59 protein-coding genes (1 of these 59 running past the window's edge) are annotated in these 57671 nt (G+C 39.5%); 44 read left to right on the top strand and 15 right to left on the bottom strand.

The features are described 5' to 3' along the window. Together TW85_RS21115 and gorA are read right to left on the bottom strand one after the other, a co-directional pair. Positions 1 to 1151: the 5' portion of an MFS transporter gene (locus tag TW85_RS21115; protein WP_046019199.1), read on the bottom strand. It extends 94 nt beyond the left edge of the window; only the first 1151 of its 1245 coding nucleotides appear in the window; its start codon is at positions 1149 to 1151; its stop codon lies off the left edge, out of view. A 238-nt stretch (positions 1152 to 1389) separates the two neighbouring features. Further along, positions 1390 to 2760: a glutathione-disulfide reductase gene (gorA, locus tag TW85_RS21110; protein WP_046019133.1), complete on the bottom strand. Its 1371-nt coding sequence runs from the start codon at positions 2758 to 2760 to the stop codon at positions 1390 to 1392. A gap of 316 nt (positions 2761 to 3076) precedes the next feature. Between gorA and xthA the strand changes: the two genes are divergently transcribed. Both xthA and TW85_RS21100 read left to right on the top strand, forming a co-directional pair. Next, positions 3077 to 3901, top strand: coding sequence for an exodeoxyribonuclease III (gene xthA, locus TW85_RS21105; RefSeq protein ID WP_046019132.1), 825 nt, complete (start codon positions 3077 to 3079; stop codon positions 3899 to 3901). A gap of 163 nt (positions 3902 to 4064) precedes the next feature. Continuing rightward, positions 4065 to 4403 (top strand): metalloregulator ArsR/SmtB family transcription factor, encoded by a 339-nt coding sequence (locus TW85_RS21100; protein WP_046019131.1) that lies wholly within the window; start codon positions 4065 to 4067, stop codon positions 4401 to 4403. Positions 4404 to 4487: 84 nt separating this feature from the next. Here the strand turns inward: TW85_RS21100 and TW85_RS21095 are convergent, their stop codons facing one another. The 3 genes from TW85_RS21095 to TW85_RS21085 all read right to left on the bottom strand — a co-directional run bounded on the left by TW85_RS21095 (position 4488) and on the right by TW85_RS21085 (position 6387). After that, positions 4488 to 5321, bottom strand: coding sequence for an MOSC N-terminal beta barrel domain-containing protein (locus TW85_RS21095; RefSeq protein WP_046019130.1), 834 nt, complete (start codon positions 5319 to 5321; stop codon positions 4488 to 4490). A 114-nt stretch (positions 5322 to 5435) separates the two neighbouring features. Then, positions 5436 to 5948, bottom strand: a complete 513-nt coding sequence (locus TW85_RS21090; RefSeq protein ID WP_046019129.1) for a DUF6691 family protein — start codon at positions 5946 to 5948, stop codon at positions 5436 to 5438. A 1-nt stretch (position 5949) separates the two neighbouring features. Beyond that, complete coding sequence (locus TW85_RS21085; protein WP_046019128.1) at positions 5950 to 6387, bottom strand: YeeE/YedE family protein; 438 nt, start codon at positions 6385 to 6387, stop codon at positions 5950 to 5952. Between the two features lie 179 nt (positions 6388 to 6566). Here TW85_RS21085 and TW85_RS21080 point away from each other — a divergent pair, with 179 nt between their 5' ends. Further along, positions 6567 to 7040: a hypothetical protein gene (locus TW85_RS21080; RefSeq protein WP_046019127.1), complete on the top strand. Its 474-nt coding sequence runs from the start codon at positions 6567 to 6569 to the stop codon at positions 7038 to 7040. 11 nt (positions 7041 to 7051) lie between these two features. Further along, entirely contained in the window at positions 7052 to 7501 is a 450-nt protein-coding gene (locus TW85_RS21075; RefSeq protein WP_046019126.1) for a TerB family tellurite resistance protein, read from the top strand. Between the two features lie 134 nt (positions 7502 to 7635). On the opposite strand, the gene TW85_RS21070 is transcribed toward TW85_RS21075, so the two are convergent. Next, complete coding sequence (locus TW85_RS21070; protein WP_046019125.1) at positions 7636 to 8220, bottom strand: Fe-Mn family superoxide dismutase; 585 nt, start codon at positions 8218 to 8220, stop codon at positions 7636 to 7638. A 152-nt stretch (positions 8221 to 8372) separates the two neighbouring features. Here TW85_RS21070 and TW85_RS21065 point away from each other — a divergent pair, with 152 nt between their 5' ends. The 8 genes from TW85_RS21065 to TW85_RS21030 all read left to right on the top strand — a co-directional run bounded on the left by TW85_RS21065 (position 8373) and on the right by TW85_RS21030 (position 16453). Continuing rightward, positions 8373 to 9410, top strand: a complete 1038-nt coding sequence (locus tag TW85_RS21065) for a hypothetical protein (protein WP_046019124.1) — start codon at positions 8373 to 8375, stop codon at positions 9408 to 9410. Positions 9411 to 9581: 171 nt separating this feature from the next. Then, positions 9582 to 10979: a tRNA 5-hydroxyuridine modification protein YegQ gene (gene yegQ, locus TW85_RS21060; RefSeq protein ID WP_046019123.1), complete on the top strand. Its 1398-nt coding sequence runs from the start codon at positions 9582 to 9584 to the stop codon at positions 10977 to 10979. A gap of 252 nt (positions 10980 to 11231) precedes the next feature. Then, positions 11232 to 12140: a sulfate adenylyltransferase subunit CysD gene (cysD, locus tag TW85_RS21055; protein WP_046019122.1), complete on the top strand. Its 909-nt coding sequence runs from the start codon at positions 11232 to 11234 to the stop codon at positions 12138 to 12140. Between the two features lie 10 nt (positions 12141 to 12150). Further along, complete coding sequence (cysN, locus tag TW85_RS21050; protein WP_046019121.1) at positions 12151 to 13764, top strand: sulfate adenylyltransferase subunit CysN; 1614 nt, start codon at positions 12151 to 12153, stop codon at positions 13762 to 13764. 137 nt (positions 13765 to 13901) lie between these two features. Beyond that, positions 13902 to 14390: a WbuC family cupin fold metalloprotein gene (locus TW85_RS21045; protein WP_046019120.1), complete on the top strand. Its 489-nt coding sequence runs from the start codon at positions 13902 to 13904 to the stop codon at positions 14388 to 14390. Between the two features lie 75 nt (positions 14391 to 14465). After that, positions 14466 to 14858 carry a nuclear transport factor 2 family protein gene (locus tag TW85_RS21040; protein WP_046019119.1) on the top strand — a complete coding sequence of 131 codons (393 nt, stop codon included), beginning with the start codon at positions 14466 to 14468 and terminating at the stop codon, positions 14856 to 14858. A 113-nt stretch (positions 14859 to 14971) separates the two neighbouring features. Further along, positions 14972 to 15481, top strand: coding sequence for a GNAT family N-acetyltransferase (locus TW85_RS21035; RefSeq protein ID WP_084616461.1), 510 nt, complete (start codon positions 14972 to 14974; stop codon positions 15479 to 15481). Positions 15482 to 15652: 171 nt separating this feature from the next. Next, positions 15653 to 16453: a transporter substrate-binding domain-containing protein gene (locus TW85_RS21030; RefSeq protein WP_238326274.1), complete on the top strand. Its 801-nt coding sequence runs from the start codon at positions 15653 to 15655 to the stop codon at positions 16451 to 16453. A gap of 115 nt (positions 16454 to 16568) precedes the next feature. On the opposite strand, the gene TW85_RS21025 is transcribed toward TW85_RS21030, so the two are convergent. Then, positions 16569 to 17759, bottom strand: coding sequence for a hypothetical protein (locus TW85_RS21025; protein WP_046019118.1), 1191 nt, complete (start codon positions 17757 to 17759; stop codon positions 16569 to 16571). A gap of 202 nt (positions 17760 to 17961) precedes the next feature. Here TW85_RS21025 and TW85_RS21020 point away from each other — a divergent pair, with 202 nt between their 5' ends. The 11 genes from TW85_RS21020 (at position 17962) to TW85_RS20975 (ending at position 24049) form a co-directional block, all read left to right on the top strand. Then, entirely contained in the window at positions 17962 to 18426 is a 465-nt protein-coding gene (locus TW85_RS21020) for a MarR family transcriptional regulator (RefSeq protein ID WP_052702343.1), read from the top strand. A 99-nt stretch (positions 18427 to 18525) separates the two neighbouring features. Further along, positions 18526 to 19389: an alpha/beta hydrolase gene (locus tag TW85_RS21015; protein WP_052702342.1), complete on the top strand. Its 864-nt coding sequence runs from the start codon at positions 18526 to 18528 to the stop codon at positions 19387 to 19389. Continuing rightward, entirely contained in the window at positions 19383 to 19916 is a 534-nt protein-coding gene (locus tag TW85_RS21010; RefSeq protein WP_084616458.1) for a DUF1579 domain-containing protein, read from the top strand. Before TW85_RS21015 ends, TW85_RS21010 begins: the two co-directional genes overlap by 7 nt. A gap of 44 nt (positions 19917 to 19960) precedes the next feature. Further along, on the top strand, positions 19961 to 20371 hold the full coding sequence (locus TW85_RS21005; RefSeq protein WP_046019116.1) for a GFA family protein: 411 nt from the start codon (positions 19961 to 19963) through the stop codon (positions 20369 to 20371). A 31-nt stretch (positions 20372 to 20402) separates the two neighbouring features. Continuing rightward, positions 20403 to 20714 carry a YciI family protein gene (locus TW85_RS21000; RefSeq protein WP_046019115.1) on the top strand — a complete coding sequence of 104 codons (312 nt, stop codon included), beginning with the start codon at positions 20403 to 20405 and terminating at the stop codon, positions 20712 to 20714. Between the two features lie 30 nt (positions 20715 to 20744). Then, a complete protein-coding gene (locus TW85_RS20995) occupies positions 20745 to 21347 on the top strand; it encodes a DNA-3-methyladenine glycosylase I (RefSeq protein ID WP_046019114.1) in 603 nt (200 codons plus the stop codon). A gap of 95 nt (positions 21348 to 21442) precedes the next feature. Beyond that, the gene (locus tag TW85_RS20990; protein ID WP_046019113.1) at positions 21443 to 21793 is read left to right on the top strand and encodes a DUF1493 family protein; all 351 of its coding nucleotides are present in this window, start codon (positions 21443 to 21445) and stop codon (positions 21791 to 21793) included. A 30-nt stretch (positions 21794 to 21823) separates the two neighbouring features. After that, positions 21824 to 22015, top strand: a complete 192-nt coding sequence (locus TW85_RS26045; protein ID WP_084616456.1) for a CPXCG motif-containing cysteine-rich protein — start codon at positions 21824 to 21826, stop codon at positions 22013 to 22015. Positions 22016 to 22024: 9 nt separating this feature from the next. Beyond that, positions 22025 to 22357: a YnfA family protein gene (locus TW85_RS20985; protein WP_046019112.1), complete on the top strand. Its 333-nt coding sequence runs from the start codon at positions 22025 to 22027 to the stop codon at positions 22355 to 22357. Positions 22358 to 22471: 114 nt separating this feature from the next. Beyond that, positions 22472 to 23440, top strand: coding sequence for a GyrI-like domain-containing protein (locus TW85_RS20980; protein WP_046019111.1), 969 nt, complete (start codon positions 22472 to 22474; stop codon positions 23438 to 23440). A 168-nt stretch (positions 23441 to 23608) separates the two neighbouring features. Next, a complete protein-coding gene (locus TW85_RS20975; protein WP_046019110.1) occupies positions 23609 to 24049 on the top strand; it encodes an Lrp/AsnC family transcriptional regulator in 441 nt (146 codons plus the stop codon). Between the two features lie 61 nt (positions 24050 to 24110). Here TW85_RS20975 and speB read toward each other — a convergent pair whose 3' ends face one another. Together speB and TW85_RS20965 are read right to left on the bottom strand one after the other, a co-directional pair. Continuing rightward, on the bottom strand, positions 24111 to 24923 hold the full coding sequence (speB, locus tag TW85_RS20970) for an agmatinase (protein WP_046019109.1): 813 nt from the start codon (positions 24921 to 24923) through the stop codon (positions 24111 to 24113). A gap of 65 nt (positions 24924 to 24988) precedes the next feature. Then, a complete protein-coding gene (locus tag TW85_RS20965) occupies positions 24989 to 25768 on the bottom strand; it encodes a transporter substrate-binding domain-containing protein (RefSeq protein WP_046019108.1) in 780 nt (259 codons plus the stop codon). Positions 25769 to 26007: 239 nt separating this feature from the next. Here TW85_RS20965 and TW85_RS20960 point away from each other — a divergent pair, with 239 nt between their 5' ends. The 14 genes from TW85_RS20960 to TW85_RS20895 all read left to right on the top strand — a co-directional run bounded on the left by TW85_RS20960 (position 26008) and on the right by TW85_RS20895 (position 45086). Next, positions 26008 to 27093, top strand: a complete 1086-nt coding sequence (locus tag TW85_RS20960; protein ID WP_046019107.1) for a low specificity L-threonine aldolase — start codon at positions 26008 to 26010, stop codon at positions 27091 to 27093. A 110-nt stretch (positions 27094 to 27203) separates the two neighbouring features. Continuing rightward, positions 27204 to 28034, top strand: coding sequence for an AraC family transcriptional regulator (locus TW85_RS20955; protein ID WP_046019106.1), 831 nt, complete (start codon positions 27204 to 27206; stop codon positions 28032 to 28034). An 86-nt stretch (positions 28035 to 28120) separates the two neighbouring features. Next, the gene (locus TW85_RS20950) at positions 28121 to 28531 is read left to right on the top strand and encodes a GFA family protein (RefSeq protein WP_046019105.1); all 411 of its coding nucleotides are present in this window, start codon (positions 28121 to 28123) and stop codon (positions 28529 to 28531) included. Between the two features lie 53 nt (positions 28532 to 28584). After that, the gene (locus tag TW85_RS20945; RefSeq protein WP_238326273.1) at positions 28585 to 29052 is read left to right on the top strand and encodes a hypothetical protein; all 468 of its coding nucleotides are present in this window, start codon (positions 28585 to 28587) and stop codon (positions 29050 to 29052) included. A gap of 176 nt (positions 29053 to 29228) precedes the next feature. Beyond that, on the top strand, positions 29229 to 29579 hold the full coding sequence (locus tag TW85_RS20940) for a DUF805 domain-containing protein (RefSeq protein WP_046019104.1): 351 nt from the start codon (positions 29229 to 29231) through the stop codon (positions 29577 to 29579). A 203-nt stretch (positions 29580 to 29782) separates the two neighbouring features. After that, entirely contained in the window at positions 29783 to 30133 is a 351-nt protein-coding gene (locus TW85_RS20935; protein ID WP_046019103.1) for a DUF805 domain-containing protein, read from the top strand. A gap of 344 nt (positions 30134 to 30477) precedes the next feature. Further along, positions 30478 to 31227: a transporter substrate-binding domain-containing protein gene (locus TW85_RS20930; protein WP_046019102.1), complete on the top strand. Its 750-nt coding sequence runs from the start codon at positions 30478 to 30480 to the stop codon at positions 31225 to 31227. A 252-nt stretch (positions 31228 to 31479) separates the two neighbouring features. After that, complete coding sequence (locus TW85_RS20925; RefSeq protein ID WP_046019101.1) at positions 31480 to 33372, top strand: methyl-accepting chemotaxis protein; 1893 nt, start codon at positions 31480 to 31482, stop codon at positions 33370 to 33372. A gap of 1252 nt (positions 33373 to 34624) precedes the next feature. Further along, entirely contained in the window at positions 34625 to 36202 is a 1578-nt protein-coding gene (locus tag TW85_RS20920) for an alanine/glycine:cation symporter family protein (protein WP_046019100.1), read from the top strand. A 146-nt stretch (positions 36203 to 36348) separates the two neighbouring features. Beyond that, the gene (locus TW85_RS20915) at positions 36349 to 36915 is read left to right on the top strand and encodes a hypothetical protein (protein WP_046019099.1); all 567 of its coding nucleotides are present in this window, start codon (positions 36349 to 36351) and stop codon (positions 36913 to 36915) included. 43 nt (positions 36916 to 36958) lie between these two features. Next, complete coding sequence (locus TW85_RS20910) at positions 36959 to 37342, top strand: nuclear transport factor 2 family protein (protein WP_046019098.1); 384 nt, start codon at positions 36959 to 36961, stop codon at positions 37340 to 37342. A 237-nt stretch (positions 37343 to 37579) separates the two neighbouring features. Then, positions 37580 to 39553, top strand: coding sequence for a methyl-accepting chemotaxis protein (locus TW85_RS20905; protein WP_046019097.1), 1974 nt, complete (start codon positions 37580 to 37582; stop codon positions 39551 to 39553). Between the two features lie 649 nt (positions 39554 to 40202). Next, positions 40203 to 41873 (top strand): GIY-YIG nuclease family protein, encoded by a 1671-nt coding sequence (locus TW85_RS20900; protein WP_046019096.1) that lies wholly within the window; start codon positions 40203 to 40205, stop codon positions 41871 to 41873. 282 nt (positions 41874 to 42155) lie between these two features. Then, positions 42156 to 45086 carry an RNA-binding domain-containing protein gene (locus TW85_RS20895; RefSeq protein WP_046019095.1) on the top strand — a complete coding sequence of 977 codons (2931 nt, stop codon included), beginning with the start codon at positions 42156 to 42158 and terminating at the stop codon, positions 45084 to 45086. Between the two features lie 252 nt (positions 45087 to 45338). Here the strand turns inward: TW85_RS20895 and TW85_RS20890 are convergent, their stop codons facing one another. Then, on the bottom strand, positions 45339 to 46217 hold the full coding sequence (locus TW85_RS20890) for a LysR family transcriptional regulator (RefSeq protein WP_046019094.1): 879 nt from the start codon (positions 46215 to 46217) through the stop codon (positions 45339 to 45341). A 133-nt stretch (positions 46218 to 46350) separates the two neighbouring features. Between TW85_RS20890 and TW85_RS20885 the strand changes: the two genes are divergently transcribed. After that, positions 46351 to 47433 carry an FAD-dependent oxidoreductase gene (locus tag TW85_RS20885; RefSeq protein ID WP_046019093.1) on the top strand — a complete coding sequence of 361 codons (1083 nt, stop codon included), beginning with the start codon at positions 46351 to 46353 and terminating at the stop codon, positions 47431 to 47433. A 157-nt stretch (positions 47434 to 47590) separates the two neighbouring features. On the opposite strand, the gene TW85_RS20880 is transcribed toward TW85_RS20885, so the two are convergent. Beyond that, positions 47591 to 48472 carry a LysR family transcriptional regulator gene (locus TW85_RS20880; RefSeq protein ID WP_046019092.1) on the bottom strand — a complete coding sequence of 294 codons (882 nt, stop codon included), beginning with the start codon at positions 48470 to 48472 and terminating at the stop codon, positions 47591 to 47593. A 98-nt stretch (positions 48473 to 48570) separates the two neighbouring features. Between TW85_RS20880 and TW85_RS20875 the strand changes: the two genes are divergently transcribed. Together TW85_RS20875 and TW85_RS20870 are read left to right on the top strand one after the other, a co-directional pair. Beyond that, on the top strand, positions 48571 to 48987 hold the full coding sequence (locus TW85_RS20875) for a VOC family protein (RefSeq protein ID WP_052702352.1): 417 nt from the start codon (positions 48571 to 48573) through the stop codon (positions 48985 to 48987). After that, on the top strand, positions 48984 to 50000 hold the full coding sequence (locus TW85_RS20870) for a glyoxylate/hydroxypyruvate reductase A (RefSeq protein ID WP_046019091.1): 1017 nt from the start codon (positions 48984 to 48986) through the stop codon (positions 49998 to 50000). The genes TW85_RS20875 and TW85_RS20870 overlap by 4 nt, the downstream gene beginning before the upstream one ends. A gap of 60 nt (positions 50001 to 50060) precedes the next feature. Here TW85_RS20870 and TW85_RS20865 read toward each other — a convergent pair whose 3' ends face one another. Further along, positions 50061 to 50951: a LysR family transcriptional regulator gene (locus TW85_RS20865; RefSeq protein WP_046019090.1), complete on the bottom strand. Its 891-nt coding sequence runs from the start codon at positions 50949 to 50951 to the stop codon at positions 50061 to 50063. Positions 50952 to 51105: 154 nt separating this feature from the next. On the opposite strand from TW85_RS20865, the gene TW85_RS20860 reads away from it, so the two are divergent. Then, positions 51106 to 51735 carry a LysE family translocator gene (locus tag TW85_RS20860; protein WP_046019089.1) on the top strand — a complete coding sequence of 210 codons (630 nt, stop codon included), beginning with the start codon at positions 51106 to 51108 and terminating at the stop codon, positions 51733 to 51735. 48 nt (positions 51736 to 51783) lie between these two features. On the opposite strand, the gene TW85_RS20855 is transcribed toward TW85_RS20860, so the two are convergent. The 3 genes from TW85_RS20855 to TW85_RS20845 form a co-directional block, all read right to left on the bottom strand. Further along, entirely contained in the window at positions 51784 to 52518 is a 735-nt protein-coding gene (locus tag TW85_RS20855) for a MipA/OmpV family protein (protein ID WP_046019088.1), read from the bottom strand. Between the two features lie 288 nt (positions 52519 to 52806). Next, on the bottom strand, positions 52807 to 53406 hold the full coding sequence (locus TW85_RS20850; RefSeq protein ID WP_046019087.1) for a DUF938 domain-containing protein: 600 nt from the start codon (positions 53404 to 53406) through the stop codon (positions 52807 to 52809). A 311-nt stretch (positions 53407 to 53717) separates the two neighbouring features. Continuing rightward, positions 53718 to 54770, bottom strand: coding sequence for an alkene reductase (locus tag TW85_RS20845; protein WP_084616455.1), 1053 nt, complete (start codon positions 54768 to 54770; stop codon positions 53718 to 53720). A gap of 176 nt (positions 54771 to 54946) precedes the next feature. Here TW85_RS20845 and TW85_RS20840 point away from each other — a divergent pair, with 176 nt between their 5' ends. The 3 genes from TW85_RS20840 (at position 54947) to TW85_RS20830 (ending at position 57616) form a co-directional block, all read left to right on the top strand. After that, positions 54947 to 55846, top strand: coding sequence for a LysR family transcriptional regulator (locus TW85_RS20840; protein WP_046019086.1), 900 nt, complete (start codon positions 54947 to 54949; stop codon positions 55844 to 55846). A gap of 82 nt (positions 55847 to 55928) precedes the next feature. Next, the gene (locus TW85_RS20835; protein WP_238326272.1) at positions 55929 to 56483 is read left to right on the top strand and encodes a shikimate kinase; all 555 of its coding nucleotides are present in this window, start codon (positions 55929 to 55931) and stop codon (positions 56481 to 56483) included. A gap of 263 nt (positions 56484 to 56746) precedes the next feature. Further along, on the top strand, positions 56747 to 57616 hold the full coding sequence (locus TW85_RS20830) for an MYG1 family protein (protein ID WP_046019085.1): 870 nt from the start codon (positions 56747 to 56749) through the stop codon (positions 57614 to 57616). Positions 57617 to 57671 lie beyond the last annotated feature (55 nt).

The following is a 57671-nucleotide window of genomic DNA, read 5'->3' as shown; positions in this document are numbered from 1 at the left end:
TTAGCCTGTAGGCTTAATAACCATCCACCCACTAAAGGGCCAGTTGCAAAACCAATGGAATACAATGAGGCGGCACCGAAATAGCTACCTTTCAGGTGCGCAGGAGCGAGACGGTCAATTTGTACACTCAAAGTCGGAAATGCAATTACTTCCCCAATACTCAAAAATAGCGTACCAAGCACCCAACCATAGGCATAATCTTCAGGGGTAAAAATAAAGATTATTTGCGCTACTCCCATTAAACCTACACCTAAACGGGTTCTGAAAAAGACATTTTTCTTTTCCAATAAGGCCAAGAGGGGAAACTGAAGCAAGATCACGGTGCAGGTGTTAACGACCACAAGAATGCCAATCCATTTAACGGCATCTTCTAAGCCGCTTCTGGCTAATACTTGAGGAATCGACGACTCAATATGAGAATAGACAAACATCAGTAGTATGTTTGCAATCAAAAGGCCCATGAAAAGCTTGTCATTAGCAATTACCATAAACACTTTACGAAAGCGTATGACGGATTCATGGCTTGGGGGCAGGGTAACCCTACTAAAGTGAAAGCTAAGCCCTAGCATAAGTGCGTAAACAAAGTAGGTCACACCCGTAACATAAAACAAAGCTTGAGGCTGTGATAAGGCTAAACTGATGCCGAGAAGTGGGCCAATTGCACCGCCAGCATTGAGAATGAAATAGCGCATATTTAAGGCTAATTCCCTGTCTTTCTCTGATTCCAGGTTATCACTGATGACGGCTTTACCTGGCGCTTCAATCGTAGGTCTCATGAGACCTGCAAAAATCATTAAGGCAGCCAGTTGCCAGAGTTCATTTGCACCGCCTATGCCATAATAAATCAAACCCGCAAAAATACAGCCAATTAGCATGATGAGCTTACGGCCTAATTTGTCAGATAAGTAGCCAACATAAAGCCCAAATACCGAGGCAACGGCAGCAGACACAGCAAAGATCAAACCTATTTGAGCTTCGCTTGCATGATAATCATCGAACAAAACAACAATAAGAAAAGGCCAAGCCATAAAATAGCTAGTACGGGCTAAAAAAGTACCGAATAGAATGAGCCAAACAATGGTAGGAAAGCGTTTTATGCGTTCGAGTTTAAACAGTGAATCTGATGTTTTGGTTTGTGAGCTTATGGTCATACTTGTATAAAAATACAAACATCAAAGCATAGGGAAAGCGTTTATATTCATCCTTAATGTTGATACGAGAAAGTCTCGATTGCCGATAATTGGCAGGGTCTAGTCCGTTTAGCTTAAAGAGTGTCGAAGGGGTCTTAAGCTGAATAATGAGGGACAAGATTAGCTTAGATAAAAGCTTGAATCCAGAGGAAATAATCAGAGCAAGAATAAAGTCTCCTGCTCTGATTAAAAAGTTTGACTAGCGTTTTTTGAGAGAAGCTTCAGAAAAGGTAACAAACTCTTCAGCAGTAGAAGGGTGTACGCCAACTGTTGCATCAAAGTCTGCTTTGGTTGCGCCTGCTTTAATCGCAATACCCAAACCTTGAATAATCTCACCTGCATAGTCACCAACCATGTGGCAACCAATGACTTTATCATTGCTGTTGTCTACCAAAAGCTTAGTTAAGCAGCGAGCATCAGAGCCACTTAAAGTATGCTTCATCGCTCTGAAGTCACCTTGGTAAACTCTAAAATCAATACCACGAGCTTCTGCTTCCTGTTCGCTTAAACCAACGGTACCAATAGGCGGCTGGCTGAACACGGCAGTAGGGATATTGTCATAGTCGTACTCTTCACTTGTTCCTTCAAACCAGTACTGGATAAGTGCCATGGCTTCACCAATAGCAACAGGGGTTAGCTGCACACGGTTTATCACATCACCTAGAGCGAATACATTTGAGGTAGACGTTTCAAAGTTTTTATTAACCTTAATTGCGCCTTTATCTAGCTCAATACCAGCCGCTTCTAAATTCAAACCATCTGTATAAGGTACACGACCTGTGGCGTATAGAATCAAATCAAAGCTCTCTTCACAGCCATCTTTAAAGGTAACGATACGAGCACCTTCAACTTGGTTAGCATCAGCTAAACGCATACTTTGAATATCTGTGTTTAATCTTAGATCGACACCGGATTTGACATATTCATTGCTAGCAAAATCACGAACATCTTGATCAAAGCCTCTTAGGACTTGATCACCACGATAAGCTAAGCTGGTATCCACTCCAAAGCCATTTAGAATGCCTGCAAATTCTACGGCGATATAACCACCGCCAACAACAAGGGCTTTCTTAGGGAGTTTGTCTAGGTAGAACATCTCGTTAGAACTAACGGCAAGTTCAGCACCTTCAATCGCGGGGATATAAGGCTTAGCGCCAACAGCTATCAGGATCTTTTCTGCTGTGTAAGTTTGGCCATCGACTTCTACTGTGTGTGCATCAACAAACTTAGCGTAACCATTGATGATTTCAACACCTGCTTTGGTTAGCATGTTTTGGTAAATGCCATTCAGTCTTTCTATTTCTTTAGTTTTATTATCTCTTAATGTTGGCCAATCAAATGTCGCTTCTTGCTTAGACCAACCAAAGCCTTCTGCTTCACTAAAGCCGTGGCCATATTCAGCGCCATATACAAATAGCTTTTTTGGGACACAACCTATATTAACGCAAGTACCGCCTAAGGCACTGGCTTCAGCAACGGCGACTTTATACCCTTTACCTGCTGCTATACGGCTGGCTCTGACACCACCTGACCCTGCACCTATGACAAACAAGTCATACTGATAAGACATAATGTTAACTCCATGAAATTGCAGAAATTTAATTTTAAAATGATTCTAACAGTGGACTCTAATCTATGCCAAAAGAATCGAACTATTAAAGTGATAGGGATTGCCTTAAGTACCTTCAATGGTTTTTTTAATATTAAGCACAAAATGCGGCCTAGTTTGATACTTTTCCCTCCAGCCCGAATAGTCAGACTGAGGAAAGGTGATTTAATTCCAAGCATCTTAATAAAGCGGATAATTTTATTTTAAGCTATGGTCTTTGCTGTTACTCGCCTGCTAAGCTGGGTATCATGAACACAACCCAATACTAGGATTTGTTATGAAAATTGTTTCTTTTAACATCAACGGCTTAAGAGCGCGCCCCCATCAAATTGAAGAACTGGTAAAGAGCCAATCTCCCGATATTATTGGCCTTCAAGAAATCAAAGTTCACGATGAAGTTTTCCCACATGAAATTCCGCAAAGCATTGGTTATCACGCCTATTATTATGGTCAAAAGTCTCACTATGGTGTAGCTATCTTCTCAAAAGAAGAGGCTGTGAAAGTTGAATATGGTTTTCCAAACGATGAAGAAGATGCGCAAAGGCGCATGATCATCGCCACTTACAAGACAGATAAAGGCTTGCTGAAAGTTATAAATGGCTATTTTCCACAGGGTGAAAACATAGAGCACGAAACTAAGTTTCCTGCTAAGCAAAAGTTTTATGCAGACCTTATGGATTACTTAGAGAATCATATTGGTGATGAAGAAGTCATCGTGATGGGCGACATTAATATTTCTCCAACTGATTTAGACATAGGTATCGGGCCGCAAAATGCAAAACGTTGGCTTAAAACGGGTAAATGCAGTTTCCAGCCGATTGAGCGTGAGTGGTATGCAAAACTTGAAGATTGGGGATTAACCGATACATACCGTCATTTGAACCCAGGCAAAACTGACAGATATTCTTGGTTTGATTACCGCTCAAAAGGGTTTGATGATGAACCAAAACGAGGTTTGAGAATTGATGTCATTATGGCGACAAAAACGCTTATGACAAGCTTAAAAGATGCGGATGTTAACTATGATTTAAGGGCAATGGAGAAGCCTTCTGACCACGCACCAATATGGACCGACTTTAATATCGAGGTTTTAGCTAAATAAAAACTTTACACTAAAATTAAACCCATCTGGTTGATCTTGTTGAATAAAATTTTCTTTGTGGGTTTATAATCTTGAGTGTAAGGACAGTGTAAAAGTACCTAGCCAAGCACTTTAGCCGCGTGTAACATGGTGGTTACAAAAAGTAACGGGTTAGAGAGTGGTTATGCTAGCGAGTAATATATTTTTTCCTGAACTTTTAGCGCATACAGGTCAGGCTGCAAGCCTACTTAAAGCTATCAGTAACGAACATAGGCTGATGATCTTATGCACATTACAGTCAGGTGAATTGTCAGTTGGCGCTTTGAATAAAAGTGTTAGCTTAAGCCAATCTGCTTTGTCTCAGCATTTAGCCGTACTTCGTAAAGATAATTTGGTTGCAACAAGAAGGGACTCTCAAACAATCTATTATACAATTGCGGATGAGAGAGTCTTGGTATTGATGCAGACACTGCAGACTATGTTTAGTCAGCCTGAAGAAAAAAGAGAAATGGAACTATCTTAGATTGTTAATTTAAGTTTTTGTTTTAATTGTAATTAACTTAAGTGTTACTTAAAAATATAAGTAACACTTAAACTATTATCTTACTTAAAGCGTGTTATAAACTTCTGCTTCTCGGTACTCTAAAACCTCTAAAGTATCGCCTGCTTTAATATTTCCTTCATTCATTGCGACGATATTCATACCAAAAGTAGGGCCTTTATCTTTGCCTTCCTTCTTTAGAAAACGAAAGTTTTTAAGGCTCTTAAAGGGCTCGCCTTGGCTATTAAACTCACCTGTTTCTGGGTCTACGGTTGTGAGCGTACAACGGACACAAGGTTTCACCGTTTCAAAAATAACCTCACCAATTTTAAACCTTGCCCAAGTGTCTTCTGCAAAAGCATCACAATCATCAATAATCAGATTGGCTCTAAACTGAGCGATGTTCACTTTTTCTGGGCAAACTGCTTGTAATGCTTCTAAAGAGGCTTTTGAGGTAATTAAGAAAGGATAGCCATCAGCAAAAGCAACAGGTTTGTCAGGTCTATTGCCAGTAACTCTCTCAGATTGCTCACCGAAATACACTAGTTCAACCTCTTTACCAATAATTTGACTGAACCAGTTGTTATAGTCTTGGCCGCAGATTTGAGCAGATACTTGTGTTCCCCAAATCTTGACTGACTTATAGTCAGCGGCAAAATTACTTTGATCTAGCCTAATGCTTTTATCTTGATAACTAAGAGACAGAAGCCCTTGTGAATCATAGAGGGCGTGGATTTGAGTTAATATAGGGTACTTTCTAGCGGTCACAAAGTTGCCATTGGCTAGGACTAACATATAACGTCGATCATCGAATAAACCGCTTTGTTTCACTTGGCTAGTCTCTAGCGAGATGCCGGCTATAGATTTAACTGGGTAGATATGAATCGAGTCGAGTTTCATTTGCTAAGTTCCATCAATTAAAAAATGCGAAAGTCCCAATGATTCAAATTCACTTATCAGTAATTTGAATCAAATTAGTAGAATAGGGATGGTAAGAAAAATAAGGGATTGCTGCTAGGTTTTTCTCATTGTTGATATTGCTTGGAAGGCAAAACTTCCCACTAACATGGAAGAAAGAAAATACACACCTTCCATTGGGTTGTTTACTAGAGCGGTTAAAGCAGGACCTGGACAGTAACCCGCAAGGCCCCAGCCAATTCCAAATAAAATAGCACCGAATATTAAAGGTTTATCTAAGGCGAGCTTGCTTGGTAGTCGCCAAATTGATGTGAATTTAGGCTTTGTCATCTTATTCTTAATCGCGTAGGCCAAAACGCCAATCGAAATTGCCGACACCATGACAAAAATAAGGTCTGGATTCCAACTCGCACTTTTACTAAAAGAGCTGTCTTGAGTAAAAATAGCGCTAACATCGAGAAAGCTTAATACCGCATTTGGGTTTGCCATCTCGGATATTGCAAGGCCTGCTCCAAACAAAATACCTATTAACAAGTGCATAATAATGTGAAAAATAGGAGATGACTTGTCTTGATTAGAAACCATATTGCTTTTCATACTATTGCTCATATTAGGCTCCTATTTGAAAAAGTCGGCTAGACACATAAACGGTTATTATGGCGCTAACCATAAATGTCACTGTGGCTATGATAGAGCGTAAAGATCCTCTTGAAATACCACACACACCATGACCACTGGTACAGCCATTCCCCATTCGGGTGCCAAAACCGACAATCAGGCCAGCAATGATGAGAAGAAGAGGGGAACGATCGTTTGGCATCACAAATTGGGGTTCAAAAAATACCCCATAGCTACTGCCACCTATTAAGGTGCCAATTAGAATCATGGCGAGATAAAATTTATTAGTGCCTTGTTCTTTGCTTTTATTAAAAGCAGTCTGATTAATTAAGCCACTAACACCTAATACACGGCCATATAAAAGTAGGTAGAGCAGAGCTGCAAAACCGATTAAAACACCACCGATAACACCTGAATTAATAAATTGCATATTCCAATCCAATATAAGCTTATAGTTTATCGTTATATTGTTTTATGAAACGACTTCACTGTCAAGTTTCACCTTAGGTATCAATCAAGGAACTTTTGTGTAAATCAAAATGCTATTATAGGCATGTCTTAAATCATGGCTTTTTTGAAGTATGATGTTTAAAGGAGAGAAGAAAAAACGTGTTTAGTTTGGGGTGTGCTTATGGGCTTGCAAAAACAGTGTTTATTTTACCAACGCCACCTAAAGGTGATTATCTAGTTGGCTCTAATGGCCATTTAAACCGGCCGTCTGTGGCAGATATTATTGCTCAGGATGGTAATCATTGGCGTAAGATTCTCACTATTATGGCGAAGCTGACGGCGGCTAAAATAGATTGGCGTGAATACAGAGACACTAGACTGATACAAGAAAGCGAGTGTATTTTATTTCAAATGCCAGAAAATTTTGATCAGGATAAAATTTATTATGTTTGCGGTGGTCAAATGCAGTCGATACTAAAAGAGAGTAGAGACTTTATTCAAGTCGATGAAAAAGGTCTTTTGAAAGTCGATCAAAACCTAATTTTCTGCCCCTATCCTGATTATCGACAATTTCCAAATAAATTGATTGATTTGAATTTAGCCTATTTGAATCAAGCCTTAGAAAATAAATAAATGGAGAAAGCATGTTAGCTGCATTTAAAAAAATCATTGAGCAATTTCAAGATCCAGAAGAAGCGGTAGAAGCTGTGTCTTACCAGCAAGCGGTTGCGGCACTGCTTATTGAAGTCATGTTGGCCGATGAGAAAATTGAAGAAACTGAAAAGCAGCAAGTTTTAAAGTTAATAGAGAAAGAAACCGGACTAGAGCAAGTTGAGCAACTCTACCTTGACATAAAACAATCCGTTGAATCAGCTAATGATATGTTCCAATTTACTAATGCTATTAATGAGCATGCAGGTAAGGACGAAAAAGAAGCACTAGTAGGTGCTCTCTGGCGTGTTGCTTATGCTGATGGCGTGTTAGATGAATATGAAGACTATCGCATCAGACGTATCTGTGAACTTTTATATGTGCCTCATTCCGTTTTTATTCAAACTAAATTAGCTGCTAAAGCCGCGAAAGACGCTGAATAAAGCCTAAGGTAAGACTTTTAGACATAAAAAAACGCGATTCAGACTGGGTTTGAATCGCGTTTTTATTTGCTTTAAATTGACTTAAGTGTTTCCACAAACCCTTAAGCCAAGACTTAAAACAAAACTAACTGATTTTATGCAGCAAAGTTAGCAGCAGCAAAATCCCAGTTAGCTAGCGCCCAGAAACCTTTTAGGTAATCAGGACGAACGTTACGGTAGTCGATGTAGTAAGCGTGTTCCCAAAGGTCAACAGTCAATAGTGCTGTGTAACCGTCAGTAGAAGGAGTACCAGCATTGCTAGTGTTAACAATGTCTAATTCGCCTTCAGCTGTTTTTACCAACCAAGTCCAGCTAGAACCGAAGTTGTTAACTGCTTTGTCGTTGAATGCTGCTTGGAACTCTTCGAAAGAACCCCATTTAGCGTTGATTGCGTCAGCTAGTGCGCCTGCTGGTTGACCGCCACCTTGTGGGCTTAGGCTGTTCCAGAAGAAAGTGTGGTTCCAGATTTGTGCTGCATTGTTGAATACAGGACCAGCTGGAGCTGATGCAATGATGTCTTCTAGGCTTTTGCCTTCAAACTCAGAACCAGGAACAAGACCATTTAATTTAACAACATAAGTGTTATGGTGTTTGCCGTGGTGGAAGTCCAATGTTTCCGCTGACATGTGAGGCTCTAGAGCATCTTTTGCGTATGGTAGAGCTGGTAATTCAAACGCCATTTCTTTTCTCCTGCGATTTCATATTGAAAAATGCTTGTTATCAAGCAGTTAATGGTGCATATATAATAGCACCGAAGAATTGAAGATAATATTCCTTCAATTTGTGTGGTTATCCTTTTTTTCATTCAAAACAAGGGCTCAGTAAGAATTCAATGCCAAGACAAGATGATGATGTAGAAATTCCAAGCCTTACCTTGGACCAAGATGAAGTCAGTGACCGTCGTACTAATCAGTCCACAACGAAGAGACGATTGGCTCCTGCTTCGACTAAAGTTAAACCCTTAAATGAGGCAAAAGCACAACCCCAAGTGCAATATAAAAAGCCTAGTTTAATTGGGGTGTACCTGCTGTTATTTTTATTTGTTGGTGCTGCCTGCGCTGCTGGTTTTTGGGTCTGGCAAGACAACCAAAGACTAAAATCTGAGCTCGCTGCTACCAATACTCAACTAACTAACTTAGATCATCAACTGTTAGCGGCAGATGTGTCTGCCAATGAACAAGACTTGACGGTTGCAGAGACGTTAAAGAATCACAATAGTGAAATTCGTAAATTATGGGGTGTGTCTTATGACACTAACCGTAAGGCAATAAAAGCCAATACCACGAATGTGGCTAGTATAGATAAAAAGCAATCTAATTTACGTGAATCCCTTGCAACACAAGGCAAACTTGTTGCAGTTCAAGGTGAAGCCGTCAATGACATAGAAGCAAATTACCATAAATTGTTAGGTAATTTGAATCAAGTCGAGCAGGATAGCCAAACCCGTGCATTTGAAATTGACGCTATGCGTGAAGAGCAAGATGTTACTGGGCAAACCTTATCTAAAATGGGTGATGAAACCGCAAGTTTGATTGTGAAAGTGGAGCAGCAAAATGGTCAAATTGATGATTTGCTTAACACAATAAAAACAATGCAAACCAATAACCAAAGTGTGTCTAATCAGGTTAAATCTTTAGCAGATACATTAGCGAAGATCGAAGCAAGCATTAGCCAAATTGATGAGAAAGTAGAAGGTTTACGCAGTGCTAAACCAGATATGCCAGCTAACCTGAAAGCTCAGTTGGATGACCATCAAGAGGCCATCAATGCTATTGATGCCTTTAGAATTCAAGTGAATGGTAAACTTAACCGAATTGATACCCAAGTTAATCAAATCATGTTGGAGCAACAACTGAGTGCTGAACCATAAGATTGAGCTATTTATAAGCGCAATTTATCTCACAATATGGAATTGATAATTTTAAAAAATTGATTCAAATCAAAAAAAGGTCGACTAAGTCGGCCTTTTTTTTGATTTTGCTTTTCCCCTTAAGTCACTCGATTAAAATGCGCCCATTTTAAAAATCGACGTGAATGACTTATGACAGAACTACTTTCTCCAGCGGGTACCCTAAAAAATATGCGTTATGCTTTTGCCTACGGGGCAGATGCAGTATATGCAGGCCAACCTAGATACAGCCTAAGGGTGAGAAATAATGACTTTGATATGGCTAATCTCGCAACGGGTATAGAAGAAGCCCATGCACAAGGTAAAAAACTGTATGTCGCTAGTAACATTGCCCCTCATAACTCAAAAATTAAAACTTATCTAAGAGACATTGAGCCTGTTATCGAAATGGGCCCTGATGCCCTTATCATGTCTGACCCTGGCATGATGATGCTGATTAAAGAAAAGTGGCCCGATCAAGAGTTGCACCTTTCTGTTCAAGCCAATGCAGTAAACTGGGCAACGGTTAAGTTCTGGCATGACTATGGACTTAAACGCGTCATTTTATCCCGTGAATTATCTCTCGATGAAATAGCAGAGATACGTGCAAAAGTACCTGATATGGAGATTGAAACCTTTGTTCATGGTTCTTTGTGTATTGCTTACTCTGGTCGCTGCCTATTATCTGGTTATTTTAACCGACGAGACCCGAACCAAGGCTCATGCACCAACTCCTGTCGTTGGCAATATGATGTTAAAGATGCCAAAGAAGAGCTGTCAGGTGACATAGTGCCGGCTGATGGTAGTCATTTGTACGAACAGGCTAAAAAAGAAGCGCAAATGTTTGATCCTTCAGGCTTTGATCAGCTGGCGCTAGGGGAAAATGACGACTTTAAAACCACATTAGGTGAGGGCAAGCCTTATGATGATGTGGTTCTATTGCGTGAGCAAGGCCGAGAAGGTGAGTACATGCCAGCGTTTGAAGATGAGCATGGCACCTACATTATGAACTCTCGTGATCTTAGAGCGATTCAGCATGTGGAAAAATTGATTGAAATGGGCGTGCATTCATTAAAAATTGAAGGTCGTACCAAGTCTCATTTTTATGCCGCACGTACTGCTCAGCTTTATCGCCAAGCGATTGATGATGCAACTCATGGTCGCGCATTTGATATGAGCCTCATGGATAGGCTAGAAGGCTTAGCTAACAGAGGTTATACAGAAGGATTTTACCGTCGTCATGTGCATGATAAATATCAGAACTATCAACATGGTAACTCCCAATCGACAAAGCAGCAGTTCGTCGCAGAGATGAAAGGTTGGCACAATGGCATGTTAACCTTGGATGTGAAAAACCGCTTTAAAGTCGGTGATAGCGTAGAACTCATTACGCCAAAAGGCTCAAGGACTATCTTTATCAATACCATGTTGAATAGAAGAGGTGAGAGCGTAACTGTTGCACCTGGCTCTGGCCATGTTGTGAGCATACCTTGTGAAAGTGAACCTGCTGATATTGAGTACGGTTTAGTCATGCGTAATCTACCGAATTAAAGATTCTCTTTTTAATAAAATTCTTATTGGAAAATCAAACCTTTAAAATGAACTTCATAGGCTCAGCTTATGTAGTTCATTTTAAATATGTATATGTATAAATGTTCTATAAAAACACCTGCTTATAACTTTTTTTGAAAATAGCTTGCCTGTATAGTATCTCTCAAATGCCGAATCCATTCACTTTTAACGACTTTGAATTGTTAAAGATTTGAAGGGTTTAAAAGTCGGACACAACTGAGATAGGAAATTATGAACGAGGCGAGACTCACTCATTTAAAGCAGCTTGAGGCTGAAAGTATCCATATCATTCGTGAAGTGGCTGCTGAATTTGATAACCCTGTAATGTTGTATTCAGTAGGTAAAGACTCTGCTGTAATGCTGCATTTGGCTATGAAAGCCTTCTACCCAGGTAAACCACCATTCCCACTAATGCATGTGGACACAGATTGGAAGTTTAAAGAAATGATTAGCTTCCGTGATGAAATGGTAGCGAAATTAGGTCTTGAACTCCTAGTCCATAAAAATCCAGAAGGGATAGCACAGGGGATTGGTCCTTTCACTCACGGTAGTGCTAAGCACACCGATGTGATGAAAACCCAAGGTTTGAAACAAGCATTAGACAAGTACGGCTTTGATGCTGCATTTGGTGGTGCGCGTCGTGACGAAGAGAAGTCACGAGCAAAAGAACGTGTTTATTCATTCCGTGATAAACAGCACCGTTGGGACCCTAAAAACCAACGTCCTGAGTTATGGAACATTTATAACGGTAAAGTGAATAAAGGCGAAAGCATCCGAGTTTTCCCTCTATCTAACTGGACCGAGTTGGACATCTGGCAATATATCTACCTAGAAAGTATTCCAATTGTTCCTCTTTATTTCGCTAAACCACGTCCAGTGGTAGAGCGTGATGGCACCATGATCATGGTTGATGATGATCGTATGCCACTTAAAGAGGGTGAAGTACCTGAAATGAAATCTGTACGTTTCCGTACCTTGGGTTGCTACCCATTGACCGGTGCTGTGGATTCTGAAGCGGCGACCTTGCCTGAAATTATTCAGGAAATGCTACTGACAAAAAGTTCAGAGCGCCAAGGGCGAGTGATCGACCATGACTCAGCAGGGTCAATGGAAGAGAAGAAAAAACAAGGTTATTTCTAGGAGTTAGAGAATGTCGCACCAGTCAGAATTGATCAGCCAAGATATTCTTGGTTACTTAAAGCAGCATGAAGAAAAAGACATGTTGCGTTTGTTAACTTGCGGTAACGTGGATGATGGTAAAAGTACCCTAATCGGACGTCTATTGCATGACTCAAAACTTATTTTTGAAGATCACCTAGAAGCCGTAAAACGTGACAGTAAAAAGTCAGGTACTCAAGGTGAAGAAGTTGATTTAGCGCTTTTGGTAGATGGCTTACAAGCTGAGCGTGAACAAGGTATTACTATTGATGTTGCTTATCGTTATTTCTCAACAGAGAAACGTAAGTTCATCATTGCTGACACACCAGGGCATGAACAATACACACGTAACATGGCTACAGGTGCATCTACTTGTGACCTAGCTATCATCTTGATTGATGCCCGTTACGGTGTACAAACACAAACACGTCGTCATAGTTATATTGCGGCATTGTTAGGTATTAAACACCTAGTGGTAGCTGTTAACAAAATGGACTTAGTCGACTTCTCTGAAGACAAGTTCAACGAAATTAAAGCTGAATACCTAGCATTTACTGAGCAACTAGGTAACCGTGCCAGCGAAGATATTCGCTTTGTGCCATTATCAGCGCTTCGTGGTGATAACGTTGTAAATGAATCAAGCAGCACACCTTGGTACACAGGTGGCGCTTTGATGAACATTTTAGAAAGTGTTCAGATTGACCGTGATGTGAAGAGCAATCAATTCCGCCTTCCTGTGCAGTATGTAAACCGTCCTAACCTAGATTTCCGTGGTTTTGCCGGCACGATTGCCGCAGGTTCTGTAAAACCAGGTGATGAAATTATTGCTTTGCCATCAGGTAAAACAAGTAAAGTTGATGCGATTGTTACCTACGACGGTAACCTAGATGAGGCAGGTGCAGGCGAAGCTGTTACCATCACACTAGAAGATGAAATCGATATCAGTCGTGGTGACATGCTTGCTCACGTAGGTAGTGAACCGCTAATGGCAAGCACATTAAGAGCTTCCATAGTGTGGATGGCAGATCACCCACTAGTACCGGGTAAATTGTATGACTTTAAACTAGGTACACAAACTGTACCGGGTAAAGTGCATCACTTTAACCACAGAGTAGATGTAAATACGCTTGAGCACAGTGAGATCGAATCACTAGAGCTAAATGGTATTGGTGATTGCATCATTCAATTTGATGCACCCGTTGCTTTCGATCAGTATCAAGATAGCCGCCTAACCGGCGCCTTGATCATAATCGATCGCCTATCTAACGTGACGGTTGGTGCCGGCATGGTAGAAGAGAAGGTTGCTGATATTGATGAAGATTCAGATGTAACCGCAGAAGATAGAGCAGCACGCTTAGGTCAAAAGCCAGCTGTCATTGCTTTATCAGAAGAAGCATTTGGTCAAGCTAAAGCGCTGGAGCGTGCATTACTTCGCCAAGGTATTGTTGCTCTTGCAAAAGCGGACGTAAGCCAAGCAGAAGCTGATCTTGTACGTGCAACAGGGGTTACCTTGCTAACGAATGATGAGAGCCATGCGGATTCTGAAATCTCAGAGACTAAAGTTGAAGAGATAGTAGAACGTGTTATTGAAAGTGTTCGCTTGTAATACTGGTATGTAAATACTTATCAATATTAAAAAATCCCAGCCAAGTGCTGGGATTTTTTTTGCCTAATGATTAAGATTGCAGCCATAAAATTCATTACTAATCCCAAAAATGATTGAAACTGCGAACAGGAAGAAAAATGAAAAAGCTGGATGATGTGCTATTCCAAGAATTAATTGAAAAAGCTGAACAAAGCGAACGCAAGCGCTCACATCATTGTTTTCATACCGAGCACTCAGACCCAGTTCAGCGCATGTGTATAGGTTTAAAAAAAGGCACCTATGTTAGACCACATTTTCATGGACAAACGAACAAATGGGAAATGCTACTCGTGCTAAAAGGGCAAATGGCTTTAGTCGTCTTCGATCAAGCGGGTAACGTCATTGAAAAGCTAAGTTTGAGTCCTAGTCAGCCTATTATGGGGGCAGAGTTTCCCGAAAACACCTGGCACAGTATTTATCCAGAAACAGAAGATGTGATTATTCTAGAGTTAAAACCTGGCCCTTTTACGCCTGCTCAAGAATCAGACTTTGCTGCTTGGGCGCCGAAAGAAGGTGAGCAAGGTGTTAGCGAATTTATGGCTTGGTTAGAAAGTGCAAAACTAGGTCAGCGTTATTTAGCGGATTAGTTACAAGTTTTCATTCAGTTTATTTCTGAGCTAGTCTTAGGCGTTATTAGTTTAAGGCTAGGGAAGGAAGTTTAGATGCAGAATGAAATGAAAAGAGATCTGATAGTTCGCTATTTACAAGCTTATAATTGCTTTGACCTAGATGGCATGGTACATACTTTGTCGCAAAACATAGAAATCGAAAATATTCGTAAAGGTCATACAGAATCCAAAACTAAGGGAATAGAGGCATTTAGCGAATTAGTGAGTAAAGCTGCTCTGGTTTACAGTGAGAGAAGCCAAACGATCCTCGAGCTAGAGGAGGTTGGTCAAATGGTCTGCATCAATGTTGAGTACAAGGCTACCTTAGCTGCTGATCTTTTTATGAATAATACGGACCTGAAAAAAGGCGAGACAGTGGTATTTAATAGTCGCTGTGAATTCTTTTTCGAAGAAGACAAAATCTGTCGTATCCGAGATATTTGTTAGCCTCATAACCTTTTACTCATAGTATGAATTTACCCATATATAATGATCGAATTTCATACGTTTTCTGATCAAGGCAATAGAAAAATCCTTCAAATGCCTAAAGGATATTGTGCGTGATTTTAATTGATACCCCAAGACTACAAATGCGCGAGTTTACCCTTGCCGATAAAGAAGCTGTTCTTGACTTTGCTAGTTGTGAAAAAGTCACTCAATACACGGGAGATGCAGGTATGGTGAAAAGTCTTGATGATGCTGCCATGGTTATTAGAGATGTCTGGATGGCTGAGTACGAAAGGTATGGTTACGGTCGTTATGCACTTATTCATAAAGAAGATAATAAAGTTATTGGCTTTTGTGGCGTGAAGTTTGATAAAAGACTGAATGCCCCAGATATAGGCTATCGATTATTACCTCAATATTGGGGGCAGGGATTAGCAACAGAAGCCGTTACCGCAGCATTAAAATATGCAAGAGATGCCCTTAAACTAGATAGGATCATTGCTGTAGCCGTTGATGAGAATGTCGCTTCCAATAAAATTCTGCATAAACTTGGCTTTAACAAAATTGACTCTTACATAGATGAAGGGTTTCGCATTTATCGATATGAGTCTCTCTCCAGCTAAATTCTCCAGCTAAATAATGTACCCTAATAGATTTTAAAGAGGCTAAGTTTAAATCCATTATTAAAGAGTGAAATTATGATGTATTCCTTTATTAGAGTATTTAAAATTAACTAAACACCTCATCTAAACCCGTTAACCTTATTCATCTCCCCAATGAAAAGGTTTAAAACTATGCTAATTAACATGTTTAAAATCAAACCACTGTCACAGGGTTTGCAGAAAATAGCCGCTAAAACACCTCTCATTACCTTAACATCCGCTCTTTTTTTCTTCTCATTACCCAATAGTGTACAGGCACAAAATGTCTCTATGACAACAACAAACTGGGCACCTTTTTATGCTGAATCTCTAGAAAAAGGAGGGTTTGTCACCGCCATAGTTGACGCTTCATTTAAAGCAGCGGGTTATGACAGTTCGATCGAATTTACCAGTTGGACAGACGCGCTAGAGCAAGTAAAAGAAGGTGAGAAGGACGTTGTTGTTGGCGCCTATTTTTCTGAGGAAAGGGCACAGCATTATCACTATTCATTGCCTATTTATTCCGTTTTGACGGGGGTATTTAAAAAAGCTGGGCACGAGTTAAACTTTTATACCTCATTCGACATGCTTGATCAGTATAAGCTAGGCAAGCTTGACGGCACGGTTGTCGCGAAAAGTTTCGATGCTTATCCGTTCAAACACTTAAAAGGTTATGAGCAAGTAAGCTTGGGTTTAGAAGCCTTGAATCAAGGGGAAATAGACCTTTATGTTGAGAGTTATGCTGTTGCTAAGCAAGTTGCAGCCGATATGGGCATGCAAGCGGATAAGATAGAAATGATACAGCCGCCTATAGAAGATAATGACCTACATATCATGATTTCAAAAAGCATCCCTAATGCCATCGAAATCCGAGATGCCTTTAACAAAGGCTTTGTACAAATTCAGGCAAATGGCACCTATGAGACAATTCTGAAAGATTTCAACCAGATGTAACTCTGATTGAAAGAGGAAACACTCACCTCCCTAGGTTTTTAAAATGGAAATTAGGTAAGTGCATTGAGCCAAGGACGGCTTTTTTAGCCTTCTTGGCACAAGCATATCCTTTCATTTACGCCTTAATAATATCCTTTAAAGCACGTCTTGGCCCATGAGGTGTCATCTCAGCGGTCCCTAACCTAAATAGCATTTGAACTGTGTCAGCGTCTTTAATATTAAAGAAGCGTTTAAACTCTCCTTGTAATGGCAGCATGTCTTCATACTCTTGCAGCACTTGGCTCATCGGGTGTTGAGCAAGTCCCATTTCAATGGTTTTAAGATTGATACGGCAATATTCACGCCCCACATTCACTTGATCTTCACGGGTATTAAACTTAGAGCTCATCCAAGCAAAGGTACCTGTAGATGCTGCTGTTTTTTGTGTCATAGTGACAGCTTGTTGGCCAAAATCAGTTGAATCTTTTTCCACGCTTTCTCTAGAAAGAAAAAAGTTCTCAACCAAGATTCGTTTAAACCCAGAAAGTCCTGCTTGAGCAGTACCAAAACCATCACGGTATTTCATGACTTCATCATCATTGAAACGAAAAATCTTGATGGTTTCCATGTCTCTGGCTTTGTCTTTGACCTCAATTTTCATCGCTTTTGTTAAAACCTGCTCCAGTTGCTTCTTGGCAGCAGGGTAGCTCACTAGCGTGAAAGGAGTCTGATTATAATTTGCGTGAAATTGCTCTAATTCAGATACCTGAGCCTGAGTGAGCGGGGCATTATTATATTCACGTTTATTAGAATGCCTGTTTAAGATATGGGCAAAAAGAGGGTTAGTTTCAACCTTGTCGTTGGCTTCTAAGCGCACTCTCGCAACAGGCTTATTCGCCAGCTCTGTGTTGCTATACATGCCTTGTGGGAAAAGCGTTATTTTTGCTTCATGTTTTAGGCCTGTTGCTGCAATAGCAGCGGTTTCTAAGAAAGTTCCTTGGCCAATATGAATCTGTCTGTAGTAGGGATCTGTTTCTGGTAATAAGCGCTCAGGGTCGACATAGAGTTCAAACTCTTTCTCACCCGTTAGCTTAATAATCCAAGGTTGTATGTTGTGTGGATTAGGACTTAACACAGCATAGGCTAATACCTGTAATCGAATATCTTTCATTTCTGAGGTTGGGCCATTCCAGCCGTAACTAGTATCTTGATCGCCATTTGCTGCAGAAAGAGAAGACTCTAGGTTGCCACAACTTGTTAAGCCTGTGGTTAATGCAACTGCGCCAGTACCCAGGCCAAGTATACTGATAAATTTACGTCTGTTCATGCTATTCCCCTTAGAAAAGGATTCTCAAAGATGGTTAGAAAATCGTTTTAAATATGTATTCCATGGAATGTATGTTATATTCCTTGGAATCTAAGTCAAGCGATAAGTGTAAAAAAATTAAAAAAGTTTAAAAAACGTACAGAGAAAAGCATTCAATATAGTGTGTTAGAAAATACGTTTTACGGGTAAGAAGGAAACAAGGGTGAGTAACAGAGAAGATACTGAAGTGCGTCTGACAATACTGTTCGGCATACTGCAACAACTGATGACAACAAGACAAAATAAGCTTTTTGCGAAGCTTGAACTCACGTCATCTCAATTTGGATTGCTGATTCATTTTACTCATAATCCAAATCGAAGCTGGCTAGTCACAGAGTTAGCTGAAGTTATGGAAGTGAACCAGCCAGGCATTACAAAAATAGCGAGTCAGTTGATAGAGAAAAACTTGTTAATTGCTACACCTGATACCAAAGATAAGCGCAAAAAACATTTAAAAATCAGTGATAAAGGCTTAAAGACTTGTTCTAGTACCATGGCTGCCTTTAGTCCAGATATACAAAATATTTACTCTGCCTTCGAAGATGAGGAGTTAGGCGATCTAAGCCAACATCTAGAAAAACTCATGTCTTGGTTGGATTCAAATCGGGATAATATTAAAGGGCTATAAATTTTTAATTATTTAATTTACTACTGACATATGGTGTCAGTAGAGTGTCATTATACTGCCTGCTTCGAGTTAAAACATTTAATCAAGGAGCAGATAGAGATGGCACTATTTACCCATAATTCAGGCAACTACTTAATAAGAGAAGATGCCAATATTTATTATGAGGTGACAGGAAATCCGGCAGGCTTTCCACTTATCTTACTTCACGGTGGCATGGGTAACTTAACCGACTTTAATGCCATTTTAGGCTCTTTGGTCAATGATTATAAATTGATAGGGTTAGATTTTAGAGGCTATGGAAAATCCAGTCTTGGCACTAAAGCTTTGAGCTATCAAATCTATCAAGAGGATGTAGAGTTCCTGCTTGATCACTTAAATATCGCCCACTTTGCCATTATGGGGTTTAGTGATGGCGGTATCACTGCTTATCGAATTGCCTCCCATAAAACCTCAGAAAAAGCCTCTCAAGTGAAGGCGCTTGTTGCCATTGCGGCTCATCAACAAATTCATAAAAGCGATTTTTGTTTTCCTTTTTTAGCCAATATGACAGGGCCAAAATGGCGAGCTAAATTTCCAGTTTCTACGGCTTATTACGACAGGGTCAATCCAGAACCGGACTTCGATCACCTAGTGGAACAAGCCGTAAAGCTATGGACATCAGGAAAAGGGAGCCAATACCCAGATAAGGCCGTTAAACAAATAAAAGCCCCTTGCTTATTGGTAAGAGGAGAAGAGGATCATCTATTTTCAGAGATAGAAATGAGTAGGCTCAACTCTCTTATCAAAGGATCGCAAATGGCTTCAATTGCCACTGCAGGTCATGAGGCATACCAAGACAATCCCTATGTTTTTACTCAAAAGGTAAAACCCTTTCTGCTTGAGGTTCTGTCATCAGAGGTCAGGCTAGCACCAGCAATATCAAATGAAGTGAAGCAACAGTCAGAGAAGGAGCCAGTATGTTAGCGCAGACGTTAAACCCCTTTGAAAGCGAAACCCCAGATCATAATGCGGGAATGGAAACAGATATCAAAGCCCCAGAGGATTTTGATTTTATGATAGGCCATTGGCAAGTAAAGCATAAGCGGCTTAAAAAACGTTTAGCTAATTGTCAGGAGTGGTATGAGTTTGACGGTACTTCTTCAACCATCAAAACCTTAGGCGGCTTTGGTAATTTAGAGGATAACTTACTCAACTTTCCAGAAGAAAGTTATCGTGCTTTAGCGCTGCGTTCCTTTAATGAAATGACACAAACATGGTCAATTTGGTGGTTAGATGCACGTTTTCCTGACGCACTCGATACGCCCGTCTCAGGAAGTTTCAAGCAAGGTGTCGGCTTGTTTTATGCCGATGATGTGTTGCACGGGCAAAATATTATGGTGAGGTTTAAATGGATATCCTCTACTGAAACCCCAAGATGGGAGCAAGCTTTCTCCACCGACGAAGGCGCAACATGGGAAACCAATTGGATAATGGAATTCTCTCCACGTTAATTGGGTGCTCACTAATACAATTACCATTAATAAGGAAATCACCAATGCCAAATGCAAGTTGTTTATGCGGACAAGTCAAAATCACAGCAAAAGAGGTAAAGCCTGATGTGAGTGCGTGCCATTGCCAATCTTGTCGAGGTTGGGGAGGCGGGCCATTTCTTGCTGTACAGTGCGGTACAAAGGTACAGTTTGAAGGGCAAGAACATATTAAAGAGTACGATTCTTCAGAGTGGGCGAAACGTGGCTTTTGCCAAGCATGCGGTACACACCTTTATTTTTATTTCAAAAAAGCAAAGGCTTATAACATGCCAGTCGGTATCTTCGAAAATCTACAAGATCTAGCCATGGCGATGCAGTTCTATATTGATAAAAAGCCTGATTACTACTGTTTTGCCCAAGAGACAGTCTCAATGACCGAGGCAGAAATTATGAGCTACTATGCAAGCGAACTTTAGATCGCATCAAAGGAAATGAGGAGAGAGTAATATGTTTAATATTTATTTAACGTTTGCAGAAAATAAGTCTCAAGCACCAGATCACATGCAAGCTCATAAGGACTGGATAAAACAAGGGGTCGAAGAGGGCGTTTTTATTATGGTGGGTAGTATTAAACCATCTGCCGAAAATACCAAAGGAGGAGGCTGTATTATGGCTCATAGCCTGAGTTACGACGCTTTAGTCGAGAAAGTGAATCAAGACCCTTTTGTCATCCATAAAGTTGTACAAGCTGAGATTTATGAAGTTACCCCAAACCAGTTAGATGATAGGCTAGCTTTTTTAATGCCTGTCCAAAATTGAAAAGCAGGTGTAAAGCAAAAGGAAAATTGAATGTCAGCCCCATTTATTGGTCCAGATGGTAAAGCACGATGTGCTTGGGCAGGTACTGCTCCTGAGTTTCTTGCTTATCATGACAAAGAATGGGGGTTCCCTGTTGTTGATGATCAAAGACTATTTGAGAAGGTGTGTCTAGAGAGTTTTCAGTCTGGCTTGAGCTGGCGCACCATCTTAAATAAACGAGCGACTTTTCGCGCCGCTTTTGATCAATTTGATTTTCATAAAGTTGCCCTCTATCAAGAGGCTTATGTAGAGAAATTACTGCAAAATGAAGGTATTATTCGCAATCGTCGAAAAATAGAAGCGGTTATTAACAACGCTCAAAAAGCCATTGAAATGCAGCAAGAAGAAGGTTCTTTGGCGGCCTTTTTTTGGCGTTATGAAGCAAAAGCACCCGCTGAGCCTCAAAGCCAAACCACGTCTGAAGAATCCATTGCACTCTCAAAAGCCCTTAAAAAGAAAGGCTGGAAGTTTGTTGGCCCCACCACCATGTTTGCCTTTTTACAATCCATGGGGTTTATCAATGACCATGAATACGGCTGTTGTGTACGAGAAGAAATCGAAATAATTCGCAAGCAGCTAAAAAGACCTTCCTAGTAGTGAAATAGTGTAAATCTTCTAAATTTAGCTTTATGCTAGCGATAATTTTTAAGATATAGAATTCAAACTATAGTAAATAAATGGTAGCGATTATGTCTAAGCAGTTTGAGGTGATTGCTTTTATTTCAGAACATACAGGAGAGAAAATATCTAATATCACTTTAGATAGTTTTCTAGTTGATGATTTGGGGATTGATGGTGATGATGGACGTGAATTACTAATTGAGTTTTCTAAAAAATTTAATCTCAGCTCAGCTGAAAATGATGTAACTTATTTTAATCCCGAAGGTTTTAATCCTATTACTCTCGCTTTCTCTGGTATCACTGCATTCATTGATGGGTTTTTAAATAGTTTTAATGACGAAGATAAAGATAATCTAACGCCACTTTCTGTAAGGCATCTAGTACTCTGTGCTGATAAAGGCGAGTGGATCAAAGCTTGACTTCATTTAACATAAAACAGCGAAATAACCATGCATCAACTCGAAGAAAAGAGCATCTCTTGTCCTTATTGTGGCGAGTTAATTGACGTTCTTATTGACCCACAAGATACAGATCAAGAATACATTGAAGATTGCCAAGTCTGCTGTCGGCCCATTAGTTTTAATGTTTACGTACAGCCCAATGGGGAATTAACTGTGACTGTCAGAGCCGAAAATGAGTAGTGATCTAATATGTTTGAATTGAAAACCCTTGGTCTTTTTTTAGTCACCGCCTTGGCCGAAATCCTAGGCTGTTACTTACCTTATCTTTGGCTTAAACAAGATAAAAGCATTTTACTCTTAATACCTGCAGCCCTGTGTTTGGCTTTGTTTGCTTGGTTATTATCCTTACATCCAGAGGCGTCCGGCCGTGTTTATGCCGCTTATGGTGGTGTTTATATTTTTGTGGCTATCCTATGGTTATGGCTGGTGGACGGCATTAAACCAACCCATTGGGATATGATAGGCGCAAGTGTGGCACTGGTTGGAATGGGGATTATTATGTTTGCACCTAGATCCGTTTAATTAGCGTCTTGGCGTAAAGCGCAAGAATGGAAAAGTCGCTTTATTATAAATCTGATAATCTATCCACTTATCTATTCCTATCGTTATTAGGGTCAAGACACCCAGTTGTAAATTATGAACTCAGTCTATCTCGCTAGAATCCAGCAAGCGCTTCAATATATAGAGACCAACCTAAATACCAATTTATCTTTGAGTGACGTGGCTAAAGCAAGTTACTTTTCTGAGTTTCATTTTCATCGCATCTTTAAAGGGGTGATGGAGGAAACCTTAAATGACTACATAGGTCGCAGGCGAATGGAAAAGGCCGCTAACAAGCTGGTTTGCCATCAAGACCTATCTATTACACAGATTGCACACGAAAGTGGTTTTTCCTCCAGTGCTAATTTTGCCAAAGCAGTAAAACTTTACTTTGGTTTTAGCCCCTCTCAATTAAGAAACCCAACTAAAATACACGCAAAAGAGAGCAAGATAGGAAAAATCCAAAGCAAGTATGGAAAAGTATTTTCACCATCAGATTTATATCCTACTCACATCACAATAAGTGATATGACTTCTGCACCAAACGGTGCTGAGCTAGGTAAAAACCAATTAAAAATGGGTAATAAAATGGATGTGAAAGTAAAAAATTTATCAGAACAAAAAGTATGGAAATTATCGAGTGTAGGGGGTTATGAGGAGTCTGCCATTTACCAAACTTGGGGGCAGCTTATCGACTTCGCACAAACACGAGGTGTTGATGAGAAGGCACAGCAACGATTTGCATTTTGTTATGATAATCCGGTGTTAACACCTTTAAATAAATGTCGCTATGAAGCGGCGATTATTATGCCGGAAGCGGCGCAAAATACGACAGTAAGTGCACCATATTTTATGGCAAGTATTCCTGCTGGAAAATACGCGGTGCATTATTACAAAGGCTCTGGTGCTGATGCGGTTCAGGCCCATTTACGTTTTTATTCCGACTGGTTGCCACAAAGTGGTTATGAGCCTGATCATTTTCCTATTATGGAACATTACTTAAATGATGCCAGAGTGGATGGTTTTGTGGAGATGGAAATTTATATCAAGCTAAAAGCCTTATAAAAACTAATAGCATTAAAACCTCCACCTTAATCCTGTGCTTCTATTTAAGGGCACAGGGTTAAGAGCTTCCCATTAAGATGCTTGAAAACGAGTGAAAGCAAAGATCTATTTCGATGACTTTGATATAGTTTCAACTCTTATTCACTTCATATTAAGAAGCTCACCCGAATGACGCCAGATGCAAAAGACAAACAAATTTTAGCCTTGTTGCAGCTTAATGCACGACTATCTACGGCTGATATTGCCCGCCAAGTCCACCTTGCAAGATCGACAGTGCAAGAACGTATAAAACGTATGGAACAAGCTGGTTTGATTCAAGGTTATGCGGTTAAACTCAATGCAGACTTATTACCAAAGAACGCCATACAAAGCCGTGTGGCGCTGAGTGTAAAAGCGTCACATTTTAATAATGTGATTCGTGCATTAGAGTTGATGCCAGAGGTCTTGTCTTGCGAAACAGTCAGTGGACAATTTGATTTGATGTTAAAGGCGCAAACAGCGTCGCCAGACAAGCATGATCAATTAGTGGAAAGAATCGGCGAACTCAATGGGGTTGAGCGCACCGAATCTAGCATTATTTTGCGAGAGTTTTTCAAACGCTCAATATAGCGCTTTTGTTATCGCTCCATTGTTAGAGAGCGCTTTTGTTGTCGCGCTATTGTTAGAGAGCTTATTGGCAATCTCTTAGCATAAGTCCAGCAAGCTCTTTGTAGAACTTGGCACACACCATGGCTGTCATGCCATTAATGTCTCGTTTAGGGTTATATTCCACGATATCTGCGCCAACAATCGGCACTTCAATAGATTGCAAAATACTCAGAACCTCTCGAACACTTAACCCACCTGGTTCATGATGTGACACACCTGGCGCATAAGCTGGATCCAATGCATCTAAATCTATCGAAACATACAAAGGCCCAGTAATGTTAAGGTCCTTACCCGGATACCAATGCTTCATTTCATGTACTTCAACCCCAAACTTTTCGGCTTGCTGAGCTTGATGCGCATTGAGTGTACGTATCCCTACCTGAATTAAACGATTCGCCGAACCTGACTCCATAATACGAGCAAAAGGACAGGCGTGTGAATGCCTATTTCCTTGTAGCTCGTCATATAAATCCGGATGGGCATCAAAGTGCAATATGGTTAAATTCTCATGCTTTTGCGCAAGCGATTTCACCAAGGGGTAACTAATGGAATGATCTCCTCCTAAGGTGAGAATCTTATGGTTCGAGGCGATGAGCTCTGCACTTTTTGCTTCGATTGCATCAAAGGCTTCTGATTCATGGCTCCAGCTAACATCCCCCGCATGGTGTAAACGAGAGTCTTTATTAATGTTAGTGCTCATCTCTGCTGTCGTATTGGCAGAACCGTTATACACAGCTTTATGAATCACATCCGGCGCGTCAGCTGGGCCACGTAGATGGGAAGAGTTAAAATCGAGTGGCACATTGAGTGTCGAAACGGCTTGGTATTTTTGCATAATGTCTCTCTTTTTCTTCTGCTTTTGCTTTTACTTGCTGTCGCTATGAGTGTTTGGCTAAGGCATTAATAAATGCTGAATGGAAAATACTTACTGTTGATGTTCTGGTAAGTGCCATTGTTACGAATATCTTGTATGGCCTGATTAAAGTCTTGGCGAAGAGGAGAGCCTTTTTTCAAGGCGATAGCGATTTGGTCATTAATATCGATATCCTCTCCTTTAAACTCGTAGTCTTGATTTGCGACAGGCTTGCCAGAGTCAGAAGCGGATTGGCTTAACCAGTTATAAGCAGGGAATTTATCCGATAGGAGCAAATCAATGCGGTCTGCTTTTAAGTCTAAATAAGCCAGATCTTGGGTGTCGTATAATTTGATACTAACCTTATCTGCATAATGATCTTCAAGGTATTGGCTAGACACAGTTGATCGGTAAGCCCCGATTGTTAAGCCTTTAAGGCCTTCATCCGTTACCTCGATATGTTTATCTTTAGGGCCAATAAACGACAATACATTTGAGTAATAACGCTCGCTGAAATCCACCACTTTAGAGCGCTCTGGGGTAATCGACATTGAAGAAATGACAGCATCAAACTTACCCACTTTTAGGCCCGGAATCATACCGTCCCAAGTTTGAGCTTGGATTTTACACTTGGCTTTCATTTGATGGCATAAGGCCTTGGCGATATCTACATCAAATCCATAAAGCTCTCCTTTGTCATTTACCTGAGCAAAAGGGGCGTAAGAACCATCGACAGCAATACGTATTTCGGCAGCATTAACGCAAAGGCTCGCAAAACTAGTGCTTGATGCGAGAACGAAGAGGCCTGCTTTTATTATTTTTTTCATGATAAGTCTCATAGTGATCGAATGAATGACCACTATGACCCTCAGCCATGTCGGTTAATACCTGCGTTTTAACGAAAATAAAGCCCTTGACCGACGATACGCCGGATTGATGCTGAGTGAGTGGATGGATGAGCAAAAAACTCAATCACTGCAATATTTTACAATCATGTACAAAATCTTATAGGCATACTTAAAACATCATAAGTAAACGTATTGATAACTTAGTTAAGGTATTGAGTATGACAACAAGAAATCAGCCAAATTTAGAACACCTACCCGGATTAAAAGGTGGTTTTACCAGTGACAATATTGCAGGTGCTTCAACACAAGTATTAGAAGCCTTGGTTGCTGCCAGTGTTGGTGCGGCACAGCCTTATGGCGCCGATGAATATACTCAAAGTATGGAAGCTAGGCTGCGCGATATATTTGAGTGTGACCTTAACGTATTTCTAGTGCCAACAGGGTCAGCGGCTAACGGTTTAAGCTTAGCGACACTTACACCGCCTTGGGGCGCTGTTTTATGCCATAAGGATAGCCATATCAATAATGATGAATGTGGCGCACCAGAGTTTTATACATCAGGCGCTAAGTTGGTTGAAGTAGCGGGTGATAATGCCAAAATTTCGGCCGCAGCGTTACGTATTGCCGCGCAAAACAAAATAGGCGATGTGCATAGTGTACAGCCATCTTGCGTGAGTATCACCCAAGCAACAGAAAGTGGCAGTTTATACTCCCTAGCAGAAGTGCAAGAAATAGGGGGGATATGTCGTGATCATGGACTTAAATACCATATGGATGGGGCGCGTTTTGCAAACGCCCTTGTAGCGTTAGATTGCACACCCGCTCAAATGACATGGCAAGCCGGTGTGGATATTCTCTCTTTCGGCGCGACTAAAAATGGGGTGCTAGCAGCAGAAGCTATTATTGTTTTTGATACAAGTTTGAGCAAAGAATTGGCATTTCGTCGTAAACGTGGCGGCCATCTAACGTCTAAAATGCGTCTCTTGTCAGCGCAAATGGATGCGTATTTAAAAGATGATTTATGGCTAAATAATGCTAAACACGCCAATGCAATGGCAGCACGATTAGCTCATGGTTTAAGTGACATTCAGGGGGTGGAATTGATGGATCAAACCCAAGCGAATATCATATTTTGCCGCATGCCAGAGGTGGTTATTCAAGGCCTACAAGAACAAGGTTTTCGTTTCTACCATGACAGATGGGGTAAAGGGATAGTGAGATTAGTTACGGCTTTTGCCACGGCTCAAGAAGAAGTGGATGCATTTATCGAAGCCAGTCGACAGCTGAGTTTTAATGCTCATTAAAGACAAGTTTCTGGTATTGTCATAACATAAACGATTTACGACAAACCATAAGATAAATTCTAAACCACAACAACTCAGCCACAAAATGAAAAGGGCAAGGGGAGGGCAAGATGAGAGATCAAATACAATATCACCGTGTTGCTGACACCCCTGATCTAGTACTAAGTGATGGCACCTTTTCAGAGTTTGAATTCAAGCCCCATTATCACCTTGATTACCACATAGGGATGGTCACTCAAGGTGTGCAAAAGCAGCGTTTTCAAGGAAAGAGTGTTTTATTAGGGCCTGGCCGTATTTCTATCATGCCTCCCGGGGAAATTCACGATGGCTCAGGTTATGATGATAATGAATATAGCATGTGTACTTTTCGTATTTCCGCTTCATTATTAACCGAATACATGAACGAAATTAGTGGTAAAGAGCTTGGCTTAGTTGGAGATGATATAGCCCCTTTTTTTGCTGGTGCCATGTTAGAAGATACTGCTTTGGCTAATCGCTTGATTCAGCTTTATCAAGGGGTTCAAAACCCCCAAGGTTTAAACGCTTTACCCGTACAAGAAGCTTGGCTTAAATTGTTCGATCCTTTATTTCAATCATTAAAGGTCGTCACCCCGCAGGCGGTTGAAGGTGGGCTCTCTATCACTCAGCTTATGTTGGTAAGAGAGTATGCCGAAGCAAATCTTGCAAATAAGATTAGCTTAGAAAAGCTAGCCGCCTTATGTGATCTTAGCCGGTATCAATTCCTACGTCGTTTTGAAAGTAGCATGGGGCTCACACCTCATAATTGGCTTATTCAATTACGTTTGGAAAGAGCCTGTCTATTATTGCGGTTGCCGAATCAAAATCTGGCTCAAGTAGCAGCCAATGTTGGGTTTTACGATCAGAGTCACTTCAATCGCGCCTTTCGTAAATGGTACGGCATTACCCCTTCGCAGTATTAACAAAAATATAATGAAAGCGTTCTGTTTATCATTTCTTTTTATTTAAATGAGCGTAATTAATGAGTTTTAAAAATAAGGAAATAACAATGGCAAGCGAGATATATCAAGGAAGCTGCTTATGTCAGCAAGTGAATTTTCAGGTGGAAGGGGCGTTTGAAAACTTCTTTTTATGTCATTGTGATCACTGTAAGAAAGATACTGGTAGTGCTCATGGCGCGAATCTGTTTAGCTCCACCGCTAAGTTAACTTGGTTGCAAGGGCAAGATAAGGTAAAAACCTTTAGGCTAAAAGACACAAGGCATGTCCGTAGCTTCTGCCAAGACTGTGGTTCAGGTCTGCCAAACCTGCAATTTGATGATTCGTTACTAGTTGTACCAGCAGGCTCACTTGATACGCAATTGGCAATGGAACCAAATGGCCATATCTTTTGTCGTAGTAAAGCCAAATGGCAAGCTGGGTTAGAATCTGTGAAAGAGTTTGAAAGTTTTCCCCAGTAATTCTGACTTGTCAAAAAGCATGTCATCTTATCAAAACTAAGCAAGGAGCAAGCATGAAACGCTATCTAAGAGTAAAAGGTTCTAACGATTTAGCATTTAATCAAAATAAGCTTAGTGTCAAAAAGCTCATGTTCGGCTTGCTGAGTTTAAGCCTTGCTTCCTCCCTTTATGCGAATGATGTCAACATTTTGGCCGCTGACCTTAAACATCAAGGTAATAATACTTGGTCCTTAAGTGTGACATTAAAACATGATGACACAGGTTGGGATCATTACGCAGATAACTGGCGATTGGTCGATAGCCAAGGCAAGGTTCTAGGGGATAGAGTGCTTTATCACCCTCACGTTAATGAACAGCCTTTTACTCGATCTCTAAATGCGATTCATATTCCTGTTGCTAAGTTGAGTGCTGGCGAAATACTTTATGTAGAAGCCCATGATAAGGTGCATGGCTGGACCAAGAATCGATTAGCACTTGATCTCAGTCTAGTGAAAAATGGCCGTTTACAGCAAAAGAGATAAAGCAAAGTGAGATAGCTTTTAGCCTTAATACGCTGCATTTATTACAAAAAAGGACATTGAGTAACACGCTTTAGACAAAAGTAACCACATTAAACATGCAGTTAAATTTCAGCTGCTAAAATATAGTTAATGATTAGAAAATTATTTCAAAACGGTATCGAAATAAGGGTGGCCATATGGAATATTTTATTAATGCGTTAACTAATTATGCTGACTTCACTGGTCGTGCCAGACGTAGAGAGTACTGGTACTTTAATCTCTACTACTTTGTTTTTTATCTCATTGTCATCGCTTTAGATGCAGTTTCAACTGCAGGTGGTTTTACGGCGCTTTATACTCTCGCCATGATAGTGCCAAGTCTCAGTGTCTTAGTAAGGCGCCTACATGATACAAGTCGAACTGGCTGGTGGTTGTTATTGATTTTCATCCCTGTTTTGGGGCATCTGATACTTTTATATTTCTTAGTACAAGATAGTCATCAGGATAATGAATACGGTTATAACCCAAAAGGTGGGATCTTGTGTTAATTCAGCACCCCTTTACCTCCACTTAAAGTAGGATAAGGCTAGTTCTATCATAAAGCTTAAAACTCCTTTATATTACTGCTTCGTTAATTTTGAAAGCTGAAAAATTAGCATAAACATGGATGTAATATTTAGCCTATAACATGCTTCTAAAGCCCTTAGATTAGGGGAGGCGTTTGTTGTTTGGCTCACAAAGGATGCAATAGATGGAATATTTTACCTTAGCTTTAAAAAAGTATGCGGACTTCTCAGGACGAGCAAGACGAAAAGAGTATTGGATGTTTACCTTAATCGCCTTGCTGTTTCACCTCTCTCTTATAGTGATTGAAGCGGCAATTGGCTTCATGGGCCTATCAATCTTATTTTCTTTGTTCATATTTATACCAAGTCTGAGTATTTTAGTAAGACGACTACATGACACCAATCACTCAGCTTGGTGGTTACTTATTGGGCTGGTGCCTGTTTGTGGCGCGATTGCCTTATTTATCTTTCTCGTACTTGATAGCGATGATGCTAACCCTTATGGGTTCAACCCAAAAGCGAGCCCAGTTTTCTAGAGAACTAAGAGATTTAAGACTCCGATAAAATCTGAATGTAAATAAGAGACGATACGAAAGCAAAGGTAATAAGCCGTGAATAATCTTTTGCCAGCGTATCGTCGAGTTCTTTTTTATCTAACCCCGCATTATGGCGATTGCCCCGACTTAAGTTATAAGCCTTAGCTCTTTATTTAGGGCGTATTTAAAACAGGGCTAAAACAGCGATCTTTTTCCAGCTTCTTTTCCTATTTCCTTTACCGCTCTCTTTTCACCTTTCTTCTAGTTAATGATTACCTCCTTAATTTATGAATGCTTTACTATAATTAAGCATCAAAAAATGGTGATACTAGAAGTCCACATCCATGAGCCCGCATAAGTCTCTCTATCCATTTGTATTCTTGCTTAGTGTGCATTCAGCTATGGTGCACTCAGATACTGTGCAAGAGGTGACACTCCTAGCAGACGAATGGTGCCCATATACCTGTTTACCAGATAAAGATAAGCCTGGCATCCTAGTCGAAGTGGGGGAGATGATCTTTGCAAATAGCCAGACAGAGTTTAATTTCCAGCTAATAAACTGGTCTAGAGCCGTTAATAATGTCAGGGCAGGCAAGTCTCAAGGGTTACTTGGTGCCTATATTGGCGATGCGCCAGACTTTATCTTTCACTCTCACCCTATCTTATTTTCACAAATGTGCTTCTATACCAAACCAAGTGATAGCTGGACATTCACAGGGTTTGAATCCCTTACTAAGCGTGTTATTTCAGTCATTAATGGCTACTCATATGGTGATAAATTCGACCAGTATATGGTCAAACACCCAAGTAATATCATCAATATAACGGGCGATAAGCTACTTGAGAGAGAGCTGCTGATGTTACAGACGAAACGAATAAATACCATTTTGGAAGACAAATTCGTCTTTGGAAAAAAGGCAGAAGAATTCGGATTAGTATCGAAAGGCTGTCTTGCTAGAGAAGGGGTCTATATGGCTTTCTCACCAGCAAATGAAGCGCTTTCTACAGAGTTAGCTGGGTGGGTTGATCAGGAACTCGAAAAGCTTAAATCAAATGGAAAAATTGAACTTATCCTCAAAAAATATCTAGATTAAGTAGCTTTTTATTCTTAATTATCGAGTAACTTTCAAATGAATTTCTATTTAGTTTGAGATGGGCATTTGACTTAAAACATCATCTTTTCCTTTTTTAAATGAAAGCCTCTCTGTTTCAAATGAAACTGAGCTGCCTTTCAAAAAGCAACAGAAGCAAACAATTCATATACAAATCATCTATAGTTTTTCTGTAAAGTGTGATTTGGTTTCATTTATTAATGATTCATGTCGTTTTACCTAAAGGAAATTAATGTGGCAGCAAAATCGAAAATTCTTTATGGCATAGGCAGCTTATTTGTAGCTGTGATTAGCTTTATCACACTCACCAGTTTTTTTAGCTTCAAGCAAGCTTCTACAGAGGGCTATAACAAAAAATTAGAAACAGAATCTTTCTTGGTTACTAGCGCCATTGAGCAGCGCATGAATCGTACCTATGATGTTTTAAAAGTAATTTCTGATGAACTTGATTTAGGTGACGGTAAGTCATCGTTTGATATTGAGAAAGCAGTTAAGACGCTTAAATCAATTTCAAACAACCTTGATGTGATTAATGCCTATGTGGCAACACCTGACGGGTTAACTTATTCCACATCAAGTAATGGGTTAGTGAAGAACTTTAATGCTAAAGAAAAACAGCGAGAGTGGTTTTTAAGGGCTTTTGCAGGCGATAAAAAGATTCTCACTAAACCTTATGTGAGTACTGAAGGTAATGCGGTTATGGCAGCTGCCGTGCCGATTGTACGTAATGGCGCTGTCGTAGGTGTGGTTAGCGCTAACTTGTCTATTGATAACCTCACTAATTTTATCGCAGGATTAACGGATAACAATCAGATCTTTGTGACCAATACCTATGGTTATATATTTGCCGCAAAAAATACTGACTTACTAGGAAAAAATCTTAAAACAGTCATTCCTGACTATGCATCCTTTAGCAACTCACAAAGTAATCAACATACCTATTCCATTGAAGACAAAGACTATTTTGTGGTGACATCTCACATGGCTATGCTGGGTTGGACGACCTGGGCATGGGATGAGTGGGAGAATATCAACGCAGCATCAAATGATAACCTAGTTACCAATATTATTATTTCGATCATCCTAATCCTAATCTCCTTAGGTGTTGCTTATACCCTGATTATTCGTCTTATGTATAAGCCTATCGGCGGCGAACCAAAAGAAATCGAAAGCATAGTCAATAGAATTGCAAATGGGGATTTAACCTATCTCAATGCTAGTAATGGCAATGAGACTGGCATTTATGCCGCTGTACTTACTATGGCTCATAACCTTAGAAATACGGTTTCTAATATCAATTCCACAAGTCAGATACTAGACACAGCTTCGAAGAAAATTCTCAATTCAGCTTCTAATGTGATGCAAAGCTCAGAAACTCAAATGCAGCAATTAGAAACGACATCCAGTGCCATGTATGAAATGACAAACACTGTTAAAGCGGTTGCTAAAAGTGCATTAGAAGCTTCTGATGCCACTAACTCAGCTCATAAGCATTCTAATCAAGGTATTCAAACAGTTACCGAAGTAAATGAAAGCATAGCGACCTTAGTTGAAGGAATAGAAGAATCAGAAAGAGTCGTTAAAAAACTCGAAAATGAAGCTGCTGGGATAGGAAATATCTTGAATGTAATAGGGGATATTGCAGAGCAAACTAACCTATTAGCACTTAATGCGGCGATTGAAGCGGCGCGAGCGGGTGAGCAAGGGCGAGGGTTTGCAGTCGTTGCGGATGAAGTAAGAAGCTTAGCAAGCAGGACACAAGAGAGCACTAGCCAAATACAAGAGCTTATCGCGAGACTTCAAGGGGCAGTAAACAACTCAGTGAGTCTTATGCAGGCAAGTTGTGAGAATGCACAACAGACACTGTCTAAGTCGTCCGATGCAAATGATGCTTTAACAGCTATCCGTGATTCAGTCGCTGTTATTTATGACATGAATGCCCAAATAGCCACGGCAGCGGATCAACAAACGCAAGTAGCAGAGGAAATAAGCAGCACCGTTATACAGATTAATGACTTAGCTAAAAATACTTTTGATAATTCTGAGAGCAATGCTCAAGTGGCTGGGGATCTTTCCCATAGTGTTGACTCACTTAATCGCTCGGTAGAAATATTTAAAGTTGATTAGGAATTCACTAAAGCACTGTCTTTGATAAAGCACATGAGAGAGCGAATCTTGACAGACACTGATGTACTGTTTTTATCAGTGTCTAATAAGTTCGCTTTTTCAGCTTTTGGCACAGGCTATGCTTGAATTATCTAGGTAGATTGATTTTTTAAGCGAAAATGACCAAAACTGGATTAAATTGTAGTTGAAAGCACTGCTTATGAGATGAAATGGTGCACTTGCTATTTTTAAACGTATCTAGACTCGCTTATCTTACTCAAGATGTCGCATTAGTCTTTTTAAATGGCCGATGGTTTCTTTAGGAAGTGATAAGCGTTTGTGAACCTATTTCAAACTCATGACATGCCGGTGTCGTTTTTTTAACAAAAGTCACTCTATTTGGTCAAAGTAAGTTTTCAACATGTCTTGATAAGGAAGCCAAGAGTTAGCATAAGTTGCCTATCTATTTAAAGTATATTGAGCATTTGCTTAGTAGTTTTTTTGTTATGAAGTGATACTTTTTAACCAAGTTAACAATTTTATTTGCCAAATGACTCTGGCTGAGATAGGTTTGGGTTCTTTTATATATGAACGATAAGTTTATAAGCGAAAAATGATTAATAATCACTTTTTCATAGCTTTTTTGCAGTTTAAAAAACTGAAAAAGTTTAACTTTAAAACATTATCTAATAGTTATAAAAGAAGAAAACATAAAGCATTGTTGAAAATTACAATAAATAAAATGTCGTTAAAAATCATATTCTTATGGTTTTATTTCGGCTGAAAACTAAAAGAAATAAAGGCTCTCAGGTCAGGGTGATAAAAACTTAAGTAGTTATAGTTAATAATGTAAACGTATTAAGGAAGAGGGGCTTTATAATTCAGGGTTATATCTTTTAAGTAATTGGGTGTTGCTTAAAATATGTTCAGTGAAATAATATTTTCTATTAGTTTAAAGTGAAATTTCAATTTCTTTTTTGACAATGATTTTAATATATAGCTGAACGAATAATTTTGAACTTTATAAATATCAGTGTCTAAGTTTTATACAGTTTTCTGTTTATAGCCAAGTCGCTTTTCTCCTCTTTCTTTGATTGATTTTACTCCGAATAGACGTTGTCGTTTTTTTATAAGCGTTAACAACCTCGACACCTAGTGATAGGTACTAAGAGTAAGAACATCGGCCCTAGCTGCTAATATATTGTTAACTAAGCCTTGAGAATCCTGTTTTAGAACGAAAACCTGCTGAGCTTAATAAAATGGGATAACCAATATGAAAAAGACACAGCAATTATTTGCACTCTTTATGCTGATATTTAGTACAAACATACTTGCGGCTGAAACTAGCGCATTTGGGGAGTTTGTAGGTTCGATAAGTCGCTCGGTTGACGGTTTCTTCAACGACTACACAGGTTGGTTCGTTGGTTTAATCTTCTACAGTGTGCCAGTTGGCGAAGCTAATTTTCCAATTATCGTAGGTTGGTTGTTGCTTGCAGCAACAATTTTCACAGTTTACTTTGGTTTCATTCAGTTCAGACGTGCTGGCCTTTCGATCGATATCGTTCGTGGCAAGTTCTCTAACCCGAATGCTAAAGAAGACGGTGAGGTGTCTCACTTTCAGGCCCTAACAACTGCGCTATCTGGCACAGTGGGTCTAGGTAACATTGCTGGTGTGGGTGCTGCTTTAGCGATTGGTGGACCAGGTGCAACATTCTGGATGATCCTTTGTGGTCTTCTAGGTATGGCATCTAAGTTCTGTGAGTGTACGCTAGGTGTTAAATACCGTACTGTTCTGCCTTCTGGCGTTGTTTCTGGTGGTCCAATGTACTACCTAAGCCGTGGTCTAGAAGAGCGTGGACTACCAAGCCTAGGTAAATTCCTAGCAATTGGTTTCGCACTTATGTGTATCCTAGGTTCTTTCGGTGGCGGTAACATGTTCCAGGCTAACCAAGCCCATGCCATGTTAACTTACGCTTTCGACGTACCAAGTGAATACGGTGTAATCACAGGTCTAGTACTAGCTGCTTTAGTTTTCTCTGTAATCGTTGGTGGTATGCCTTCAATTGCATCAGTAACTGAAAAAGTTGTACCTTGGATGGCACTACTTTATGTAGGCATGTCTGTTATCGTAATCCTTGCAAACTTCGGTCAAATCGGTGCGGCTATTAGCGCTATCTTCGAAGGTGCCTTCACAGGTGCTGGTGTAGCGGGTGGTTTCATTGGTGCATTGATCCAAGGTTTGAAACGTGCAACCTTCTCTAACGAAGCAGGTGTTGGTTCTGCTGCGATCGCTCACTCAGCGGTTAAAACAAAAGAGCCAGTAACTGAAGGTCTAGTATCTCTACTAGAACCATTCATCGATACAGTAATTATCTGTACTATGACTGCTTTGGTTATCACTATTGCTGGTCTAAACACAATGCCATTCAACGGTGAAGGCCTAACAGGCGTTACCTTGACAGCGGCATCGTTCACAGCAACAGCGGGTATTTTCAAATACTTCCTAGCTGTGGCAGTAATCTTGTTTGCTTTCTCAACTATGATCTCTTGGTCTTACTACGGTCTAAAAGCTTGGACTTACTTGTTTGGCGAAGGTTCTAAAGTTGAACTGACTTTCAAAATTATCTTCTGCTTCTTCGTAGTCGTTGGTGCAACTATCCAGTTTGGTGCTGTAATCGACTTCTCTGACGCAGCTATCTTTGCTATGTCTATCTTCAACATCCTTGGTTTGTACTTCCTAATGCCTGTTGTTAAGAAAGAGCTTAACTCTTTCATCGCACGTATTAAGTCTGGTGAAATCAAGCGTTATGACAACAAAGACACTGATTCAAATTCTGCAGAAAAAGCATAATTCATCGTTTTTTCATAATAGAATGAGATCATAAAAAAACCCGCTTCGGCGGGTTTTTTTATTTCTGCAAGTCGGTAAGATAAGTATAGATAATACAAATGTGATGGCGATGAAAAACAAGTAGTAACAACAACCTAGGAAGTAAAATGGATGACGATAAGCACTTTTACATCGATTTAAAGCGCAACCTGATCAAAGATGGACCAAAATTCCTTTCCCATACTGTCATGGCTAAAGGAGACACTGTTTTTTTAAGACCCACCATGGGCGCAATGATCTTCTGTATCATTTATATCGTGGTAGGTCTTTTTTTATTAGGGTTAGCAGGTGTTATTTATTGGAAGTCCAGCCAGTTAGACCTCACCGTCTTTATCGGCATTTTTGGTAGTGCGATCGGTATGTTTGGGGTTGCGCTTATCAGACCATTTATGAAGCGTGCAAAGTTTGATAAAGACACAGGTCTATTTGATAACAACCAAGACAGAGACGTAAAGCTAAAGCATATAGTATCTCTACAAATTCTTAATAAAATGATCGAAAGAGGGCAAGCGCCTAGCTATGAGTGTTTTGAGCTAAACCTGCTGACCAAAAATGGCCGACGTATCAATATTCTTAACCATAACGACTTACAACAAATGCAACTAGATGCCGCCGTACTGGCTAATTTCTTAAAAGTAGAAGTCACAGATCTAAGGCGAGAGCTCAATATTTAATTGAATCTTTAAAATACTAAAAGATAAATAATCGGAGAGCGTGATGAAGCATGATCTTGAGTTAAATAAAAAGAACGCCGTTGCTTTTTACAAAACCGCTTACCTTGGTGAGCCAGAGAAAGCCGTAGCGCTTTATGTGGGGGATCAATACATACAACATAACCCGCTAGTAGGTGACGGCAAACAAGCTTTTATCGAATACTTTGAAGAGATGTCACGAGACTACCCGGATAAAAGCATAGCGTTTGTCAGAGTCATCGCAGAGGGCGATCTAGTCTCACTTCATACCCATCAAACTTGGCCTGATAATGATGAATACGTCACCATGGATTTCTTTCGGTTTGATGATAATGGCAAAATCATAGAGCATTGGGATGCCATTCAGAGTGTTCCAGCCGAAACTAAAAACGGTAATTCAATGTATTAGGGTTTAGAAGTGTTCTTAAGTTCATAAAGCCTATCGGACTCAAATACATGAATTTATAGAAGTTTTAACGGCATTTTTAAGAAAATCAAGCCAAACTTTACAAGTTAGTTACAAGAGAACATAAAAACATCCCATAAAACTACGTAATGTAATAAGAATTAACAACATACTTATCGATTCTTAGTCTACGCCCCTCTTTAATTAAGGTATCTCATTAAATAAAGGGTGAACCAGCCTATGCAGCTTTTAATTCGATCTTTATCACCTCATCTTGGGGTGCTAGTTCTTCTGCCATGTATCCTATTAGGCGGTGTTATCTTTTTCGATGTATTTCATTCTTATAACAAGATGCAGGATGCCTACAAGGCTGAATACAATGCATTTATGTCCCATGATGTACTTAAGGTTGTGCACGAAGTTCAAAAAGAACGAGGGACAAGCGCAGGTTATATTGGCTCAAAAGGCAAAGCGTTTGGGCCTCAATTAAAAGAACAGAGATTAGTGGTTGATAAGGCTTATCAAACCTTGTTAGCTAAAAGTGAAGCATGGACGCTTTCTAGTGAGATGGAAGCAGAACTAAGCAACATTAAGAATGCTTTTGCTGACATTAACAGTATTCGAAACCAAATTGATTCATTGACACTTCCTTTAGGAAAGGCTTTGAGTTTTTTTAACAACATAAATACGCTTGGTTTGCATAGTGTTATCTACGCTTCTAAACTTAGTGCAGACCCTGTTATCTCTTCAGAACTTTTTGCTATTTATAACTTCTCATCAGCAAAAGAGTCAGCAGGTATAGAAAGGGCAGTTTTAGCCAACATTTTATCCATAGGAAGTTTTAACCCTGCCTTGAGGATAAAGCATACAGAGCTAATAACAAAACAAGACTTCAACTTAAAGCAAGCCTTAGACGCAGCCCCCAAAGCCATTTTTACAGTTTTCTCACAACTAAAACAGTCAAGCGCTAATCAAGATGTGGTTAGAGTACGTGAAGAGGTCGCTAAAGCCGATTCTGGCTTTAAAACCGATTCTAAGACTTGGTTCAGTTACGCAACCAAAAGAATTGACGAGCTAAAGAAAATGGAAGAAGAAGCCATGTTAGTGGTTGATAATACCGCAATACGTATACAGAAAGATGCCGTAATATTGCTTCTGGTGGAAATTATTATCTTCATCCTTGGGGCTCTAATTACTCTTGCTTTATTCTTAATTATTAGAACTAGAAGCAAGCAATCACTAAAAATTGCCGAAGGGATTCAAATTGCTACACAAGAAAGAAATATGGCACACGAGATAGATGTCGTGAGCTTTGACGAGCTCGGCGATGCTGCAAAAGGTATTAACAGACTAACAAGGCTCTTTAGTGATGACCTAAGATCCTTTGAGCTTGCTTCTCAGCATATCTCAGCCTCAACGGATGAAACCTCAACCTCGATAAAACAAAGCCAAGTTAACTTGATAGAGCAAAAAACTGTGGTGCAAACCATCGCAACGGCTGCTGAGCAAATGGGCATCAATGTTTCAGAGATAGCCCAATCTATGGAAAGTAATGCAAGCTCAGTGTCAGAGGTGGTCAGTAACGCACAAGAAGGGCAAGAGACAGTTAGCAAAGCGGTTGATGTTATCCATCAAGCAGCAAAAGACATGGAAGAGTCTTCTAAAGCCATCAACTCACTTAACGAGAGAGTGGGCAGCATTTCCTCCCTTGTGGACATGATTAGAGGCATAGCCGAACAAACTAACCTACTTGCACTTAACGCCGCCATAGAAGCCGCAAGGGCAGGGGAACAAGGACGAGGCTTTGCCGTAGTTGCCGATGAGGTACGAGGGTTAGCAAATAGAACCAGGGCCTCCACAGATGAAATTGCAGAAGTTGTGAGCAAGCTACAAGAAGACTCAAGTAATGCCTTTAATATCATAGATCTGGGCCAGAAAAACGCGCTACTTGCTACCGAACAATCAGAGCTGATTAAAATCGTTCTAGATAAGATCACAGGCCAAGTAGAAGAGGTGCAATCGGTAACAAGCTCAGTGTCTAAAAACACACAAGAGCAAGCCACAGCCCTAAGTGAAGTAAATAGCAGCTTGATCAATATTTCAGATCAAGCAACAGAAAACGTAGCAGGAGCAGAGCAAGTCTCCGTCGCTGCATCCAGCATCGCAGACTCAGCCATGGAAATGCGAGATCAAATTAAGAAATACACAATCTAAAGGCTAAAAGAAAAGCCTAGAAAAATGCGTGTCTTAATTCTTCTTTTAATGAGAAATAAGACGCGCATTTTTTACTTTAGTCACTGCAAATTTGTTTTAGTCACTGCAAAAGCAATGTGTTCCATTCCATCAAAGCAACAAAACAAGCTGCTAACACCCCAAGATCATCCACTTTACAGATATGCCTTTGTAATATTTGTTTAACAAACACCATTCAAACCTTAAAATTTTAACCTCTTTTCTTCTGTGAGAGAGGCGATATTCCTTTCAGTAAAGCCACAGTTGCTTTCTTTATGATGGATTGGCCCTAGAAAAATATTTGGTAGCTTAAATAAATAAGCGTTACTAAATATTAAATACGGGTTCACTTTTTGAGACTTTTATCAAAATTTTAATTGATATTTAGCTCTTTCATTAGAGAAATTTATATTAAATAAAAAGCTAATTTAAGCCCTTCTATATTAGTGTTTAGTAAATCTAATCTAGTGATTTAAAATTCTTTCTAGTGAATTATTTTATTGATTTAAGTGATTGGGGTTCAGTTTTTATGGCTGTGTAATCGCTGCTTAAAAAATGTGTTTGTGGTGCTTTGTTTATTCAGTAATATTGAGCGATTTTTAAATTTAACCTATTGATTTAAGGTCTTTTAATGGAATCTGACTCTTCAAATATTACATCTTTAATTGTTCTTTTAATATTCGTATTACCGATTATTTTGTCCTTATATTATCGGCATAAATATAAAAAAGAAGCTGTAAAGCTTGAGCGTTCAATTATTGAAGTTGCTAATTTAGAGAACTCTAAAGGCGAATTGTTAAAAAAACTTGAGCCAATTTTAGATGCAGAAGAAGAAGCCAGAAAAATTATTAATGAAGCAGAAAAACATCTTGAGCAGTCTGTTCAAAAATTAAGTGAAGCTAAAAATAAAGCTCAGTTAACCATTGCTGAAAGTAATAATGAAGCTGAAAGAAGGCTAGATAAAGCAAATCAACAAGCTGAAAGAATTGTAGAAAGCTCTCTTACTGTAAAGAAAAATACAGAAGCGGAAATTAAGGTATTAAAGCAAAAAGCTTCAAATATCTTAAGCGATGCAAATACAGAAGCTGAAGCAATTGTTTCTGAAGGTCGAAATGAAGCAGAACGGTCAATAGAGTATGCAAATAACAGAGCGGAGGAGATTGCAGGCTCAGCCTTAGAAGCAAAAGACAAAGCGGATAGTTATGCGGCAGCTATAAAAGCAATGAAGAACACAATTGAGGGATATAAAGATGATTACATAATCCCTAACCACTCAGTATTAGATGATCTAGCTGAAGAGTATGGCCATAAGGAGGCTGGTGCCCAGTTAAAGCTACTTCGACTGCGAGTAAAAAATATGGTGAAAGAAAACCGAGCCGCAGATTGTGATTATGCTGAAGCAAACAGAAGAGCTTATGCCATTCACTTTGCAGTAGATGCATTTAATGGAAAGGTTGACTCTGCATTAGCAAAAGTAAAAAAAGACAATTTTGGCAAAATTAAACAAGAAATCATTGATGCATATGCGCTTGTTAATCACAACGGGGCTCCTTTTAGGAATGCGCGAATTCTTCAAGAGTATCTAGATACAAGGTTAGAAGAATTGAAATGGGCTGTTGCTACCCATGAATTACGTCAGCTTGAATTGGCTGAACAAAAAGCAATTCGAGATCAAATTAGAGAAGAAGAAAAAGCACGTAAAGAAATGGAGAAAGCAATAAAAGAAGCGGAAAAAGAAGAACGCCTGCTACAGAAAGCACTTGAAAAAGCACGTAAAGAGTTATCAGCTGCATCAGATGAGCAGAAACAACAATTTGAATCCCAACTAGCTGAGCTTGAAGCCAAATTACATGAAGCTGAAGAAAAAGGCCAAAGGGCTGTCTCAATGGCTCAGCAGACTAAACGTGGTCATGTATATGTTATTAGTAATATCGGTAGCTTTGGCGAAGAGGTATTTAAAGTTGGTATGACAAGGCGTCTAGAGCCAATGGATAGGGTGAAAGAGTTAGGAGATGCTTCTGTGCCTTTTAGCTTTGATGTACACGCCATGATTTATAGTGATGATGCGCCCGCTCTAGAGAAATCCTTACATAAAGCCTTTTATGAGAAGTCAGTTAATAAGATAAACCCAAGAAAAGAATTCTTTAGATTACCTCTTAGTGAAATTAAACAAAAAGTTATCAATGAAGGCGTTGAAGATATTCACTGGACGATGAAAGCAGAGGCGGCTGAATATAGGGAGTCTGTTTCGATGTTTGAGAGTTCTAGTGAAACTAATTTAGGGAAAGAGTTAGTTTATTAAATTTAAAGTGAAGGGATAAATAGTTTAAAAAGAAAGGCGCTCTAAAAAATATTATACCTATTAATATAAAAACAAGTCCATTTAAGAGAAATGGTTGTTATTAGGGTGGTTGTCTTTATAAATATAATTGTTTTATACAAAAGGTAATGATTGTTAAGTGCTTTTTTATGGTTTTTATTAGAAGTTGTCGAGTGTGTTTTATTAAGATGAAAGTTTAAGTGTTGTTTTAATCTATAAGATAATTAAAGATTCAATGCTTTATATTAAATAATAAGGAATAAAATGAAAGAAGATATTTCACTTCTTTTGAAAAAAGAAGAATCACCTACGTTAGAGTTTAAAAGGCAATGGTACTGGAATGACTCAACAATTAAAGAAGATATGTCCGATAAGTGGGGGGAGCTAATTAAGGATATAATATCTTTAGCAAATGGATATATTAATAAGGTTGGAGAATATCGTTATCTGATTTTTGGTTTTTCTGAAGAAGATAAGCATATATATAGTGTGAATTATGATGATATTAAACAATTAAAAAATTTAAGTAAATTTAAAAAAATCTTAGTTCAAAAGCTTGAAGGATATACAAAACCAGCACTTATCGATATTAATATTCAGTTTGTTCCTATAGAGTCAAAATATCTTCTCGTGTTTGAAATCCCAAGTCCGGTAAACTTAATTGAGTTAAAAAAAGAACTTAAAACTAAAACTAGACATCTTGATGAAGGGGCTGTGTTAATAAGAAAAGGTCAGCATACAGATGAAGTTCGTACAGCAGCTCCTAATGAAATTGAAAATTTAAAATTAGAATTTTCAAAATATAGAGACTCTGAACTATCAAGAAAAATGAACATGGAAAATGAATCCTCAAACTCAGAAAAATCAATTGAAAAAACCATTCAATTATTTATAGATAAAAATTCAAGTTTTTCATTGGCGGAAAAGTTTCCTTTTAAAGAACGTAACTGGAAAGAAAATATAGTATATGAAGTATATAGGTTAGAAGATGGCTTCTCAGGGTTAAGGGAGTTTATTTATATACATGAGAGCTCGAATCAAGGAAAAACCTTTTCCGATATAAAAGAAAAGAAATTGGTTAGTAATATTTCGACATCAATAATTTTAATTGATAGGCCTAAAATTAAAGACATAGAGCGCAGAAAAGTTAATATTAGAAAATTATTTCGTTCTGATTTTGTTTTTTTTATTGATGAATTCGGTTATGAGCATTTATATAAAGATTGTATTCTTCCTTATGAAAAGTTTAATTTGCCTGTATATGTTGAAGGTCTTTATGATGAAGAAGATGTTTTTGACTTATCAGCAATATATAGATTAAAAAAATGGTTTGAATCAGATAATGAACCTATTTTTGTCGTGAGTGGTCATGGTGGAATTGGTAAAACTACATTAGCTAAACAATTCCTAGATTCAGTTAGTGATGAATATACAGAAGCAGGTATTCTATTTATAGATTCAAAAGAAATAATAAGTGAACTTTCTAGAAATTTTAGTATAGAAAATAAAGTTACTGATGTTTTTGATTTTTATAAAGCATTAATGGATGCAGATGAAATAGAAGGGGCCAGATTCGACAAAGAGTCACTCCAGTTATCGATTGATAATGGAAGTTTGGTAGTTGTATTAGATGGTATAGATGAGGTAATGGCAAAGCTTGGAGAAAAAATTGATGTTGAAAAATTTATAACTTCAATATTTAAAGAGTATTCCTCTGGTTTGCATAAAACAAAGGTGTTAATCACTTGTAGGGATCATTTTTGGAATGAAGTTGGTAAAAAAATATTGCTTCCTGAAATAAAACTCAAAGCATTTAATCAATGTTTAGCAATGGATTTTTTTGATCAAAAATTAAAAAAAGATAATAAAAAAGTAATAAAAGCTATGACTATGGCTAACGATTTAGCTATTAACTCTGAAGAAGATAAAGACAAAAATTACATACCTTTTTTACTTGATATGATCGGTTATCTAATTAATACGAAAGGTATAACGGATAGTAATCAGGAATATTTTCATAGTAAATACTTAATAGCAGATGATCATACTGATCAATTAGTTGCTCAAGTTTGCCGGCGCGAAGTAATTAAACTAGAAAGTTTGTCTATTGATCAGCAGATAGAGCTTTTTATTAGTTTTGCATCAAAAAAACAAAATGGAATAAGTTTATATGATATTAAGAATGAGCTGTCAAAAATCACTTTAGATTTTGATGATTCATTGATTGAAAAAATAAAAGGGCACCCTTTAATTCAGTGTGAAGGAAATATGCTTTACTTCAGGTATGATGTTTTCGATACATATTTTAAAGGTCTGTTAGTTTATTATTTTTTTAAACAAAAGAATTCTAATTTGTTAAGTGATGAACTAGTTCGTATTGTAAGTGGTTATTTGAAGTACGATAGTAGCTTTACTGAATCTGTTGCACAGAAGCTTATTTTAGATGACGATATGATCATTTTTTGTATAGAGGTCTTCGAAGAAAATAATAAAATTGAAGGGAGAAATAATGAAATGTTTGTTTCTTCAGTTGTTTCACTACTTTTAACTATACTTAAAAAGGATAATGAAAAACAATCAAATCTTAACACTAGAACAGAGTTGTTGGAAAAACTATTTGGTGATGATGGAAAACTTATAGGTGTATGTTTAGTTGATATTTTTGGAGTATCAAATTCTAAGCCAATATTTGATTTTAGAGGTAAGGAACTTTTCAATTGTACTTTTAATAACTATGAGTATTTTTGGGAATGTAATATTGATGATAAAACTAGTTTTCATAGCTCAATATTTAAGGATATAGATCCTAGAGGAGGTATTAATTATAAAATACCTAATGGTGTTTTTAGTAGTAGTTGTGATTTAAACTCTATACAACATTTACTTTCAGAAAAACAAGAAGAGTCTAAGAGTACTCAGGAAGTAATTAAGTCTGATTTAGAAAAAGTTTTTAAGCTTTTTTATCAAAGAGGAAACTTCTACCCTAGAAAACAAGAGGAAGTTAGAAAAAAACTTTCGGCTGTAAAGCTATTGCCAAAACTAATGGATAAAGGTGTAATTAAAAATTTCAAAGATCCTAAAAAGCCTAAAATGAACCAATATAGGGTTTGTGAAAGTTATAAATCTGTAATTGATTATATCGAACAAGGAAGCCCTTCAAATGAATTTCAACAGCTTGTACAAGATTTTGTTTAGTATTTAGTTCTTCACAAATTGAAATTAGTGCTATCAATACTCCCATTCTAAAGTTTTTGTTTTTAAGATGGGAACAAGCTACTAACAGGACAGGCACTCCAATTTGAACTTAAACTAAACCCGTTCAAGCTTTATTAGATTCACTCAAGGATGAGGAATCTAGTAATGCTCTTTCTTTTAGTTAAGCGTAACTCTCTAATTTTTCTTCAAGACACCCTCTATTAACATTATGACTTCCAGCTTGGTCATGCTTTACTCGTGGCTGCCTTCCCTAAACAAATCCCAAAGCCTTTGTGCCACTGGCCCAACGGGCTCTGACTCCAGCCGTGCGATTCGGAACTCGATATTGCGCGGTTCAGGTTCGCCTTCGATTTTTATGCGCTTAAGCAACCCTTGCGCAAGTTCATCTTTGATTAGGTGCTCCGGGAGATACCCCCAGCCCATGCCTTGCAGGATAATTTCTTTATTGGTTTGATACTCATTGGTCCTCCATTGGTCGCCACCCTCAAGTGCGCCGTAGGTGGGTCGGTTGGCTGTTGGTTCGCTGATTAGAACTTGTGGATAGCCTTTCATTATCGCTTTAGGAACCACATCATATTCCTGCAGCAAAGGTGAGTTTGCTGAAATGACAGGGGCAAAGCGCACATTCAAAAAGGGCATAGATTCCAGTTCTTCGTGGTTTTGAATCCAGGGTATGATCAGCATTGATACTTGACCCTCTTTCAATAAATCCAGTGGCCCCATGCCATTGACAGAATAAATTTCTAAGCGGGTATTAGGGAACGCCTCTTTGCACTGCCTTACCGTATTAATAATAGGTGCGAGGGGCATGGCGGTTGTGAATGCAATGCTAACCTCCAACTCTTCGCCTGAGGCCAATTGTGTTGCTAGGCTTTTCAACGACTGCGCCTGACCCAGTACCAACTTCGCTTTTTCATACAATGCCTTGCCTTGAGGCGTCAATTTGTTTCTGTACTGGTCTCGATCAAATAGCTTAATACCCAGTTCATCCTCCAAGTTCTTTATGGAGACGCTGATCGTCGGTTGGCTTCGATTTAGGTTTTGAGCAGCTACACGCAGGGAGCCTCCCTCAACGATAGCTTGTAAGGATTTGAGTTGGTCGAGTGTCATAGTTTTCCTTTGTTAGAAAATATCTAAGTAGTTGGTAGCTATTATGCAATTTATTTAGATATTGTCTAATGATAGTTTGGGCTCAACATTAAATGAACTCCTAGTTAGAGCGACTAAAAATTGGAAAATAATTATGCAAAAGCAAACTGATGTACTGATAATTGGCGGTGGTTTTAGTGGTGTTAATGTGGCGCAGAAGCTATCCAAAGGTGGGCTCAATGTGACCTTGGTTGACAAAAAAAACTACTTTGAAGTGACGTTTGCCATGCTTCGCAATGTTGCAGACCCTAAACTGGTGGGTGATACGCCCCGTAAACTTTATAGCGACTTTATCGGTGGCACTTTTATTCAAGGTGCTATCGAGTCAATGAATACTCAAGAAGCGAATCTGGCTAATGGTGACACCATTCGTTTTAAACGGGCCATTATTGCATCGGGTAGTCATTACCCGACGTTACCATTAGCAAAATCGATTAGCGCATTTGACTATACCGAGCGTCATCAGGAAATGGAGGAAAATCACAAAACATTGGCTGCAGCTAAATCAATACTTTTGATTGGCGGCGGTAACGTGGGTGTGGAATTTGCCGGTGAAATTGCCAGCGCCTTTCCTGATAAAGATATCACCTTAGCGCATGCAAGTGATACGTTATTAGACAGCATGAAGCCTAAAGCACAACTTAAAGCATTAGAGCAATTAACGGCTAAAGGTGTAACGGTCAAATTTAAGCGCCGCTTCAAAAAAGAAGGAAACCTCTACCGGTGCTCACAAAGTAATGAAACCATTCAAGCAGACTTGGTATATGAATGTACTGGCATGAAGCCCAATACCGATTTCTTAAAAGCCGAACTTGCAAATGTTCTCGATGCTAACGGTTTGGTTAAAGTCGATTCATCAATGAATGTCGTAGGCTATAAGAATCTGTATGCATTAGGTGACTGTTCAGCATTAGATATACCGAAACATGGTTACCTTGCCAGTGTGCAAGGCAAGATGTTGGCAGACTCTATTCTGAAAGCTGATCAGGGTAAAAAAGTTAAGCCGTATAAAACACCAACAATCGCCATTATGGCCGTTACTGGGCACGATACTGGTGTTGCGCAATTTCCATTTGCTGTGTTCACTGCGAAATTTATTATCGGCCTGAAACAAAAAGATTTGGGTATTGGTGAAATGTTTAAAATGTTTGGCAGCAAACCCAATAAATTGAGCTGAAAGATAATATTAACAGAACAGGCATACCAACTTGGCCTTCTTCTAATGACTATCTAGCTTTATTAGATTCACTCAAGGATGAGCGTTTTATCAAGGCACCCAACGAAAACTTTCTGTTTAAATTGGGTGTCTTTGATCCTTCTAAATCTTTAATTTTCTAATCTTCCATCAACTCTTTGCTAGCTTTAATAACCGTATCTGAAAAGGCTTCAATCAATCGCTCTTTGCCCACTTGGCGATGGGTAATCAGCTGAATATGTCGTTGGTATTGCTTGCCTGAAATAGGCTGGATTTTTATGTTTGTTGCGACTTCCTCTAGTCCTTGCCAGATGGGCACTAATGAAACGCCCATATGACGTTTCACCATCAGAGCGATGCTCTCAAGGGCATCCAACTCACATAAGGTGTTGGCTGCTATATCGCAATCTAGCAAGTAAGAGTCGGCGATCGCGCCGCCCCATGCGGATCTGTCGTATTGAATATAAGGCAGGTTCAGCAAGGACTCTTTGATACTCAAGGTGTTTGTATCACTGCTAATAAAGCCCAGCTGCTCTGTGTATAGGGTGCTTGTTTGTAAATACTTGGGGCAAACAAAAGGCGGCTTTACGATAATGATGACATCAAGGCTTTTATCGAGCAGTTGCTGATATAAATTGGCCGAGGTTCCAGGTGAAATTTGTAGGTTGAGATCTGGTAGGTGAGTAGCGAGCTGTTGAATCACACTAGGCATGATGCCTGTTAAGGCAGTGGAAACAGCACCGACTTTTAAATCGCCAGATAAGCCTGTTTGGTCTAAATCATTTTGCAGTGCTTGGGTTTCTGCTACCAGATGCTTCAATCTAGGTAATAGTCTTAAGCAGGCTTCTGTTGGTTTGGCTGAATGGCCAGAGCGGTTCAGCAGCGGGCAGCCTAAACTTTGCTCTAGTGCTTTAATTCTCTGACTCACAGCCGCTGAGGTGAGCATTTGATTTCTTGCTGCGGCGGCGATAGAACCTGTGTTAACCACTTCTAGTAGGCTTGATAAAAATCGAATATCCAAAACAATTCCTTATGGTCATTCATATAAATATATAGTATTTGTTTTGAAATATGATTGCTAATCTCTCTGTCATGAGAACAAGCAGAGAGACAAGCGATATGCAATCGAACATTTTCCATTTAGCCATCAATGTGACTGACTTAAACCAAGCCCGTGCTTTTTATGGTGAACTGCTAGGTTCAGAAGAGGGGAGAAGTACAGAAACTTGGGTCGACTTTAACTTTTTCGGGCATCAACTTTCTCTTCATTTGGGAGAGCCATTACACACTAAGAACACAGGTAAGGTGGATAACATTGCTGTCCCTATGCCGCACTTTGGTTTGGTATTGCCCTTGGCGTTATGGCGAACTCTCGCCGATCGATTAACCGCTGCTAAGATAGACTTTGTGCTGCCTCCCACTCACCGCTTCGAAGGGCAACCCGGCGAACAATTTACCTTTTTCTTTTTCGATCCTTTTGGTAACCCGATTGAATTTAAAAGCTTTGCCGACATGAAGGAGGTATTTAACGCATGAAGCATATTGTCTTTCTTAGCCGTTTAACGGAAGAGGCTCAGTTTTTATGGATTGAGCATCTCAATAGTCAGTTGCAAAACCAGACGGTGTTGCTCCCTGATCAAATTCCTGAGAGAGAAGAGGCCTTGGTCGATATTGCTATTGTCTCTAATCCAAACCCTGAAGACTTGTTGCGTTATCCCAACCTTGTTTGGGTGCAAAGCTTATGGGCTGGGGTTGAAGGCTTGGTGCAAGCGCTGAAAAGTGATGTTTTTAACAAGGCTTGTTTGAATAAGAGAAGTTTAAATAAGAAAAGTTTAAATAAGAAAAGTTTAAATAAGGCAAGTTTTCAACTCGTCAGGCTCATCGACCCGACTTTGGCTCAAAGCATGGCTGAGTCTGTATTGGCGTGGACACTGTATTTGCAACGAAATATGCCCTGTTATGCCCAGCAACAAGGGCAAAAGCAATGGCGTAAGTTGCAGCATAGGGATTCAAAAGATTTACGTATTTCCATGTTAGGTGCGGGAAAACTTGGGCTGGGTTCCTTGAATTTGTTGCAACAGCTCAATTATTCCCTGAGCTGCTGGACTCGCTCTCCTAAAGAGCTTGATGGGATTAGCCACTATCATGGACAGGATGGTTTAAAGGCGATGTTGGAACAAACCGATATTCTAATTAACTTGCTTCCTTTAACGCCTAGTACTCATCATATGTTGAACAAAGAGACGCTAGCTTGGCTTCCTAAAGGGGCTAAGTTAATAAACTTTTCTCGTGGCGCCGTGGTTAATACGGCTGATTTATTAGCCTGTTTGGACTCGGGGCAAATTGAACATGCTGTATTAGATGTGTTCGAACAGGAGCCTTTGCCAGTTGAGTCTGAGGTTTGGTCTCACCCTAAAATTACTGTGCTACCGCACATCTCAGCACCGACAAATAAAGAAACTTCTGCCAAAATTGTGGCTGAGAATATTCATTTATACAGAACTGAAAACAAGCTGCTAGAGAGCGTGGATATTAAGCTTGGCTATTAAATTGAGCGATTAAGTTGAGCGAATAAAATGAGTTACTCGCTTTCTTTTAGTTTAAGTTTTTTATTGAAGCCTTGCTTCAAAGCAGCGCCATGCAGATTTTGCCGCATGAGAAGAAAAGCTACCGGCTTTTCTGGCGACACAAATAGGGCGGGGATGTTCTGGCATTAATGGAATGACTTTTATATTTGGGTGGGAATCAGGCACAGCCAATTCGGCCACAATAGAAATGCCTAACCCCGCTCTGATCAAAGCGAGAATTGAGGTTAATTGTACGGCCGTGTGTTTTGCTTTTAGGCTGGCATTCGACAGGTAAAACCATTCTCTTATTAGGGCTTCGCTGCCTCCTTTGGTTAGGATAAAGTCTCGCGACATGATCTCTTGTACCGATAAGGTAGGTTGTTTAGACAAGGTGTCGTTTTCATTTACTAGCGCAACTAAACGATCTGTCATGACAGGAATGATATCGAGATCTAGCGCTTGTTTATCAACAATGATGGCGAAATCGACTCGACCTTCTCTTAGGGCTGATAAGGCACCTTCGTCCGTATACTCATAAATTTCAATCTTAATATTAGGTGAGCTTTGGCTAATTCTTTGAATGAAATTGGGCAAAATATGAGTGGATGCAGATGCCCCAAAAGAGGCAATTTTGATGGTGCCAGCCCCTTCTTTTTTGATCTGTCTAAGCTGTTGAATTAACGCATCTTCTTTTTCTTGTTGCTGCTTCGCGTACTCTGCAATTAATTGTCCTTCTTGGGTTAACTCAAGAGGGCGATTGTCTCTTCTGATTAATTCCACTCCCAATCTAATCTCAGCGTTTCTAATTGCTTTGCTCGCAGCAGGCTGGCTCACATTTAAAGCTGTCGCTGCTTGAGTGATGCTGCCCAACGATGCTAGCTGTACTAATAATTTGGGGACTAAAGCAGGGATGTCATTTAATTCGTCAATCATAAAAACATAACTTCAGGTTATTTTGTTATGCATCAGTATGCTATCAGACTGAGCCTAGCACTAGGAAAACTTAAGACATTACTCATAAGAGTTGATGTGTTTTTTCAACGACAGCCTGTTTTTAATGACAGCTAATTTTAAACGGAATCACGAAATGGCCACTGAGACATGGTTAACCTTTATTATCGCTTCACTCATTCTGACAATGACACCTGGACCAAGCATCATATTAGGCATGCTTCATTCGATGAAATATGGCGTCAGACAAACGAGCTTTACAGCGCTGGGGGATATTTCGGCCAACTTTATCCAGATGATAATAGTGGCAGCAGGTTTAGGGGTTGTTATTGCCAGCTCTGAAATGGCATTTACCCTGATTAAATGGTTTGGGGTAATCACATTAGTCTATATGGGCGTTAAAATGTTGCTTGATCGCAGCGTATTAAATCTTTCTGGTGCAGATGATACGACAACATCCATTGGTGCACACACGCTTTATATAAAAGGGTTTTTGGTGGCGGCGGGTAACCCAAAGGCCATCGTGTTTTTTACGGCATTTTTCCCTCAGTTTATCGATACCAGCCAGCCCTTATTGCCACAAATGGCTATCATGTGCCCGACAATGGCGTTGCTAGATTTTACCTGCGTCATGCTATACGCCATATCTGCTAAAGGGCTTTTATCTTTCTTGCAAGATAGCCGCAATTACGTAAACCGATTTGGCGGCTTCGCCTTATTAGGTGCTGCTATTTATTTATCGATAAGTAGCAGCGCGTTTATTTAGTGGTTTTATTTAAACGTAATGCCTATGAGCTTTAATTTTAATGGCTGTTTAAAATGTATAATTCGCCAGAATAGTACCTGAATAATTATAGTTTTTTGAGACGATAGGGCTTGAGTTTACTTCATCCGAATATCGTACATAATTTAATATGGTCACGATATTTAAGTTGTTTGTGATAGGTGAAATAGTCCTCAATCCATATTTGATTGCGGTCGTATCTTTAATCGAAAAGTTGGCTATTCTTCCTGAAGTTCGTGCAGATTCCGAAGCAGAAACAGAGTATAAATACTCGCTCATTTGTTCATCCATATAGATATAATCAATACTCCCTCTAACAATTAAAGGCGCTTCTAACGCTGAATAGAGAGGTAAGTGGACGCCAGCTTGTATTGAGTAGCCATCATGCCTACCTGAAATATCTTGCTCTATCGTGGCGTTGAATATACTCGCTCTCAAACTCCCTTTAACGTAGACACCTCCCTTTCTTCTATCCAGCAATTGCATGTCAGCATTCGTCGAGTCATCAGGGTCAAAAAAATTGTCTTTGTATGCTATAGAAGCGTCTAAGTAATTCGTTAGATGGTAACCAATGCTTCTTTGTTTAATAAAAAAGGTGTCACTATCATAAGATAAAAAAGGAGCAAAGACGGTGTCCTTGTTTGTATCTAAATAGATAGATGAACTCTCATTAACTAATATGCCAATAGATCTCTCAGAATTAGCCAAAATTAGATCAGTATTTAATATTAGTGCTAAAGGGAATAAGAATTTTATAGGTTTCATTATTTAGCAGAACTCTTTAGTTACATCACTTTGTGGGGTGTCGAAATCACTAAAGTTGACTGTGTGAAAACCACTTGGTTCCGCTTTTTAGAAAAATTATTTAAATATTTTTGCTTTACTTTTTTAATATTAATTTATTATTGATTTATTGTGTGGTTTGGCCAAGGTATTCAGTTTAAAACGCACAACTCAAAACGCTTTAATTGGATTCTTTTTGCATGGATAGAGCACCTTGACCTGTTTATTTAGCTTGTCTATCTAAATAGGCTTGAAGATAACGTATTCAGACTACTTAGCACTCACTCGCCAAACTAATAAACGGTTGTTTGCTGGCATTGGGTTATCTGCAATCAGTTCTAATTCTTGCTCGCAAGCCAGTTTGTTGACTGTCTCGAAATCACGAATGGCACGATGAGGTGCTTGCTCTTTTAGCCAGTCATTAAAGCGGGCATTGCTCTCGCTGGTAAATTGGCCTTGGTAGTTAAAAGGGCCGTAAAGGAAGAAATAACCCCCTTCTTTGAGTGCGCTAGGGACAAACTCAAAGAATTTTTCAACTTCTTCCCAAGACATAATGTGTGCTGTGTTGGCTGAATACAGAAAGTCGACTTTCTCGTTAGTCCATTTCGCCGTGCTGATTTCAAGCTCAAGTGGCGCTTTGAAATTATCGCGTTGTGCATCTGCAACCCAAAGTTTAATGCCTTCTAGATAGTCTGTCTGGTCACTAGTTTGCCAAGCCAAATCTGGGTAATGCTGTGTTATGTGTTCACCATGTTGGCCTGTGCCACTGCCTATTTCTAAAAGTATTCCACCTTCTTTTACGTATGGAGCGAGTATCTGGCGAATAGGTTCTTTATTGTTTTCAGAGGCTTGGGAAAATGGTTTATTCATAACGTACCTTCATGATGATTGAGGAATCACTTAGATTTAAGCGCAAGATTCGATTGCTTTAGAGCGATAGGAGGCTTATCTCAAGTGTGTTTGAAATCTGAACAAATGATTAATTGCGGCGAGCTTAACATAGATACGGGCTAAATCTGCTTATATTATGTTTTTCTAATGGGATCTTGGCTAATTAGAGAATGCCTCCAATCCCTATGAACTAAAGCCAACTCATAAAAACACCCAAGCAAAGCGGCTAAATTTTAGTTGGGTGCCTTTAATCGTTTTTCTAGATGATGCTTTTAATTGGGCTGAATGCTTTAGTAAAGTTCGTGCAGCATGTCATTATTGTATTCGACCAATGCTGTTTCCTGTTTTACCTTTTCTACAAAGTCTGGATTGGCAATAAAAGGTCGACCAATTGCAATTAGGTCAGCATCACCATTTTCAATGGCTGCTGCGCCACTTTCTACACTGTATCCACCAGAAGCGATGAGCGTGCCTCGATAATGTTGACGAATGTACTGAGTCACTGTTCCGCCCAAATGCTCGTAAGGTTCATCAGCAAACATTCCAGTATGAACGTAAGCTAAATCGTATTGATTGAGTAGCGGTAGTAGATAATCAAACACCTGTTTGTCACGATCATCGTGCTCTAAGTTGATGTAAGCCTGAGGAGAAAGGCGTAAGCCAACTTTTCCTTCTGGAATTGCTGCTTTTACTTGATCGATAACTTCAATTAAGAAACGTGTCATGTTTTCGACTGTGCCACCATATTCGTCTTCGCGGCGGTTGGTATCCCAATGTAGAAACTCGTCAATGAGGTAGCTATTGGCACCGTGAATTTCAACACCATCAAATCCTGCTTCTATCGCATTTTTAGCCGCGATAGCGAACTGGTTTTGAACTCGCTTTATTTCATCTTTCGTAATAACTCGTGGTGTTTCGTATTCTAGGTTTTCTGTACGGGGAACATGTCCATGACCAACGATAGGCACTGCTGAGGGTGCCATAGGCAAAACACCATTATGATAAATCGAATGAGAGACACGACCTGTATGCCAAATCTGAGCAAAAATCTTTCCACCGTTTTGATGTACTCGCTGGGTGACTGTCTTCCAGCCATCAATCTGAGCTTGAGTATATAGCCCAGGGGTATTGGGATAGCCTTGACCATCTTGTGATACCAGTGTGGCTTCGCTAATGATTAAACCTGCATCTGCACGACGGCCATAATAAGCGGCCATTGCTTCGGTTGGTACTAGGTTATCGTCTGCCATGGAACGAGTTAACGGGGCCATGATTATACGGTTTTTTAGGGTTAAATTTGCCCCAAGATCTACAGAGTGAAATAAGGTATTCAGGTGACTCATAGTTACTCCTATGAACGATCTCGTCGTTCATTTCATTAATCGGATCAGTTGATGACGTTAGCTTATCTGTTTCTCATATTTGTACTAGATAGGTGAAAGTGGTTTCTTTGTTCTCTTTTGGTGTACAGTGAGGTGAGTGGTAACGAATGTGATTAAACTTAAGTGGATGAATTTAAATGGATGAGCTAAAGCGTATTGGTGTGTTTACTCGCGTTGTTGAAACCAAGAGTTTCTCTGAGGCAGCACGGCAATTAGGAGTAGCAAAGTCTGCTGTGAGTAAACAAATTGTCCAGCTAGAAAAAGAAGTGGGTGTGCGTTTGCTTAATCGGACAACACGCAGTTTGAGCCTGACTGAAGCGGGTGAGATTTTTTATCGTCATAGTGCCGAAATTGTTAATCGAACAAACATTGCTTTAAGCGAACTGCGAGAGTATCAAGACCAACCGACAGGCACATTACGAATCTCTTGCCCTGTTAGTTTTGGTACAGAGCACTTAACGTCTGTGATTAAAGACGTTCGTTCTTTGTATCCATTATTAAAAATTGATTTGTTATTGGAAGATCGCATTATCAATATGGTGGAAGAGGGCGTTGATCTTGCGATTCGAATAGGTTGGTTACAAGAGTCTAATCTGGTGGCTAAGATGATTTGTGAAGCGCCTGTAAGTGTCTTTGCCAGCCCTGAGTATTTAGCCCAAAAAGGCACACCAAAAACACCGCAAGACTTACAAAAACATGACTGGATTAGTTTGTCTCTTTTTAGCTCACCTCTTACGTGGGAATTTGAAAAGAAAGGCCAGAAACAAAGTGTTCAGATGCACAGTCAGTTAAAAAGTAACTCGGTTGCTGCGGTTATAGCTTTATCAAAAAGTGGGCAAGGTATCTCCGCGCTTTCCACATTTTGTTTGCAAGAAGATTTTGAGAAAGGCTTGTTGCAGCCATTATTAACGGATTACGAACTTGAACCGAGCGGTATTTATGCCGTGTATCCTCATCGTGAACATGTGCCACCTAAAGTACGTATCTTTATCGACTTCTTATCAAAATATTGCCAGAGCGCAAGGTGGTTACGTTGATTTAGAAAATCATAATGGGAGCTTTACTTCAAATTTTGATTGTTCGAGTTACTATCTATTCATTAATCAAGGAGAAGAGATTTTGAATAAATTAGACATTGTATTAATTGGACCTATGGGAGTCGGTAAAAGCACGATAGGTAAACTCTTGGCTTCACATCTCAAGTTGCCTCAAAAGTCGATGGATGAGTTTCGTTGGGATTATTATAAAGAGATAGGCTATGACAAAACCTATGCTAGGGAGCTCGATCAAACAGAAGGCGGGTTGAGCGTCTATCGCTATTGGAAACAGTTTGAGATTCATGCAGTTGAGCGCCTGTTAGAAGAGCATAACAATTGCGTCATTGATTTTGGTGCTGGTCATTCTGTTTATGAAGATGATGCTTATCTGCAACGAGCAAAAGCGGCGCTTAAGCCTTTTCAATATGTCATTCTATTATTGCCTTCACCTGATAAATCGCTGTGTTTAAAGCGATTGAACGGCAATGAAATCGATGAAGATGCAGAGTTGAATCGACACTTTATTGAGCACAAATCGAATTATGAGCTTGCTACACATATAGTCTATACAGAAGGCGCTACACCAGATGAAACGCTAGCTGATGTCTTGAAGGTCATCATGGTATCGCTAAATTGAAAAATGGGTACCTTTATCTTTGACTTAAGGTATTAGAAAGCCCGCATGAGAAAACTGAGGTGCTTCTCAATTAATGTCTTAAGTGTTTTTAATCTGCTATTTTTGTCGGCCATCTTGCTATAGAATCCCCGTACCTTTTTTAGGGTATTCGAAGTAGCAAGGTTGATTCAGGTTTATGGTATTAAATAGGCCGTGATAAATCCCTTCTAAATGCTTATACCTCTAGTCTTACTTTTTTATGCAACAGGCAAGATACAATTCCAATGACTGATATTACGATAGCAACCCATAATGGTAACTTTCATGCTGATGATGTTTTTAGCGTCGCGGCTCTGAAAACGATTTTCACTAGCTTTAATCTGGTTCGTACTCGTGACTTAGAGGTTATCAAACAAGCTGATATCGTATTGGATGTGGGCGGTATCTACGATGCCGATGCTGGTCGTTTTGATCACCACCAACGCGGTGGTGCAGGTGAGCGTGAAAATGGCATTCCTTATTCTTCTTTCGGTTTGATCTGGAAAAAGTACGGTGTTGAGATTTGTGGCGGTAACAAAGAAATTGCTCATTCTGTCGACACGGGTCTCGTTTCTGTAATCGATGCGGTTGATTGCGGCCATGTTGAAGGCGTATCTAAAGGTATTAGCCTTAGCCAAACCATTTCTATGTTTAACCCGACATGGCAAGAAGAGAGTGATTACGATGCTTGCTTTGAAGAAGCTGTAAACTTTGCTTCTCGTGTTCTAACGCGTTTTATTGCTGCTGCAACTGGCGGTATTAGCGCTAAAGATATTGTCGCTAAAGCCATCGAAAAAGCAGAAGATCCAAGACTGATCGTGCTAGAGCAATACACACCTTGGAAAACAACGGTTCATAGATTGTCTAAAGAAGCCTTGTATGTGGTTTACCCTTCAGACACTGGAGAGTGGCGTATTCAGACTGTCCCTGTTGAGCTTGGCTCTTTCGAAGACAGAAAGTCTCTACCCAGCCCTTGGGCAGGTTTAGCGGGTAAAGAGCTGCAAGAAGTGACAGGGATTTCAGATGCTATGTTCTGCCACAATGGTTGCTTTATTGGTGGTGCTCAATCATTTGAAAGTGTGATGAAAATGGCAGATATGGCGCTTAAGGCTTAATTAGTTGCGATAGCCATTTGTGTTTGTGCTGCTCTTAGGAACTTAAATGATAACA

Source organism: Marinomonas sp. S3726 (assembly GCF_000967665.1).
Classification (GTDB): Bacteria; Pseudomonadota; Gammaproteobacteria; order Pseudomonadales; family Marinomonadaceae; genus Marinomonas.
The sequence above is the reverse complement of the archived record's forward strand: the minus strand, read 5'-3'. Positions and strand labels throughout refer to the sequence as shown.

Bases quoted from the DNA above. Each gene is read 5' to 3' on its own strand.
- gorA (WP_046019133.1), bottom strand. From the start codon at position 2,760: ATGTCTTATCAGTATGACTTGTTTGTCATAGGTGCAGGGTCAGGTGGT.
- xthA (WP_046019132.1), top strand. From the start codon at position 3,077: ATGAAAATTGTTTCTTTTAACATCAACGGCTTAAGAGCGCGCCCCCAT.
- TW85_RS21100 (WP_046019131.1), top strand. From the start codon at position 4,065: ATGCTAGCGAGTAATATATTTTTTCCTGAACTTTTAGCGCATACAGGT.
- TW85_RS21095 (WP_046019130.1), bottom strand. From the start codon at position 5,321: ATGAAACTCGACTCGATTCATATCTACCCAGTTAAATCTATAGCCGGC.
- TW85_RS21090 (WP_046019129.1), bottom strand. From the start codon at position 5,948: ATGAGCAATAGTATGAAAAGCAATATGGTTTCTAATCAAGACAAGTCA.
- TW85_RS21085 (WP_046019128.1), bottom strand. From the start codon at position 6,387: ATGCAATTTATTAATTCAGGTGTTATCGGTGGTGTTTTAATCGGTTTT.
- TW85_RS21075 (WP_046019126.1), top strand. From the start codon at position 7,052: ATGTTAGCTGCATTTAAAAAAATCATTGAGCAATTTCAAGATCCAGAA.
- TW85_RS21070 (WP_046019125.1), bottom strand. From the start codon at position 8,220: ATGGCGTTTGAATTACCAGCTCTACCATACGCAAAAGATGCTCTAGAG.
- TW85_RS21065 (WP_046019124.1), top strand. From the start codon at position 8,373: ATGCCAAGACAAGATGATGATGTAGAAATTCCAAGCCTTACCTTGGAC.
- yegQ (WP_046019123.1), top strand. From the start codon at position 9,582: ATGACAGAACTACTTTCTCCAGCGGGTACCCTAAAAAATATGCGTTAT.
- cysD (WP_046019122.1), top strand. From the start codon at position 11,232: ATGAACGAGGCGAGACTCACTCATTTAAAGCAGCTTGAGGCTGAAAGT.
- cysN (WP_046019121.1), top strand. From the start codon at position 12,151: ATGTCGCACCAGTCAGAATTGATCAGCCAAGATATTCTTGGTTACTTA.
- TW85_RS21045 (WP_046019120.1), top strand. From the start codon at position 13,902: ATGAAAAAGCTGGATGATGTGCTATTCCAAGAATTAATTGAAAAAGCT.
- TW85_RS21040 (WP_046019119.1), top strand. From the start codon at position 14,466: ATGCAGAATGAAATGAAAAGAGATCTGATAGTTCGCTATTTACAAGCT.
- TW85_RS21030 (WP_238326274.1), top strand. From the start codon at position 15,653: ATGCTAATTAACATGTTTAAAATCAAACCACTGTCACAGGGTTTGCAG.
- TW85_RS21025 (WP_046019118.1), bottom strand. From the start codon at position 17,759: ATGAACAGACGTAAATTTATCAGTATACTTGGCCTGGGTACTGGCGCA.
- TW85_RS21015 (WP_052702342.1), top strand. From the start codon at position 18,526: ATGGCACTATTTACCCATAATTCAGGCAACTACTTAATAAGAGAAGAT.
- TW85_RS21010 (WP_084616458.1), top strand. From the start codon at position 19,383: ATGTTAGCGCAGACGTTAAACCCCTTTGAAAGCGAAACCCCAGATCAT.
- TW85_RS21005 (WP_046019116.1), top strand. From the start codon at position 19,961: ATGCCAAATGCAAGTTGTTTATGCGGACAAGTCAAAATCACAGCAAAA.
- TW85_RS21000 (WP_046019115.1), top strand. From the start codon at position 20,403: ATGTTTAATATTTATTTAACGTTTGCAGAAAATAAGTCTCAAGCACCA.
- TW85_RS20995 (WP_046019114.1), top strand. From the start codon at position 20,745: ATGTCAGCCCCATTTATTGGTCCAGATGGTAAAGCACGATGTGCTTGG.
- TW85_RS20990 (WP_046019113.1), top strand. From the start codon at position 21,443: ATGTCTAAGCAGTTTGAGGTGATTGCTTTTATTTCAGAACATACAGGA.
- TW85_RS26045 (WP_084616456.1), top strand. From the start codon at position 21,824: ATGCATCAACTCGAAGAAAAGAGCATCTCTTGTCCTTATTGTGGCGAG.
- TW85_RS20985 (WP_046019112.1), top strand. From the start codon at position 22,025: ATGTTTGAATTGAAAACCCTTGGTCTTTTTTTAGTCACCGCCTTGGCC.
- TW85_RS20980 (WP_046019111.1), top strand. From the start codon at position 22,472: ATGAACTCAGTCTATCTCGCTAGAATCCAGCAAGCGCTTCAATATATA.
- TW85_RS20975 (WP_046019110.1), top strand. From the start codon at position 23,609: ATGACGCCAGATGCAAAAGACAAACAAATTTTAGCCTTGTTGCAGCTT.
- speB (WP_046019109.1), bottom strand. From the start codon at position 24,923: ATGCAAAAATACCAAGCCGTTTCGACACTCAATGTGCCACTCGATTTT.
- TW85_RS20965 (WP_046019108.1), bottom strand. From the start codon at position 25,768: ATGAAAAAAATAATAAAAGCAGGCCTCTTCGTTCTCGCATCAAGCACT.
- TW85_RS20960 (WP_046019107.1), top strand. From the start codon at position 26,008: ATGACAACAAGAAATCAGCCAAATTTAGAACACCTACCCGGATTAAAA.
- TW85_RS20955 (WP_046019106.1), top strand. From the start codon at position 27,204: ATGAGAGATCAAATACAATATCACCGTGTTGCTGACACCCCTGATCTA.
- TW85_RS20950 (WP_046019105.1), top strand. From the start codon at position 28,121: ATGGCAAGCGAGATATATCAAGGAAGCTGCTTATGTCAGCAAGTGAAT.
- TW85_RS20945 (WP_238326273.1), top strand. From the start codon at position 28,585: ATGAAACGCTATCTAAGAGTAAAAGGTTCTAACGATTTAGCATTTAAT.
- TW85_RS20940 (WP_046019104.1), top strand. From the start codon at position 29,229: ATGGAATATTTTATTAATGCGTTAACTAATTATGCTGACTTCACTGGT.
- TW85_RS20935 (WP_046019103.1), top strand. From the start codon at position 29,783: ATGGAATATTTTACCTTAGCTTTAAAAAAGTATGCGGACTTCTCAGGA.
- TW85_RS20930 (WP_046019102.1), top strand. From the start codon at position 30,478: ATGAGCCCGCATAAGTCTCTCTATCCATTTGTATTCTTGCTTAGTGTG.
- TW85_RS20920 (WP_046019100.1), top strand. From the start codon at position 34,625: ATGAAAAAGACACAGCAATTATTTGCACTCTTTATGCTGATATTTAGT.
- TW85_RS20915 (WP_046019099.1), top strand. From the start codon at position 36,349: ATGGATGACGATAAGCACTTTTACATCGATTTAAAGCGCAACCTGATC.
- TW85_RS20910 (WP_046019098.1), top strand. From the start codon at position 36,959: ATGAAGCATGATCTTGAGTTAAATAAAAAGAACGCCGTTGCTTTTTAC.
- TW85_RS20905 (WP_046019097.1), top strand. From the start codon at position 37,580: ATGCAGCTTTTAATTCGATCTTTATCACCTCATCTTGGGGTGCTAGTT.
- TW85_RS20900 (WP_046019096.1), top strand. From the start codon at position 40,203: ATGGAATCTGACTCTTCAAATATTACATCTTTAATTGTTCTTTTAATA.
- TW85_RS20895 (WP_046019095.1), top strand. From the start codon at position 42,156: ATGAAAGAAGATATTTCACTTCTTTTGAAAAAAGAAGAATCACCTACG.
- TW85_RS20890 (WP_046019094.1), bottom strand. From the start codon at position 46,217: ATGACACTCGACCAACTCAAATCCTTACAAGCTATCGTTGAGGGAGGC.
- TW85_RS20885 (WP_046019093.1), top strand. From the start codon at position 46,351: ATGCAAAAGCAAACTGATGTACTGATAATTGGCGGTGGTTTTAGTGGT.
- TW85_RS20875 (WP_052702352.1), top strand. From the start codon at position 48,571: ATGCAATCGAACATTTTCCATTTAGCCATCAATGTGACTGACTTAAAC.
- TW85_RS20870 (WP_046019091.1), top strand. From the start codon at position 48,984: ATGAAGCATATTGTCTTTCTTAGCCGTTTAACGGAAGAGGCTCAGTTT.
- TW85_RS20865 (WP_046019090.1), bottom strand. From the start codon at position 50,951: ATGATTGACGAATTAAATGACATCCCTGCTTTAGTCCCCAAATTATTA.
- TW85_RS20860 (WP_046019089.1), top strand. From the start codon at position 51,106: ATGGCCACTGAGACATGGTTAACCTTTATTATCGCTTCACTCATTCTG.
- TW85_RS20855 (WP_046019088.1), bottom strand. From the start codon at position 52,518: ATGAAACCTATAAAATTCTTATTCCCTTTAGCACTAATATTAAATACT.
- TW85_RS20850 (WP_046019087.1), bottom strand. From the start codon at position 53,406: ATGAATAAACCATTTTCCCAAGCCTCTGAAAACAATAAAGAACCTATT.
- TW85_RS20845 (WP_084616455.1), bottom strand. From the start codon at position 54,770: ATGAGTCACCTGAATACCTTATTTCACTCTGTAGATCTTGGGGCAAAT.
- TW85_RS20840 (WP_046019086.1), top strand. From the start codon at position 54,947: ATGGATGAGCTAAAGCGTATTGGTGTGTTTACTCGCGTTGTTGAAACC.
- TW85_RS20830 (WP_046019085.1), top strand. From the start codon at position 56,747: ATGACTGATATTACGATAGCAACCCATAATGGTAACTTTCATGCTGAT.